62 protein-coding genes (2 of these 62 only partly in view) are annotated in these 54,421 nt (G+C 62.0%); 26 read left to right on the top strand and 36 right to left on the bottom strand.

What is annotated here, in order from left to right; all coding sequences use genetic code 11:
* Positions 1-596: the 3' portion of a sulfite exporter TauE/SafE family protein gene (locus BLV27_RS05545; RefSeq protein WP_170831358.1), read on the top strand. Its footprint begins 148 nt before the window's first position; 596 of the gene's 744 nt are visible here — the last part of the coding sequence; its start codon lies beyond the left edge, outside the window; the stop codon is at positions 594-596.
* A 487-nt stretch (positions 597-1,083) separates the two neighbouring features.
* Here the strand turns inward: BLV27_RS05545 and BLV27_RS05550 are convergent, their stop codons facing one another.
* Positions 1,084-1,266 (bottom strand): hypothetical protein, encoded by a 183-nt coding sequence (locus tag BLV27_RS05550; RefSeq protein WP_092643659.1) that lies wholly within the window; start codon positions 1,264-1,266, stop codon positions 1,084-1,086.
* 147 nt (positions 1,267-1,413) lie between these two features.
* Between BLV27_RS05550 and BLV27_RS05555 the strand changes: the two genes are divergently transcribed.
* Positions 1,414-1,770 (top strand): Mth938-like domain-containing protein, encoded by a 357-nt coding sequence (locus BLV27_RS05555; protein WP_092643662.1) that lies wholly within the window; start codon positions 1,414-1,416, stop codon positions 1,768-1,770.
* A 21-nt stretch (positions 1,771-1,791) separates the two neighbouring features.
* On the opposite strand, the gene BLV27_RS05560 is transcribed toward BLV27_RS05555, so the two are convergent.
* Both BLV27_RS05560 and BLV27_RS05565 read right to left on the bottom strand, forming a co-directional pair.
* Positions 1,792-2,160, bottom strand: a complete 369-nt coding sequence (locus BLV27_RS05560) for a hypothetical protein (RefSeq protein ID WP_139176557.1) — start codon at positions 2,158-2,160, stop codon at positions 1,792-1,794.
* Between the two features lie 309 nt (positions 2,161-2,469).
* A complete protein-coding gene (locus BLV27_RS05565; RefSeq protein WP_092643668.1) occupies positions 2,470-2,904 on the bottom strand; it encodes a VOC family protein in 435 nt (144 codons plus the stop codon).
* 167 nt (positions 2,905-3,071) lie between these two features.
* On the opposite strand from BLV27_RS05565, the gene thyX reads away from it, so the two are divergent.
* From thyX to BLV27_RS05575, 3 genes are read left to right on the top strand one after another with little or no spacing between them, the layout of a single operon-like run.
* Positions 3,072-3,977 (top strand): FAD-dependent thymidylate synthase, encoded by a 906-nt coding sequence (gene thyX / locus BLV27_RS05570; RefSeq protein ID WP_092643671.1) that lies wholly within the window; start codon positions 3,072-3,074, stop codon positions 3,975-3,977.
* Entirely contained in the window at positions 3,974-4,861 is an 888-nt protein-coding gene (locus tag BLV27_RS19005) for a hypothetical protein (RefSeq protein WP_139176558.1), read from the top strand. Before thyX ends, BLV27_RS19005 begins: the two co-directional genes overlap by 4 nt.
* On the top strand, positions 4,854-5,300 hold the full coding sequence (locus tag BLV27_RS05575; RefSeq protein WP_170831359.1) for a Panacea domain-containing protein: 447 nt from the start codon (positions 4,854-4,856) through the stop codon (positions 5,298-5,300). Before BLV27_RS19005 ends, BLV27_RS05575 begins: the two co-directional genes overlap by 8 nt.
* A 26-nt stretch (positions 5,301-5,326) precedes the next feature.
* Here the strand turns inward: BLV27_RS05575 and BLV27_RS05580 are convergent, their stop codons facing one another.
* From BLV27_RS05580 to rlmJ, 13 genes are all read right to left on the bottom strand, one after another.
* Entirely contained in the window at positions 5,327-6,592 is a 1,266-nt protein-coding gene (locus BLV27_RS05580) for an NAD(P)/FAD-dependent oxidoreductase (RefSeq protein ID WP_092643677.1), read from the bottom strand.
* On the bottom strand, positions 6,589-7,950 hold the full coding sequence (locus tag BLV27_RS05585) for a glutamine synthetase family protein (RefSeq protein ID WP_092643680.1): 1,362 nt from the start codon (positions 7,948-7,950) through the stop codon (positions 6,589-6,591). Before BLV27_RS05585 ends, BLV27_RS05580 begins: the two co-directional genes overlap by 4 nt.
* Complete coding sequence (locus BLV27_RS05590) at positions 7,937-8,635, bottom strand: type 1 glutamine amidotransferase (RefSeq protein WP_092643683.1); 699 nt, start codon at positions 8,633-8,635, stop codon at positions 7,937-7,939. The genes BLV27_RS05585 and BLV27_RS05590 overlap by 14 nt, the downstream gene beginning before the upstream one ends.
* A 175-nt stretch (positions 8,636-8,810) precedes the next feature.
* A complete protein-coding gene (locus BLV27_RS05595; RefSeq protein ID WP_092643687.1) occupies positions 8,811-9,647 on the bottom strand; it encodes an EamA family transporter in 837 nt (278 codons plus the stop codon).
* Entirely contained in the window at positions 9,644-10,993 is a 1,350-nt protein-coding gene (locus tag BLV27_RS05600; RefSeq protein ID WP_092643690.1) for a glutamine synthetase family protein, read from the bottom strand. Before BLV27_RS05600 ends, BLV27_RS05595 begins: the two co-directional genes overlap by 4 nt.
* Positions 10,990-11,796, bottom strand: coding sequence for an ABC transporter permease (locus BLV27_RS05605; protein ID WP_092643693.1), 807 nt, complete (start codon positions 11,794-11,796; stop codon positions 10,990-10,992). The genes BLV27_RS05600 and BLV27_RS05605 overlap by 4 nt, the downstream gene beginning before the upstream one ends.
* Complete coding sequence (locus BLV27_RS05610) at positions 11,793-12,674, bottom strand: ABC transporter permease (RefSeq protein WP_092643696.1); 882 nt, start codon at positions 12,672-12,674, stop codon at positions 11,793-11,795. Before BLV27_RS05610 ends, BLV27_RS05605 begins: the two co-directional genes overlap by 4 nt.
* Positions 12,675-12,689: 15 nt before the next feature.
* Positions 12,690-13,028, bottom strand: coding sequence for a hypothetical protein (locus BLV27_RS05615; RefSeq protein WP_092643699.1), 339 nt, complete (start codon positions 13,026-13,028; stop codon positions 12,690-12,692).
* Positions 13,029-13,031: 3 nt separating this feature from the next.
* On the bottom strand, positions 13,032-13,763 hold the full coding sequence (locus BLV27_RS05620) for a transporter substrate-binding domain-containing protein (protein WP_092643702.1): 732 nt from the start codon (positions 13,761-13,763) through the stop codon (positions 13,032-13,034).
* Positions 13,764-13,815: 52 nt separating this feature from the next.
* Positions 13,816-14,589: an ABC transporter ATP-binding protein gene (locus BLV27_RS05625; protein ID WP_092643860.1), complete on the bottom strand. Its 774-nt coding sequence runs from the start codon at positions 14,587-14,589 to the stop codon at positions 13,816-13,818.
* A gap of 81 nt (positions 14,590-14,670) precedes the next feature.
* Entirely contained in the window at positions 14,671-15,111 is a 441-nt protein-coding gene (locus BLV27_RS05630; RefSeq protein ID WP_092643705.1) for a tellurite resistance TerB family protein, read from the bottom strand.
* Between the two features lie 38 nt (positions 15,112-15,149).
* A complete protein-coding gene (locus tag BLV27_RS05635; RefSeq protein WP_092643708.1) occupies positions 15,150-15,443 on the bottom strand; it encodes a DUF1330 domain-containing protein in 294 nt (97 codons plus the stop codon).
* 3 nt (positions 15,444-15,446) lie between these two features.
* Positions 15,447-16,226, bottom strand: coding sequence for a 23S rRNA (adenine(2030)-N(6))-methyltransferase RlmJ (rlmJ, locus tag BLV27_RS05640; RefSeq protein ID WP_092643711.1), 780 nt, complete (start codon positions 16,224-16,226; stop codon positions 15,447-15,449).
* A gap of 153 nt (positions 16,227-16,379) precedes the next feature.
* Between rlmJ and BLV27_RS05645 the strand changes: the two genes are divergently transcribed.
* Positions 16,380-17,171, top strand: a complete 792-nt coding sequence (locus BLV27_RS05645) for a MipA/OmpV family protein (protein WP_092643861.1) — start codon at positions 16,380-16,382, stop codon at positions 17,169-17,171.
* Here the strand turns inward: BLV27_RS05645 and BLV27_RS05650 are convergent, their stop codons facing one another.
* The 3 genes from BLV27_RS05650 to secG form a co-directional block, all read right to left on the bottom strand.
* Positions 17,172-18,044: a PhzF family phenazine biosynthesis protein gene (locus BLV27_RS05650; protein WP_092643714.1), complete on the bottom strand. Its 873-nt coding sequence runs from the start codon at positions 18,042-18,044 to the stop codon at positions 17,172-17,174. It lies immediately after the preceding gene.
* 44 nt (positions 18,045-18,088) lie between these two features.
* Entirely contained in the window at positions 18,089-19,732 is a 1,644-nt protein-coding gene (locus BLV27_RS05655) for a CTP synthase (protein WP_092643717.1), read from the bottom strand.
* 179 nt (positions 19,733-19,911) lie between these two features.
* Positions 19,912-20,283: a preprotein translocase subunit SecG gene (gene secG / locus BLV27_RS05660; RefSeq protein WP_092643720.1), complete on the bottom strand. Its 372-nt coding sequence runs from the start codon at positions 20,281-20,283 to the stop codon at positions 19,912-19,914.
* A 137-nt stretch (positions 20,284-20,420) separates the two neighbouring features.
* On the opposite strand from secG, the gene BLV27_RS05665 reads away from it, so the two are divergent.
* Together BLV27_RS05665 and BLV27_RS05670 are read left to right on the top strand one after the other, a co-directional pair.
* On the top strand, positions 20,421-21,716 hold the full coding sequence (locus BLV27_RS05665; RefSeq protein ID WP_092643723.1) for an adenylosuccinate synthase: 1,296 nt from the start codon (positions 20,421-20,423) through the stop codon (positions 21,714-21,716).
* 17 nt (positions 21,717-21,733) lie between these two features.
* Positions 21,734-21,982: a DUF2842 domain-containing protein gene (locus BLV27_RS05670; protein WP_092643726.1), complete on the top strand. Its 249-nt coding sequence runs from the start codon at positions 21,734-21,736 to the stop codon at positions 21,980-21,982.
* A gap of 685 nt (positions 21,983-22,667) precedes the next feature.
* Here the strand turns inward: BLV27_RS05670 and BLV27_RS05675 are convergent.
* Complete coding sequence (locus BLV27_RS05675; RefSeq protein ID WP_139176559.1) at positions 22,668-25,094, bottom strand: hypothetical protein; 2,427 nt, start codon at positions 25,092-25,094, stop codon at positions 22,668-22,670.
* Between the two features lie 208 nt (positions 25,095-25,302).
* Here BLV27_RS05675 and BLV27_RS05680 point away from each other — a divergent pair, with 208 nt between their 5' ends.
* From BLV27_RS05680 to BLV27_RS05705, 6 genes are all read left to right on the top strand, one after another.
* A complete protein-coding gene (locus BLV27_RS05680; protein WP_244504552.1) occupies positions 25,303-25,992 on the top strand; it encodes a thiamine diphosphokinase in 690 nt (229 codons plus the stop codon).
* A gap of 27 nt (positions 25,993-26,019) precedes the next feature.
* On the top strand, positions 26,020-26,808 hold the full coding sequence (gene rpiA, locus BLV27_RS05685) for a ribose-5-phosphate isomerase RpiA (protein WP_092643732.1): 789 nt from the start codon (positions 26,020-26,022) through the stop codon (positions 26,806-26,808).
* 218 nt (positions 26,809-27,026) lie between these two features.
* Complete coding sequence (gorA, locus tag BLV27_RS05690) at positions 27,027-28,385, top strand: glutathione-disulfide reductase (RefSeq protein WP_092643735.1); 1,359 nt, start codon at positions 27,027-27,029, stop codon at positions 28,383-28,385.
* Between the two features lie 179 nt (positions 28,386-28,564).
* A complete protein-coding gene (gene hflK, locus BLV27_RS05695) occupies positions 28,565-29,731 on the top strand; it encodes an FtsH protease activity modulator HflK (RefSeq protein WP_092643738.1) in 1,167 nt (388 codons plus the stop codon).
* Positions 29,731-30,672, top strand: a complete 942-nt coding sequence (gene hflC, locus BLV27_RS05700) for a protease modulator HflC (protein ID WP_092643740.1) — start codon at positions 29,731-29,733, stop codon at positions 30,670-30,672. The genes hflK and hflC overlap by 1 nt, the downstream gene beginning before the upstream one ends.
* A gap of 361 nt (positions 30,673-31,033) precedes the next feature.
* Positions 31,034-32,437, top strand: a complete 1,404-nt coding sequence (locus tag BLV27_RS05705; protein ID WP_092643863.1) for a Do family serine endopeptidase — start codon at positions 31,034-31,036, stop codon at positions 32,435-32,437.
* Between the two features lie 51 nt (positions 32,438-32,488).
* Here BLV27_RS05705 and BLV27_RS05710 read toward each other — a convergent pair whose 3' ends face one another.
* Positions 32,489-33,190, bottom strand: coding sequence for a heparan-alpha-glucosaminide N-acetyltransferase (locus BLV27_RS05710; RefSeq protein ID WP_170831360.1), 702 nt, complete (start codon positions 33,188-33,190; stop codon positions 32,489-32,491).
* A 26-nt stretch (positions 33,191-33,216) separates the two neighbouring features.
* Positions 33,217-33,717 (bottom strand): peptidoglycan-binding domain-containing protein, encoded by a 501-nt coding sequence (locus BLV27_RS05715; RefSeq protein WP_092643746.1) that lies wholly within the window; start codon positions 33,715-33,717, stop codon positions 33,217-33,219.
* Between the two features lie 179 nt (positions 33,718-33,896).
* On the opposite strand from BLV27_RS05715, the gene BLV27_RS05720 reads away from it, so the two are divergent.
* The 3 genes from BLV27_RS05720 to BLV27_RS05730 are packed head-to-tail and all read left to right on the top strand — an operon-like array spanning position 33,897 to position 35,424.
* Positions 33,897-34,220 (top strand): 2Fe-2S iron-sulfur cluster-binding protein, encoded by a 324-nt coding sequence (locus BLV27_RS05720; RefSeq protein ID WP_092643749.1) that lies wholly within the window; start codon positions 33,897-33,899, stop codon positions 34,218-34,220.
* The gene (locus BLV27_RS05725; RefSeq protein WP_244504554.1) at positions 34,220-35,035 is read left to right on the top strand and encodes an FG-GAP repeat domain-containing protein; all 816 of its coding nucleotides are present in this window, start codon (positions 34,220-34,222) and stop codon (positions 35,033-35,035) included. The genes BLV27_RS05720 and BLV27_RS05725 overlap by 1 nt, the downstream gene beginning before the upstream one ends.
* Positions 35,026-35,424 (top strand): hypothetical protein, encoded by a 399-nt coding sequence (locus tag BLV27_RS05730; protein ID WP_092643752.1) that lies wholly within the window; start codon positions 35,026-35,028, stop codon positions 35,422-35,424. The genes BLV27_RS05725 and BLV27_RS05730 overlap by 10 nt, the downstream gene beginning before the upstream one ends.
* Positions 35,425-35,571: 147 nt before the next feature.
* On the opposite strand, the gene BLV27_RS05735 is transcribed toward BLV27_RS05730, so the two are convergent.
* The 3 genes from BLV27_RS05735 to BLV27_RS05745 all read right to left on the bottom strand — a co-directional run bounded on the left by BLV27_RS05735 (position 35,572) and on the right by BLV27_RS05745 (position 37,573).
* Positions 35,572-35,901, bottom strand: coding sequence for a hypothetical protein (locus BLV27_RS05735; RefSeq protein ID WP_092643755.1), 330 nt, complete (start codon positions 35,899-35,901; stop codon positions 35,572-35,574).
* A 334-nt stretch (positions 35,902-36,235) separates the two neighbouring features.
* Complete coding sequence (locus BLV27_RS05740; protein WP_092643758.1) at positions 36,236-36,655, bottom strand: hypothetical protein; 420 nt, start codon at positions 36,653-36,655, stop codon at positions 36,236-36,238.
* Positions 36,656-36,682: 27 nt separating this feature from the next.
* Positions 36,683-37,573, bottom strand: coding sequence for an alkane 1-monooxygenase (locus tag BLV27_RS05745; protein WP_170831361.1), 891 nt, complete (start codon positions 37,571-37,573; stop codon positions 36,683-36,685).
* A 338-nt stretch (positions 37,574-37,911) separates the two neighbouring features.
* Here BLV27_RS05745 and BLV27_RS05750 point away from each other — a divergent pair, with 338 nt between their 5' ends.
* The gene (locus BLV27_RS05750) at positions 37,912-39,600 is read left to right on the top strand and encodes an NAD(P)H-dependent oxidoreductase subunit E (protein ID WP_092643764.1); all 1,689 of its coding nucleotides are present in this window, start codon (positions 37,912-37,914) and stop codon (positions 39,598-39,600) included.
* A gap of 144 nt (positions 39,601-39,744) precedes the next feature.
* On the opposite strand, the gene BLV27_RS05755 is transcribed toward BLV27_RS05750, so the two are convergent.
* Entirely contained in the window at positions 39,745-40,545 is an 801-nt protein-coding gene (locus BLV27_RS05755; protein ID WP_244504555.1) for a carboxymuconolactone decarboxylase family protein, read from the bottom strand.
* 80 nt (positions 40,546-40,625) lie between these two features.
* Here BLV27_RS05755 and BLV27_RS05760 point away from each other — a divergent pair, with 80 nt between their 5' ends.
* The 6 genes from BLV27_RS05760 (at position 40,626) to BLV27_RS05780 (ending at position 44,854) form a co-directional block, all read left to right on the top strand.
* Positions 40,626-41,093, top strand: coding sequence for a TRAP transporter large permease subunit (locus tag BLV27_RS05760; RefSeq protein WP_092643767.1), 468 nt, complete (start codon positions 40,626-40,628; stop codon positions 41,091-41,093).
* 374 nt (positions 41,094-41,467) lie between these two features.
* Positions 41,468-42,568: a signal recognition particle-docking protein FtsY gene (gene ftsY / locus BLV27_RS05765; protein ID WP_092643770.1), complete on the top strand. Its 1,101-nt coding sequence runs from the start codon at positions 41,468-41,470 to the stop codon at positions 42,566-42,568.
* A complete protein-coding gene (locus tag BLV27_RS19295; RefSeq protein ID WP_170831362.1) occupies positions 42,565-42,705 on the top strand; it encodes a hypothetical protein in 141 nt (46 codons plus the stop codon). Before ftsY ends, BLV27_RS19295 begins: the two co-directional genes overlap by 4 nt.
* The gene (locus BLV27_RS05770) at positions 42,702-43,157 is read left to right on the top strand and encodes a hypothetical protein (protein WP_092643773.1); all 456 of its coding nucleotides are present in this window, start codon (positions 42,702-42,704) and stop codon (positions 43,155-43,157) included. Before BLV27_RS19295 ends, BLV27_RS05770 begins: the two co-directional genes overlap by 4 nt.
* Positions 43,158-43,299: 142 nt before the next feature.
* Complete coding sequence (locus BLV27_RS05775; protein ID WP_092643776.1) at positions 43,300-44,196, top strand: DMT family transporter; 897 nt, start codon at positions 43,300-43,302, stop codon at positions 44,194-44,196.
* A 37-nt stretch (positions 44,197-44,233) separates the two neighbouring features.
* Entirely contained in the window at positions 44,234-44,854 is a 621-nt protein-coding gene (locus BLV27_RS05780) for an inner membrane-spanning protein YciB (RefSeq protein ID WP_092643779.1), read from the top strand.
* Here the strand turns inward: BLV27_RS05780 and BLV27_RS05785 are convergent.
* A complete protein-coding gene (locus BLV27_RS05785) occupies positions 44,851-46,380 on the bottom strand; it encodes a pseudouridine synthase (RefSeq protein WP_092643782.1) in 1,530 nt (509 codons plus the stop codon). The two genes, BLV27_RS05780 and BLV27_RS05785, sit on opposite strands and share 4 nt — an antisense overlap.
* A gap of 73 nt (positions 46,381-46,453) precedes the next feature.
* On the opposite strand from BLV27_RS05785, the gene BLV27_RS05790 reads away from it, so the two are divergent.
* Complete coding sequence (locus tag BLV27_RS05790; RefSeq protein WP_244504556.1) at positions 46,454-46,897, top strand: nucleoside deaminase; 444 nt, start codon at positions 46,454-46,456, stop codon at positions 46,895-46,897.
* A gap of 190 nt (positions 46,898-47,087) precedes the next feature.
* Here BLV27_RS05790 and BLV27_RS05795 read toward each other — a convergent pair whose 3' ends face one another.
* From BLV27_RS05795 to BLV27_RS05815, 5 genes are all read right to left on the bottom strand, one after another.
* Complete coding sequence (locus tag BLV27_RS05795) at positions 47,088-47,273, bottom strand: hypothetical protein (protein ID WP_092643785.1); 186 nt, start codon at positions 47,271-47,273, stop codon at positions 47,088-47,090.
* A gap of 49 nt (positions 47,274-47,322) precedes the next feature.
* Positions 47,323-47,532, bottom strand: a complete 210-nt coding sequence (locus tag BLV27_RS05800) for a hypothetical protein (RefSeq protein ID WP_092643789.1) — start codon at positions 47,530-47,532, stop codon at positions 47,323-47,325.
* 219 nt (positions 47,533-47,751) lie between these two features.
* Positions 47,752-48,726, bottom strand: a complete 975-nt coding sequence (locus BLV27_RS05805; protein WP_092643792.1) for a P1 family peptidase — start codon at positions 48,724-48,726, stop codon at positions 47,752-47,754.
* Between the two features lies 1 nt (position 48,727).
* A complete protein-coding gene (locus BLV27_RS05810) occupies positions 48,728-49,033 on the bottom strand; it encodes a hypothetical protein (RefSeq protein WP_092643795.1) in 306 nt (101 codons plus the stop codon).
* Between the two features lie 57 nt (positions 49,034-49,090).
* Positions 49,091-49,831 (bottom strand): SDR family oxidoreductase, encoded by a 741-nt coding sequence (locus BLV27_RS05815; protein ID WP_092643798.1) that lies wholly within the window; start codon positions 49,829-49,831, stop codon positions 49,091-49,093.
* Between the two features lie 116 nt (positions 49,832-49,947).
* On the opposite strand from BLV27_RS05815, the gene BLV27_RS05820 reads away from it, so the two are divergent.
* A complete protein-coding gene (locus tag BLV27_RS05820; RefSeq protein ID WP_092643801.1) occupies positions 49,948-50,316 on the top strand; it encodes a nuclear transport factor 2 family protein in 369 nt (122 codons plus the stop codon).
* A gap of 45 nt (positions 50,317-50,361) precedes the next feature.
* On the opposite strand, the gene BLV27_RS05825 is transcribed toward BLV27_RS05820, so the two are convergent.
* The 4 genes in view from BLV27_RS05825 to BLV27_RS05840 are tightly spaced (at most 14 nt apart) and all read right to left on the bottom strand, a layout consistent with a single transcriptional unit that may run on beyond the window.
* Positions 50,362-51,807, bottom strand: coding sequence for an aldehyde dehydrogenase family protein (locus tag BLV27_RS05825; protein WP_092643804.1), 1,446 nt, complete (start codon positions 51,805-51,807; stop codon positions 50,362-50,364).
* A gap of 14 nt (positions 51,808-51,821) precedes the next feature.
* The gene (locus BLV27_RS05830; RefSeq protein ID WP_092643807.1) at positions 51,822-52,136 is read right to left on the bottom strand and encodes a DUF1272 domain-containing protein; all 315 of its coding nucleotides are present in this window, start codon (positions 52,134-52,136) and stop codon (positions 51,822-51,824) included.
* A gap of 1 nt (position 52,137) precedes the next feature.
* Positions 52,138-53,667, bottom strand: coding sequence for a dipeptide ABC transporter ATP-binding protein (locus BLV27_RS05835; RefSeq protein ID WP_092643810.1), 1,530 nt, complete (start codon positions 53,665-53,667; stop codon positions 52,138-52,140).
* Positions 53,664-54,421 carry the 3' portion of an ABC transporter permease gene (locus BLV27_RS05840; protein ID WP_092643813.1) on the bottom strand. It continues 58 nt past the right edge of the window, so 758 of the gene's 816 nt are visible here — the last part of the coding sequence; its start codon lies off the right edge, out of view — the gene reads right to left on this strand; its stop codon occupies positions 53,664-53,666. The genes BLV27_RS05835 and BLV27_RS05840 overlap by 4 nt, the downstream gene beginning before the upstream one ends.

Raw genomic sequence — 54,421 nt, forward strand, 5'->3', positions numbered from 1 at the left:
TTGTGACCCTAACCGTCATGGATTTGATCGGGCCGCTTCCGAACATCCCGCGCGCTTTTCGTGATGGGCGGCCCCGACAAGTCGCAGTCTTGGCGGGCACCGCCGCGTTGACCCTTCTGCCGGGGTTATGGTTGCTCGATCGTATGCCAGCGGAAGTATTTCGCTGGTTGGTCGCCGGCCTCTGCCTTGTGACTGTGATCCTGATGGCATCGGGTTGGCGCTGGTCCGGGCGGATGACTCCCGTTGTAACGGTCGCAGCAGGCGGTCTGTCGGGGTTTCTCGGTGGGGTGTCCGGTCTCGCCGGGCCGCCGGTAATTCTCATCTACATGTCCGCTCCGCTTCCAGCCAAGGTGATCAGGGCGAACCTGATGATGTTTCTGGTCGCATGGGACGGGATATTCGGAACCGTCCTCTTCGCTTCGGGACGCTTATCGTTGGAGCCGGTTCTTCTAGGGGGCACTTTGGTCCCGCTCTACCTGCTCGCGAATTGGTTGGGTGCGCGGGTTTTCGGGGCTGGCAATGGCAATGATCGCGCCTATCGCGTTGTTGCTTATGTTTTGATCGTTGGGGCTGCGCTCCTCGCGCTGCCAATATGATGATGACCTGTCCTCGCAAACGGGTAGCATGCATGAACTAGGCTTGTTTAGGTCGTGGTCGTCTCTTGAACTTCGAAGGCACTTTCACGGACTGCGCTCGCCAAACGCTCGTTTGGTGGGCGTCGTGGGTGCCGCTCCCACACAGGTGCCACTCATGCTCTTCCCGGAACCATCCTGCATCGCCAAGCAATTCCGACGGGAGTCTCGGATGAGGTTCAAAATTCGGACGTGGCGGCGGTCAGGCAAAAACTCCATAGACCAGCGCAGGTAGGGCGGCTGCGGAACCGTCATGGAAATAAGCATGCAGATGGCTCGCTTCCGACCGCATCTGTCGCAGGCAATCATTTCTTCCTCATTGTATGCGAGATACGTGCATCTTGTGGCGGCCATAACAGGCGTATCGCTAAGCCGGGCGTTCCTTATCGTCGGCTTCTTTTTTCGGGGTCAAGTTCCCCTCAAGCCGAAATCCCTTGGCGGAGCCGCCCAATCAGAAACGGGTCTTGATTTCGATGTTTGCCAGGAACTGCGCGATTTCGCTGGCAAGGCTTTCGACCCCGCCTGATACGACCGACAGGACCGACATGCCAATGCCCACCAACGCAGCCGTTAGCACGACCCAATCGACGGTGACGGCACCGCTTTCGGACGCGAGGAAATGACGCAGGGGCATAAAGCACCTCAGTAAAACAAAGTTGAATATGGCAAAAATAGTGCGGAAATGTGGTTAAAATCCGACCTTGATCCCGCGGCACCGTTGCGGCACGGGCTACGAAACCGGAGAATGCGGATAATCGACCACGATAGGAAGGATCAATTGATGAATCTTACAGAAATGGACTTTGACGGTGTCCGCCCGTTTGACGGCTACGGACCGGGCTTTTTTCGAATTGGAGGAGACGTCGTCGAAGGACCGGTCGTCCTTCATTCGGCTGGCTGGGCAAGCTGGGGGGGCTACTCCGATGCGGTTGCGCTCACCCGCTTAGCGTCAGAAATCGACGTCATTTTCATTGGGACCGGGACTGAAATCGAACACGTCCCCAGTGATCTGCAAGCCGGTGTCGAAGCGGCTGGTCTGGGACTTGAGGTAATGAACACGCCGGCGGCCTGCCGAACATATAATGTTCTCGTCGGGGAGGGGCGGCGTGTCGCGGCGGCGGTCCTGCCGGTCACCTGACCCTATCTGTGGGTGGAAGATTTAGGACGAAAATCCAAGCATCCGCGACACGCGCTCAAGATCGTACGGGTCATATTCCTTGCCCTCGCCACGCGATAATTCGCGGCGGGCGTATGCGGTCGTAATCGCGTTGTCGAAGTCTTCGAAAAATTTTACGGCTACGGGGTCGGTCAATTCGTCTTGCGCCTGACGCGTCGCGTTTCCCCAAGCCGACAGGACGTCCAGATCATTGGTCGAGAGAGACGAGACAGCTGTCATGTAGCGGACATAGGTTTCGCGATCGTGAGCGCGGTAGGCATAGGATGGGCGCGAGTCCCGGTGCTGCGTACCGGCTGCGACTTCACCCGATATAAAGCCAATCTCGGCCGAGAAGGCCGCCATTCCGGCCATCGCCATTGCGGCAGCCGCGCCAGTCAATACGACAAAATCTAAAGAGATAGCGCCGCGCTCTTCTTGGGCGAAAACACGAAAGGTTTTGATCGTCGTCGGCGCTGCAAACATCGGGTTCTTCTCCTGTCGAATTTATTCCTTTGTCACGTTGGATTGAGGCTTGAAAGTGATGGTGCAAGTATCATTTTCTGGCGTGATCAGGGCAATCGTAGACAAGTTTAGGAATGCTTGCCTGATTTCACGGACTGCACGAAAGGGGCTTCATTTGTCATGAAACCCCTTGTTTCAAAATGGGAATTTTCTGAGGTGCTACCAGTGCCCAGTATTCGCCATCGACGCCCAAGGTTCCTTGGGTGCCTTTTTGTCGCCTGCTTGCAGCAATTCGACCGAAATGTTGTCGGGGCTGCGCACAAAGGCCATGTGCCCGTCGCGCGGGGGGCGGTTGATGATAACCCCGTTGTCCATCAGCATCTGGCAGGTCTCGTAGATGTCATCCACGGTATAGGCCAGGTGGCCAAAATGCCGACTGTCGTCGGGAAGGGCGTCGTCGCCGTCCCAGTTATAGGTCAACTCCACATCCGCGTGGCCATCGGCCTGATCCGGCGGGCACATGAAGACCAGCGTGAAGCGCCCCCCCTCATTCTCGGATCTCCGCCGCTCGACCAATCCCAGCATCTTGTAAAAGGCCATCGATTTTTCGAGGTCCTTCACGCGGACCATCGTATGAAGATAGGTGATGGGCATCTGTTTCTCCTGGTTTGTCTGGGGCAAGATTTAACGCATCGCTGGTGGCCAGCAACCCTGCGTGTGCGGCGGCGTCCACATAAGCGGGGCCAATCGGCAAACGCCCGTTGCGGCAACCGGCCCCACAGGCCAGTTTGAGCGCAACCCCGAATCCTGAAGGACACGACATGCCCCTTTCCCCCGAACAGCAGGCCGAAATCGACGACCAGCGCGCGCAATCGCATCAGACGCGCCGTGCCACCGTTCCGGGGATGGAGGCGCATCTCTATACGGCGCACCAAGTGCTGGATCACGGGTTTGTCCGGGTCATCGACTACATGGGTGACGATTCCGCCATCACCCAGGCCGCGCGCGTCTCTTACGGGCGGGGCACCAAGGCGGTGTCGAACGATGAGGGGCTGATCCGCTACCTGATGCGGCACTGGCATTCGACCCCGTTCGAGATGTGCGAGATCAAGCTGCACGTGAAGCTGCCCGTCTTCGTGGCGCGCCAGTGGATCCGGCACCGGACGGCCAATGTGAACGAATACTCCGCCCGCTATTCGATCCTGGACCGGGAGTTCTATATTCCCGCGCCGGAAGACCTTGCCGCGCAGTCTGTCGTCAACAACCAGGGCCGGGGCGAGGCGCTTTCGGGGGAGGAAGCGGCGCGCGTGCTGGACTGGCTGCGCGACGATTCCACGCGCGCCTACGACCATTACGAAGAGATGATCGGGCAGGATGGGCAACAGGGGCTGGCGCGCGAGTTGGCGCGGATGAACCTGCCGGCGAATATCTACACGCAATGGTACTGGAAGGTGGACCTCCACAATCTGTTTCACTTCCTGCGCCTGCGCGCCGACGCCCACGCGCAGATGGAGATCCGAGTCTACGCCGAGAAGATTTGCGAAATCATTAAGGACTGGGTGCCGCTGTCGTACGGGGCTTTCGAAGACTACCGCCTCGGCGGCGCGCAACTGTCGGGCAAGGGGGTCGAGTGCCTGCGCCGCATGCTCAAGGGCGAGGGGGTCACGCAGGAGACTTCGGGGATGAGCAAGGGGGAATGGCGGGAATTTATGGGGGTTGTTGGGTGAAAAACTGGTGGTTTCTTGGCTCGCATGTTGCCTCCATCGTTTTTGCTCTTTTTTCAGCTTTTATTTCTTGGTGGTTGCCTTGGAGAGCCTCCATTATCGACGCCAGAATTGTGGAAGTTGCTAAGTCGTCAGCGCTTGATTTTACAACACCGCTCCCATGGCTCGGAGTAATAGTATTTTTATGGATACTCTCGGTTGTAAAGAGCCATGAATTCCGTCAAAAAGTAAGGGATTTTGAAAAGTTGTCCGACAACTATGACCTATTAGAGACAGACTACTACGAGGAGACTGAAGGTCACCGTGAGACAAAAGAAAGCTACTATGCCAGCTTACGGTCCTCGCTGCGTTATATTTTGACGCAGACAAGCACCGGCTTCTCGGAAAGGTGTCGAGTTACAGTATATCGCCTGCACGATGCCGATACCAAAATGTTTAGAAACATCTTTAGGCATGCCCCTCAACACCGATTCAACGAGCCTGGACGGGATGCCATTCCGGTAAGTGAGGGTGTCGTTGGTCTGGCGTATGCGACATCTGCTTTGCAGAACTTCCGTTCTGAGGAAGCCTTTGGTTCTGAAGAATATGTCGCTAAACTTGAAAATTTCCTTGAATCTGCTAACATTAAAAATCCGCGGTTAAACACCCGAATGCCGTCTCAGCAGATAGTATGTAAAACAATTTCTGACCTAAATACTGGGTTTCAAGTGGGAGTCGTGGTTTATGAATGCATGGATCCGGATGCCTTAAATGTTGATGGCATAATGGCCTTATTAACGCAGGAGGACCAAAACATATCTAGATTCGTAAGTCATTTGGCAGTCCTTGATGCTGACTTCAACCCTTTCCCACATGATGCATACCCAATGGCAGTTGCGGATGAGTAAATTGGCTGATGTGGTTGCGTATATTGCCGATCGGTATCCGCATAAGAGCGAGCTTTCGAAAGCACGTGTGACAAAATTGGTATATTTGAGCGATTGGAAGTCTGTTCAGGCTGGAAAGGGGCAGCTAACCGAAATTAAGTGGTATTTCCATAATTTTGGACCTTATGTGGATGACGTAATTGACGCTGCAAGGCGTGATCCGCGACTGAAGGTAGTGTCTACGAGAAACGCGTATGGCGACATGAAAGAGGAGCTTCAATATTCAGGGACCGGTGAGAACGGTTCCCGTTTAACTTCTCGCGAGAAAGAAATATTGAACGCTGTAATAGAGGATACTCGAGGACTCTATTGGAAAGGATTTATAAAACACGTCTATGACACTCCGCCTATAAAGAAATCGCAACGATATACTTTCTTGACTCTAGATAGTTTTGTGTAAATGGATGTAGTAATAAAGGGTGTCGACTAAACCCGATCCCGCACCGCCCCAAACAGCATTCCCGCCTGCGCCATCCATGGCCCGAGCACGCGCCCCCCTGGCAGTGCGGGCACGGGCAGGGCGCGGAGCAGGTCGAAGCGGGTGCGATCGCCCGCGACGGCCTCGGCGCAGACTTTTCCGAACAGACCGGCCAGCGCGAGGCCGTGGCCCGAGTAGCCCCCGGCGGAGAACACGCCCGGCGCGACCTCGGCCACATAGGGCAGGCGGGACGCGGTGACGGCGAGGGTGCCGCCCCAGGCGTGGGGCAGGGAGACGCCCGCCAGATCGGGGTAGACGCGGGCGAGGTTGGCGCGGACCTTGCCCCGGATATCGGACGGAAAGCGGCGGCCATAGCTTTCCCCGCCGCCGAAGATCAGCCGCGCGTCATCGGTCCACCAGAAGTAATTTACCACGAAGCGGCTGTCGGCCACGGCGTAGGGACCACGGTGGGCGAAGTCGGGCAGCGGCTCGGTCACGGCGATGTAGTTGTTGATCGGTAGCACCCGCGCCGCCGTACTGTCCGTCAGCCAAGGGGAATAGCCGTTGGTGGCCTGCACCACATTGCGGGCGGTGACGGCCCCTTGGGCGGTGGCCACGGTGGTGCCGGTCAGGCGGTGAACTTCGGACTGCTCATGGATCTCGACGCCCGCGTCGAGGCAGGCGCGCATCAGGTTGAGCGTGTAGGCCAGCGGATTGCAGACCAGCGCAGTCCGGTCCAGCACCCCGCCGGTATAGAGCGTGGAGCCGGTGACCGAAGCCATTTGCGCCGCGTCCAGAGGTTGGGAGTCGGTGCCGTAGTGCGCGGCCATCCAGTCGTTGTTGCGCAAGGCGTCGGTGAATTCGCCGCGCGTCAGGCAGGCCGAAATGATACCGGGGCGATACCCCGCGTCGTCTATGAAGCCGCGCGCGTCGGCCTTGGCCTCCTCCGCCATGTCCCAGAGGGCGTGGGCCGTCTGGGGGCCGAGCTTTCTCTCCAGCTTGCGCTGCGACCAGTTGAAGCCGGAGCCGAGCTGCCCGCCATTTCGACCCGAAGCCCCCCAACCGACGCGCTGCGCCTCCAGCACAATCACCGACAGTCCGCGCCGGGCCGCATGCAGCGCGGCAGAAAGTCCCGTCAGCCCCGCACCGATGACCACAAGGTCACAGGCATGCCGTCCGTGCAGCGCGGGAAAGGGGGCGGGCAGGTCGACGTGATCGGCATAGAGTGTGCCGGGCCATGTGCCGCGATCGCCGTTTGCGTGTAACCAAGTCATACGTTGAGCAGTAGATGCTCTCGCTCCCACGGGGAGATCACTTGGAGGAAGGCACCGTTCTCCATCCGCTTGACTGACGAATAGACCGAGCAGAAATGGGGGTGCAGAACCTCGTGGATTTCTGTCGCCTGATCAAAGAGGTCGAGCGCGGTCGACAGGTCGCGTGGAATCCCGTCTGCGGAGTCATAGGCATCGCCCGCAAATTGCGCCGCAGGCTCGATCTTTTTGACGAGGCCGAGGTAGCCGCAAGCCAGCGACGCCGCGATACCCAGGTAAGGGTTGCAGTCCATGCCCGCGATGCGGTTTTCCACGCGCTTGGCCTCGGGCTCCGAGACGGGGACGCGCAGGCCGGTGGTGCGGTTGTCGCGGCCCCATTCCAGGTTGATCGGTGCCGCAAAGTCCCGGACGTAGCGGCGGTAGCTGTTCACATAGGGTGCCAGCAGAGCGATGACTGACGGCAGGTGCGTCTGCATCCCACCGATGAAGTGCATGAATTCCGCGGTTTCGCCGCCGTCGCCTGCGTCGAACAGGTTCTGGCCGGTGGCTTGGTCGATAATGGAGTGATGCATGTGCATGGCCGAGCCGGGTTCGTCCTGGATAGGCTTGGCCATGAAAGTGGCGTAGCAGTCATGGCGCAGTGCCGCCTCGCGGATGAGGCGCTTGAAATAGAAAATCTCGTCGGCCAGTTTCACGGGGTTTCCATGGCGCAGGTTCATCTCCACCTGCCCGGCCCCGCCTTCCTGGAGAATGCCGTCGATCTCCAGACCCATAGCCTCTGCGAAGTCGTAGATATCGTCGATGACCTTGCCGTATTCGTCCACGGCAGACATCGAGTAGGCTTGGCGTGCGGCGGCACGGCGTCCTGATCTGCCCATCGGCGGCAGGACGGGCTGGGTCGGATCGATGTTGCGCGCGACAAGATAGAACTCCATCTCGGGAGCAACGACGGGCGTCCAGCCGCGAGCCTCGTACAGGCTCACAACCCGTTGCAGCACGTTGCGCGGTGCGGTGGGCACGGCCACGCCCTGTTGGTCGTGCATGTGATGGATGACCTGCATCGTCCAGTCGTTGGTCCAGGGGGCGGCGCAGGCCGTCCCGAAATCCGGGGTGAGAACCATGTCAGGTTCCAGAAACGCGGTGTCTCCGTCATCGGCCCATTCGCCGGTGATCGTCTGCTGGAAGATCGAGTTGGGAAGATAGAAATGCTTCTGCTTGGCGAACTTGGCGGCGGGCATTGCCTTCCCGCGGGCGATGCCGGACATGTCGGCAACGATACATTCCACTTCGTCCAGTCGGCGGCCCACCAAGTATTCGCGGGCGTGTTCGGGGGCTTGGTTCAGCCAGTCATGCTTCGACATGGGATGTCCTTGTCAGAAAGAATTGGGCGATGGCCTTTGCCAGTTTTGCATCGTCGGTGGGCAATGTCGTATTCGCCTCGGCCTGTGTCATCCTATCGTCCGGATAGGTGCCGGTGCCGCGCCGCACTGTCACGTAGTCGCGGATCAGGTCATTGGAATATTCGGGATGCGCTTGCACGGTGAAGGCGCGGTTTCCGTAGGCCAGGATCGCATTCTCGCAGAATGGGCTTGCCGCGAGGCGGGTGGCCACTTCAGGGAGGGCGATGACCTGATCCTGATGCCAAGCGTTCAATACGACTGTTTGCCCCCCCGCCAAGGTATATTCGTGTCGACCGAGGGCCCAGCCACCGTCGAACTTGACGACTGTCCCGCCCAAGGCCTGTGCGACGATCTGGTGGCCAAAGCAAATCCCGACCAGCGGGATGTCGGCGACATAGATGTCGCGGATGAACTGCTCCAGCGGCGCAATAAAGGTGTGATCCTCATAGACCCCGTGCCTGGACCCGGTGATCAGCCAGCCGTCGCAGTCTTGCGGGGCTTCGGGGAAGACCATGTTCTCAACGTCATAGGATACGAATTCAAAGCCGTAACCATTCAGAAGCTGGGCGAACATCGTGTCGAAATCCTCGCGCGTGGGTTGGAATTCGGGTGCGATGTGCCCGGTTTGAAGGATGCCGATTTTCATGTGATTGGCCTCTGGCTCGTGTCGGGGCGACGCTATGCCGGGGCCGGTTCGGGTGCAAGATATGGCCCGGGGCTCCGTAAGGATATCCTGAAGCCTCGAATGGCCGGAGGTGCCGTCACCGTAGTAGGTAGGGCAGGCAAGCGATTCCGATGGGAATGGGTCTGGTCCTACCCCGCTAAAGTCGGGTCAGTGCCACTCCGGCGACGATTACGACGGCGGCCACGGCCTTCCAGCGATCGACCGTCTCGCCAAGGACGATCCAGCCGATCAAAACGGCGAAAAGGATCGACGTTTCGCGTAATGCCCCGACCAGTGCGATAGGCGCGACCGTCATTGCCCATACGGCAATGGCATAGGCTCCATAGCTCAAGGCCGCAGCGATCGCACCAATGCCCCACGCGCGTGGACTGGCGCGCCACACATCGGAACCCCGCAACACGGTGATCACCGGCGAAAAGATCACGACATCCAAGATGAAAAGCCAAGCCACGTATTGTGTAGCCGTCAAAGCAACGCGTGCGCCGGATCCGTCAACAATCGTATAGCCCGCCGTCATCAGCGCGGACCCGAGCGCATAAGGCACCAGCCGTCGTGCTTCCCTTGCGCGTAAGCTGCCGGCGGCCATGGCGGCGATACCGCAGCCCAGCAAAAGTACGCCGGCAACCTCGGCGGTGGTCATTATGTCGGACAGCAGAAGGGGGCTGACCAAGAGTACGACCATCGGCGCAGCCCCGCGCGCGATGGGGTAGACACGGCTCAGGTCGCCTTGTTCGTAAGCGAATGCAAGGAACAGCTTATAGCCTGCGTGAAACGCCCCGGACGCCAGCAACCAGGGCCAGACCTGCGGGGTCGGCAACGGATGGGCCTGGGCGATAACGACCGCTATCGCGCCCTGAACCACCGTCAGTATGGCGATTCCACTGACTTTGGAGGCACCCGATTTGATCAGCCCGTTCCAAGCTGCATGCAGGAACGCGGCCCCCATCACCGCCATGAACACGCCTGCCGTCATACGGTGTCGAGGTAGAGGTCCACTCGCTCGTCCTCGGACAATTCTTCGATGTCGCGCATTTCCTGGCGCTTGGTCATCACGAGGTTCGCGATCAGCGCCGGGGGCAACAAGCGGGGTGTGCGTGGGTCGTTCTCGAACCGATCAATGGCGTCTGCCCATGTGTCCGGCACTTGTGGCAGGTCGAGCGCATAGGCATTTCCGGTGATCGCCGCCGGTGGCTCCTCCGCGTCCTCGATCCCCGCCAGCGCAGCACCGAGGATGCACGCCAGCAGCAGGTAGGGGTTCACGTCGCCGCCTGAAATCCTATGCTCGATCCGTCGGGCCACATTGGGCGAGGCCGGGATGCGCACCGCTGTCGTGCGGTTTTCATAGGCCCAGCAAATGCCGGTGGGCGCATGTGCTCCGGGTACCAGGCGGTCGTAGCTGTTCAGATGCGGGGCAAAGATGAGCGTTGATGCCGGGGCCGAGGTCAGCAATCCCGCAACCGCGTGGCGCAGCGTCGCTGAACCTTTGTCGGTGCCATCGTCAAAGATGTTGCGCCCTTCGGCATCCAGAACCGAGAAGTGCACGTGCATCCCGTTGCCCGCATAATCCGGATAGGGCTTGGCCATGAAACTGGCCGCGAAGCCATGCTTGCGCGCCTGACCCTGCAACAGCAGCTTGAAGAACCATGCATCGTCCGCGGCCTTCATTGCATCGGGCTGGTGGGCCAGATCGATCTCGAACTGGCCGATGCCCGCTTCTGAAATTGCGGTCTGGGCGGGAATGTCCATCGTTTCGCAGGCGTCGTAAAGCTCCGTGAAAAAGCGGTCAAAACTGTCGAGCGCGCGCATCGACAGGGTCTGTGCGCCCGGGCGCCGTTTGCCAGAGGTCGGTGATTTCGGCACGCGAAGCTGACGCGTACTATCGTCCACGAGATAGAACTCCATCTCGGTCGCGACCACGGGAGTCAGGCCGCGCGCTGAATACCGGGCGAGGACGGCGGCCAGCGCGTGGCGCGGATCGCCGGCAAAAGGCCGCCCATCGGGGTGATACATCCAAACCGGAAGAAGCGCGGTCGGTGTGTCCAGCCATGGCATCAACACGAAACCGCGTTCCGTCGGCTTGAGGATGCCATCGGCATCGCCGCTCTCGAAGACCAGCGGGCTGTCCTCAATATCCTCGCCCCAGATGTCGAGGTTCAGAACGGAATAGGGAAAGCGTGTTCCCTCTACTTCCAGCTTGTGCGCGAAGCGCCGGGGGATGCGCTTGCCGCGTGCCTGAGCGTTCAGGTCGCAGGCGGCGACGCGGACGGAATGAACAGTGGGATTGGCGTGAAGCCAGCCGGTCGGAACGGCGTCCATCATCTGATGATCTGGGGTAGCAGCCGTGGGCGTCGCCCTGCGGCTTGGGGAAGGTGCCGGTTCAAGTGCCGGTTCACCGCGCCCATGATCCCGATCACCACCAACGTCAAGAGGACGAAATACGCCGCCAGGATCGGGTAGGGCACGAAGGGGTTGAACGTCTTGTCGGCAAAGTAGCTGGCGTAATAGAGCGCGTCGCCCCTCTGTTGTATCGCCGGGAAGCCGGTGAAGAAAACCAGGACCGTGGCATGAAACAGGAAAATCGCCTCGTTCGTGTAGGCGGGCCAGGCCAGCCGCAACATCGTGGGCCAGGTGATCCGCCTGAAACGCCGCCAACCGGTCAGGCCGTATGCGCTGGCGGCCTCCTGGTCACCCTTCGGCACCGACATCAGCGCGCCGTAGAAGATCTCGCCGGTATAGGCGGAGGTGTTCAGGAACAGCACGACCAAGGCACCTGCCCAGGCGGAAGCGAATGGCTCGAATATCGGAAACGCCTGTTTCAGGGACAGGAACAGGAAATAGCCGAAGAAGAACTGGATGAAGAGCGGGCTGCCGCGGAACAGGAATATGAACCACTCGGCCGGCTTGCGCAGCCAGGGGTTCGACTGGGCCTTGCCAACCGCAACCAGCGTGGCCAGCGCGAAGCCCGATATCAGGGCCAGTACGCCGAAATAGATGTTCCAGATCATGCCCGAGCCGATGAGGACAACCTGCTGGCAGAGGGTGAAATCAGTCCGCGGCAGAAGCCGTTCGCCATATCCGAGCGACCGCAAGCCATAGTCCATCACCACGTCCCAGCAGGTCATGCACCGGCCTTTCGCAAGGCTTCGCCGCCCGCTGTTGCCTGTCCTGTCGACAGGCGGCGGGTCAGGCGGGAAATTACGATCTCCGACACACGGGTGAAGCCGAGATAAAAGACCAAAAGGGCAAGGAAGTAATAAATTCGCCAGTCGGGGTGCGGGTAATCGGAGAACCGGGCCGTTTTGGCTGCGCCGAGTTCACGCGCCCAATAAACGATATCCTCGACCCCCAGCAGGAATAAAAGCGGCGTTGCCTTGATCAGAACCATCCAGAGATTGCCAAGTCCGGGCAGGGCATAGACCCACATCTGCGGCACAACGATGCGCCAGAACGTCTGGCGGGGTGTCATGCCATAGGCCTCGGCCGTCTCGATCTGGTTGTGGGGGACCGTCTTCATCGCGCCGAAGATCACGCTGGCCGCAAAAGCACCGAAGACGATGGCAAAGGTAAGCACGGCGAGAGCGAAACCGTAGGATTCGTGCACCCATTGGGGCGAGGTGCCTAATGGCATCTTGGCCGCCTGGCAGACCAGGAAATCGCTGCCTTGGCGGATCGGTTCGTCCCAGTCCGGGCATTTGATCTTATGGCGCAGGTATTCGATGCCTTGGTCCAGCGCGATGACGAAGAACAGGAAGAACGCGATGTCGGGCACCCCCCTGACGATCGCGATATAGAGCTTACCAAACCAGCTGAGTGGGGCGATCGGCGACCGTGCCGCCATCGCGCCACCGAAGCCAAAGGCCAGTGATACCGGGGCCGTGATCGCCAGCAGCAACAACACTGTGCCGAACGCCCCGTAGAACGCCATGTGCTTGCCCGTCGTCAGGTAGCACATCAGCCAGTTTAGGCCGCTCAGCGTATCGGGGTCGGTGCAGGCGAACATCAGGCGTAGCTCATTCTAAATGTGCCCGCGCGGGTCGGGCAGCCCGAAATGACGCCGCTGCGTATACGAGATGACAGCGTCGTCCTTGAAGTCACGTCGGTCTGCTTCGCGCATCGCCGTGATCTCGCCAAGCGGGTCCAGATGTTTCGAACCATGGGTCTTTGCCATCGCCAAGGCCTTGGCGGGATCAGGTTCGCGTACGAGAATATCCTGATTGAAACCCGTCGGCGGAAGGGCAAAGTGAAACAATGGTTTACGCTCCCGCCTTCGCCAGACGCGCCGAAACAGGAACACCCACGCGACGGTGGGCAGGGGCCGCAGCTTGCGCCGCAACGTTATCAGCGGCCCCCACATTGATCAGAACGTCTTGGCGTCTTCGCCGAACCATTTGATGATCAGTTCATTTAGGCTGCCATCGTCCTTCATCGACTGGATCGCGGTGTTGAACTGCTCCTTGAGCTCGGTGTCGCTTTCCCGCAGGCCAAGCCCAATGCCATCGCCCAGCGGCACATCGTCGCCCGCAAATGTCATCTCACCGGCGGATTCCTCGACAGTAGGGACCAGGGCGTCCTTGTCGGCAAAGACAGCGTCGGCTTCGCCATTGCGCACCGCGGCGACGGTTTCATCATAGGTGGCGAATTCCAGCAGTGTCGCGCCGGATTCGGCAACGTAGCCTGACTGGATCGTTCCAGTCTGCGCGGCGATCACGCCCCCGGCCAGATCGGCATCGGCGGACATGGCGGCAAAGGCCGAAGCGGCGGGTGGGAAGTAGTTTTGGGTGAAATCGATGACTTCCTCACGCTCGTCGGTGATGCTCATCCCCGCGATGATCGTGTCGTAGTTTCCGCTCGTTAGGTTGGGAATGATGTTGTCCCAATCGTTGGTGACCCACTCGCAGGTCAGCTCGGCACGGGCGCACAGCTCGTCACCCACTTCGCGCTCGAAGCCATCAACTTCGCCTGCATCGTTCAGGAAGTTGTACGGAGCATAAGCGCCTTCGGTGCCCATGCGGACGGTCTTGGCATGCCCGTCGGCCATTCCAGCGGTGGCGGTCGCGGTCATAAGCGCCGCAGTCAAAAACAGTTTCATAAGGTCTCTCCGTGTTGTGCTTCCCCGATTTGATCGGGGTTTGCAGGTAAAGTCAGTTGGACGTCGCGCTGAGAAAACCGCGCAGACGTTCGGATTTAGGCGAGCCGAAAAGCGCATCGGGTGCGCCCTCCTCCTCGATCAGGCCCTTGTGCAGGAAGATAACGTGGTCGCTGACGTCACGCGCCAGATTCATATCGTGCGTTACGATCACCATGGTCCGTCCTTCCTCGGCAAGGGCCTTGATGACGCGGATCACCTCTTGCTCAAGTTCGGGGTCAAGGGCTGAGGTCGGCTCGTCGAAAAGCAGCGCCTTGGGCTCCATGCACAGGGCGCGCGCGATCGCAGCGCGCTGTTGCTGCCCACCAGACAATTGTGCGGGCCAAGCGTCGGCCTTGTCGGCAATGCCGACCTTTTCCAAATACATCCGCGCCTTTTCCTCGACCTCTTTGGGGTCGCGGCGTAGCACTTGCACCGGAGCCTCCATCACGTTCTGAAGGATGGTCATATGCGACCACAGGTTGAACGACTGGAACACCATGGACAGGTTCGTGCGAATGCGGGTGATTTGCGACGCATCTGCCGGACGCCGGTTATGCCCAGTGCCGCGCCATTTGACCGATTCCTCGCAAAACAGGATTTCGCCCTGCTGGCTGTCTTCCAGCAGATTTGCGCAGCGCAGAAGCGTTGATTTACCCGAGCCTGACGAGCCGATGAGCGAGATGACCTGCCCCTGGTTTGCATGCAAATCAACGCCCTTCAAAACCTCCAACTGGCCATAAGCCTTGTGAAGATGGCGGATTTCGATGACAGGCGGTGTGTCGGGCAATTGAACCTCGGTCGTGCGGATGCCGCGGTTACGCCGTAAATCGGCGGGGATTGCAATGGTCAAGGCTGATCGCGCCCCCTTTTAGGCTCCGTCTTCGGCCCGTTTGCGCGCCAGATTGCTGTCGCGGTCGCCAACGCCCAAAAGATTCGCAAGCAGGCGAAGCAGGCTGTCTTCTTCGGCATCGCGCGCCCCGTCTGCCAGAACGATGGACCAGAGCGACTCAATCACCGCGATGCGGTCCTCAAGGTCGACGGCATCCTTTATCGCGCGGGTGAAACGCACTGTATCCGGGGCCTCCGCTTCCAGGATTTCGGCTTGGCCACGCAGGTCGGTGACGGCCCCCATATCAAGGCCGTAGCGCTTGGCCAAAACCCGGTCGATTTGCGACCTCTCAGCCTTGGCATAGTGGCCGTCGCTGCGCGCCACGCGCACCAGCAGTGCGGCCAGCGCCACACGGGCATCGGGTTCAGGCAGGCGGGCGGGGGCGGGGGCCGTCAGTCGGCGCAGCAGATCAGTAAACATAGTCGGGATATAAGTCTGTTCCGGCCTTTCGACCAGTCTCAGCCGTCCCAACCTTCCGCGATGACCAGATCGCTCTCGCTTATGCCTTGCCGCAATTTCAAGGCCTCTTGGTAGCCGGGGCTGTCATAGCAGGCGCGCGCGGCTTCGTAGCTGGGAAACTCGATCACCACGGTCCGTGGCTTGGCTTCTCCCTCGACCGTTTCGCGCGCGCCGCCACGCACCAGAAAACGCCCGCCGAACTCGGCCAGCGGGGCCGCGTTCGCAGCGCGGTAAAGATCATATTTCACGATATCGTCGACGCGCCCGTGCGCGATCCAGAAACCCTTGGCCATTATTTATCTCTCCTTAAAGATTGTTGTCAGTTGCGCGGCTTCTTCAGCCAAGCCCCACGGCGGGTTGATTACCGCCATCCCCGACCCTTCAATTCCATGCCCCGTACGAGCCGGCGCGAAGCGAACCTCGTGCAGAATGATTTCGGGGATGGTTTCTCGTAGGGCGCGCGTCATTGGCAGATGCCGCCGATCCGGCAGGATCGGGTACCACAGCATGACGACTCCCACGCCCCACTTGCGATGCAATCTGGGCAAAAGCGCTGCAAGGCGCGCGTAGTCGTCACGAATTTCCCAAGATGGGTCGATAAGCATCAGACCCCGCCGAGGATCGGGCGGTGTGAGAGCCTTGGCCATCTCAAGCCCGTCCCGTTTGTGGATGCGGGTGTTGGGGCTTTCGGGCATCGCGGTCGTAAGCGCGGCATGTTCCTGGGGGTGCAATTCCGCAAGATCGATTCGGTCGAATCGGCGCAGCAATTTTGCTGCGATCAAGGGCGAGCCAGGGTAGGCATTCGCACCGTATTCCGCATGCGTATCCGCCAGAACCTGTCGGTACGGATGACTTTTGGGAAAACGGTGATGCAGGCGCACCACACCTTCGACAGCCTCTCCGGTCTTGGTGGCTGCGGCATCCTTAAGGTCGTAGAGACCACGCCCCGCATGCGTCTCGATGTACGATAAAGCTTTGTCTTTGTTCGTCAAATACGCCAGCGCTGCCGCCAGAACGGCGTGTTTGTGGACGTCGGCAGCGTTTCCCGCGTGATAGGCATGTTGATAGGACAGCATCGTAGCGGGCTAGCGGCCCCGCGCCGCCTTCGCAAGGCGTCGGTCAGCGTGGTCTGTCGAACGCGATAGCGGAAGATTGAATGTGCCTTTGGCAAGTGCCGTGCTACGTAGCCATCAAGACCTGCTGATTTGCTCACATTCTCGGATTTCGAAATGTTTCGCCTGACCCTCGCCGCTGTCGCCCTGACCGCATCTTCCGCCGCCGCCACGGCGCAGGATTTGGGCGCGACCGTGTTCTCCAGTCAGGGCCAAGGACCTGCTCTGGGCTTTACCCTTCGCGGTGGCGTGGCCACTGCGCCCGAGTATTTCGGCTCAGATGAGCAGGAAATCGGCCCGGCGCTGGGGGCGGAATTGAACTATCTGCGCCTCGGAGGTTTCACCTTCGGCAACCCGGATCCGCTTTACCAACGGCGCGGCCTCAGCTTCGGTGGCTCTTTCCGGTACATCGGATCCCGTGACGATGCCGACAGCCCCGAACTCGCCGGATTGAACGACGTCGATACATCGGTCGAACTGGGCGGTGGACTGCGTTACAGCACTGAGAATTTCTCTACTTTCGGGGATATCCGCTATGGCGTGATCGGGCACGAGTCCTTCGTCGCCGAGGCCGGGGCCGATGTCATCCTGCGCCCGACCGATCGCTTTTCTCTGCGCGCTGGCCCGCGGGTGCTGTTCGGCGACAGCGATTACGCGTCGACTTATTTTGGTGTGACCGCTGCGGAAGCCGGTGCCAGCGGGTTCACCCGCTTCGACGCCTCAGGCGGCTTGCTGTCCGCCGGTGTGGAGTTCGGGGCCGCATACCGAATCAATGACAACTGGGGCATCGACGCGACGATCAACTATGACAAGCTGCAGAACGATGCAGCCGACAGTCCGATTACCCGCGACGATGAACAGGTTTCGGCCTCCATCGGCTTTACCCGCCGGTTCACGCTCGGGTTCTGATTATGCCTGATCGGCTGGGGGTACGCGGATCTGCCCCCGGCTGATCGGGACCGCCTGACCCGAGATGCGGACGGCGGTAATATTCCCGTTTTTGACGTCAACCTCGAACCCGATAGATGACGGGCGGCCCATGTCTTCGCCCTGACGGATTGAATGCCGCGTCGTCCCTTCGGGCAATGCGCTATTGATCAGGAGCTGCGACGCAAGGATTGCGCTGGCCGACCCGGTAGCAGGGTCTTCCGGCACACCCGCCGTTGGCGAAAACATCCTCGCGTTCAAATCGGGATCGTACAGCCATGCGCTGTCCACGGCGCAGTGCTCCATCAGGGCGGTCCAGGCAGGTTCCATCGGGCGCGCCCGGGCCAGGGTCTCTCGGTCGCGGACCGGGATATAAAGGAACGCTGGACCGCCGATGTGTGCGCGTGGCGCGTGCGGCCCGATCGCGTCTTCCGTCAGGCCGAGCGCCTCGGCGCATAGCGATACCGGCACGGCGGCACCGCCATGCGGCACCGGGATAACGGGTGCGGTGAACTGCGCCCGGCCATCGCGAATGGCTACCGGGACCAGCCCGGCCTCTTCCTCCAATCGCACATCCGTGAGCCCATGCCGCCCCGCGAGAAAAAGTGCCGCGCCGATGGTCGGGTGCCCGGCGAATGGAATTTCGGAGGTTGGAAAGAAAATTCGCGCCCGCGCTGCATTGGCGGGATCGCGCGGCGGCATCAGGAAGATCGTCTCGGACAGGTTGAACTGTCGCGCGATGGTCTGCATCTGCGCCGTGCTCAGGCTTCCGTCAGTTTCAACGATGGCCAAAGGATTCCCCGTGAAGGGCGTGTCGGTGAACACGTCCCAGACCTCAAAGCTCAAGTCATCCATCTGGACGTTTCCTTTTGCAGTGTTTGCCGGGTACCGGCGTATGATCAGACAAGACGGGACTGCTCCTTTGCCGCGCGCACGAAATCCGCGAACAGCGGGTGCGGCGCAAAGGGCTTGGACTTCAACTCGGGGTGGAATTGCACGCCGATATACCAAGGATGATCCTTGACCTCGACGATCTCGGGCAGGCGGCCGTCGGGCGACATGCCGGAAAAGGTCAGGCCGTTCTTCTCCAGCTGCTCTCGAAACTTGATATCAACCTCGTAGCGGTGGCGATGACGCTCCTCGATGTTGGTCGTCCCGTAGGCATCGGCCACATGCGACCCTTCGGTCAGCACCGCGTCATAGGATCCGAGGCGCATCGTGCCGCCCTTGTCGTCGTCCTTGGCGCGGGTGACCTTGGCGTTGCCCTGCACCCATTCCTTCAGGTGATAGACCACGGGGGTGAAGTTGCTTGGATCAACGCCCTCGCTGAATTCCTCGGACGCGGCATCGCCGATATGGGCCATGTTTCGGGCCGCCTCGATCACTGCCATCTGCATCCCGAGGCAGATGCCCAAGTAGGGGATCTTCTTCTCGCGTGCGAATTGTGCGGCCTTGATCTTGCCCTCGGTCCCCCGCTCGCCAAAGCCGCCGGGGACAAGGATGGCGTTCAACCGCTCCAGGTGGGGGGCGACATCCTCTGTTTCAAAAACCTCGGCGTCGATCCACTCGATTTTCACCTTCACGCGGTTCGCCATGCCCCCGTGGGTCAGCGCCTCGGCGATGGATTTGTAGGCATCTTCCAGCTGCGTGTACTTGCCCACGATGGCCACGCGCACCTCGCCGTCCGTATTATGGATGCGATCGACCACGTCTTCCCAGCGGGTCAGGTTCGGCTTCGGGGCCGGGGCGATACCAAATGCATCGAGCACCGCTTGGTCCATGCCTTCCCGGTGATAGGCCAGCGGGGCCTCGTAGATCGACTTCAGGTCTTGTGCTGCAATCACTGAATCCGGGCGCACATTGCAGAACAGTGCCAGCTTCTCGCGTTCCTTGACCGGAATCGGCCCTTCGGAGCGGCACACGAGGATGTCGGGTGCCAAGCCAATGGAGCGCAGCTCCTTGACCGAATGCTGGGTGGGCTTGGTCTTAAGCTCCCCCGAGGCCTTGATGTACGGCAGCAGGGTCAGGTGCATCAGCACGCATTCCCCGCGGGGTTTCTCCTGACTGAATTGGCGGATCGCTTCGAAAAACGGCAGGCCCTCGATGTCGCCCACGGTCCCGCCGATCTCGCAGAGCATGAAATCGACCTCGTCTTCGCCGATCCGAATGAAATCCTTGATCTCGTTGGTGACGTGCGGAATCACCTGAATCGTCTTGCCCAGGTAATCGCCTCGCCGTTCTTTCTCCAACACGTTCGAATAGACTCGGCCGGAACTGATCGAATCGGTGGATCGCGCCGCGACGCCGGTGAACCGTTCGTAGTGCCCCAGGTCCAGATCGGTTTCGGCACCGTCGTCGGTTACGAAAACCTCCCCATGTTCAAACGGCGACATCGTTCCCGGATCGACATTCAGGTAGGGGTCGAGCTTGCGCAGTCGCACCGTGTATCCCCGCGCCTGCAACAGCGCCCCGAGCGCGGCGGAGGCAAGACCTTTGCCAAGCGATGACACCACACCACCGGTGATGAAGATGAAACGTGCCATGGCCGGATGCTCCCGCGAGTAAACTTGAGTCGGGAGGTCAGAATCACGATCCGAACTCACCCATCACGGGATTTGAGAATAGCAGGAAAATGCCGCAGGCCGCAACCGCAGCCCGCTATATCCTGATAGCTCAAGTCCCGATTTGTCTAGATATGCCCGGTATTCCCGAGCGGGTGATATTATTCGGACCGCGGCGGCGTGACCGGAGCACCGTCTGCGCTTGGCGGCAGCAGCGACTCGCCAGACGGAACAGGGGGCACGGGGGCCGCGTCTTCCGTGGTCGGAGGCAGCAAGCCGCCGTCGTCCAGAACCGAGGTACCCGAAGCATTCTGCGCGGCCACGATCGTCAGCGAGATCGAGGTCACCAGAAACCCGACTGCCAGCACCCAGGTCAGCTTGGTCATGCCTGTCGCGGCTTGCCGACCAGTGATTGCGCCACCGCCGCCGCCGCCGCCAAGACCCATGCCACCGCCTTCGGACCGCTGCATCAAAACAATGCCGATCAATGACAGCGCAAGGATCAGGTGGATGACGAGGATGACATTTTCCATGGCGGGCCGCTCAATCTGATGTTTCCGGCTACCTATGGGTTGAGCGCGTCTGCCGCAAGACCCGCAAGCTGGGCTTTCCCCCCGGCTGGGGCTGGGGTAGGTGGACGCGGTTTCAACCAGATCGAGGGCCGAGAGCGATGGCGAACGTAGTGGTGGTCGGTGCCCAGTGGGGCGACGAAGGCAAGGGCAAGATCGTCGACTGGCTGTCCGAGCGGGCGGATGTCATCGCGCGTTTCCAGGGGGGGCACAACGCGGGCCACACGCTGGTCATCGACGGCAAGGTCTACAAGCTTTCTCTGCTGCCCTCGGGCATTGTGCGGGGCGGCAAGCTGTCGGTCATCGGCAACGGCGTCGTGCTGGACCCCTGGCACCTGATCCGCGAAATCGCACAACTGCGCGAGCAGGGTGTGACGATCACGCCCGAGACCTTGATGATAGCCGAGAACACGCCCCTGATCTTACCGATTCACGGCGAGCTTGACCGCGCACGGGAAGAAGCCTCGGCGAAGGGCACCAAGATAGGCACGACCGGGCGCGGCATCGGTCCCGCCTACGAGGACAAGGTCGGTCGCCGGGCCATCCGCGTTGCCGATTTGGCCGATGATGCCACGCTGCAAACCCGCGTCGATCGCGCGCTGGCCCACCACGACGCCCTGCGGCGCGGACTGGGGATGGAGGCTGTGGACCGCGATGCCCTCCTGGCACAACTGCGCGACGTGGCACCGCTCGTTCTGGAATACGCGGCCCCGGTCTGGAAGGTACTGGACCAGAAGCGGCGCGCCGGCAAACGCATCCTGTTCGAGGGGGCGCAAGGGGCGCTGCTTGATATCGATTTCGGCACCTACCCGTTCGTGACCTCGTCGAATGTCATCGCAGGTCAGGCGGCAACAGGCACGGGTATCGGCCCCGGCGCGATCGACTTCGTGCTGGGCATCGTGAAGGCTTATACGACCCGCGTCGGCGAAGGGCCTTTCCCTGCCGAACTGGATGATGCTGACGGACAGCGGCTGGGTGAACGGGGCCATGAATTCGGCACCGTGACAGGCCGCAAGCGCCGTTGTGGCTGGTTCGATGCGGTCCTCGTCCGCCAGACCTGCGCTACCTCCGGCGTGAACGGCATCGCGCTCACCAAACTCGACGTGCTCGATGGGTTTGAGACGCTGAAGATCTGTGTCGGCTATGAGCTTGATGGCCAACAGATCGACCACCTGCCTTTCGCCGCCGACGCTCAGGCGCGCTGCACACCCGTTTACGAGGAAATGCCTGGGTGGTCGCAGTCGACCGAGGGTGCGCGCAGTTGGGCCGATCTTCCCGCCGAAGCCATCAAATACGTTCGCCGGGTCGAAGAATTGATCCAGTGCCCTGTCGCCCTACTCTCCACCTCACCCGAGCGGGAGGACACGATCCTCGTGACCGACCCGTTCGAGGATTGATACCGGAGGTCCCGCGCATGGCGCTCACGCACAAGACCCGTAAGCGCCTGTCGCTGTTCATTCTGCTGGTTGGGTTGCCGTTGTATATCGGGCTGATGGTGGGCGTCATGGGGTTGGTCTACGACCATTTCGGCCAGCCGCCACTTTTGGTGGAACTGGGAATCTACATCGTGCTGGGAGTCGTGGCATTTTTTCCGCTCAAGCCGATTTTCCTTGGTACCTCACGCGAAGATCCGGACGCCCCGGCGTCGTCCGATTCTGACTGACACGACGCTCGGTCGCCCGACGTCGACGGCCTCCTTCTGGGCCATCATTCGCGAAAGGGTACCTCAAACTTGCCGGTATTTCTGAATTTCCATCACGGCGGCTGCCTCTGGGGCGACCGCGCGGGGGCATTGAGCAGATTTACCTCCATCTGAACCCGGCTTTTCTTGCGGCGTGTGAACCTTGCCACGTAAGCCGCGCGACGGATTTCGGGTTGCCCCCTCCTCCGGCGATCGACTTTGAGCCGCACCCGAATTCCATTTCAGAGTTCTCTACGACCGTTGATCCTTCGAGATGGGCAGCATTTGGCGCGATCCCACATCGGATCGCCGACAAACATCTTATGCGGATGAGGGCCGCTTTGCAGGTGTCAGAAGGGGCGCGTCACGGCGATGTCAGGTTTCAACCCCCAGTTTTTGCTTTGAAAAAACTCGGGGTTCTGTCGTTCCGGTGTGCGCGGTTGGGCGTGAAGTTCGTTGATTGTCGGATTCGGTAGGTCGTTGATTTCGATCCGTTTAGACGAGTGCACTGCCCTGAGCGCGAACCTTGCCCGGCGGTGTGAAGGCGGGCATTTGCAAGCGGGCGATCAAGCTCCGCAGTCTCGCCCTCTCTCAGCAGGATTGATCGAAGCGCAAAAAAAGGCCTGCCCCGGTGTGCGGCAGCGGGCCTTCGATTGACATGTTGAACTCAGCCTACGCGGCGCTCGGCTTCCTCGGTATAGCGGCTGTCTGCGGCCAAGGCGAAGACGCCACGGCTGACCTTGCGGATTGTACCGTCGCGCAACAGCTGACCAAAGCCCCGCAGACCGTCTTCGCGGCTCATGTCTTCGACCGCTTCAGCAGCGAGATGCAGCAAGCGAGGGCGCGAAAAGCTGTCCTGTCCCATGATCTTGGTGCTGTAGACGGCGGCGGCCTCCAGGATGTCGGACAGGTCGCTGGCCCCTACGTCTGTCGCGAAGGCCTCGAAATCCTCGGCTCCGGCCAGTGCTTCGTCGCGCTCCTCAACTTCGGCGGTGCGGGGCGCGCGGCGCGGCTGAACCGGGGCCACATCGGCGGCTGGCGTCTCGGTGACACGCTGTTCAGACACGAGGACCAGTGGCGCAGGGCGCTCCGGCCGGGGTGTCCGCGCCTCGACCGAGGGTGCATTGCGGCGCGGGCGCACCGTGCTGGCCAGATCGGCGCGATACACATCGGTTTCGGTTTCGGCTTTCTCCTCGACCGGGCCGTCGGCGCGGCGTGCGGCCACAGCGGCCTTCAAGTGTGAGATATTGGCATGACGGCGCGAGGTATCCTCGCCCGAAAGACGACTATCAGTGGCGGCAAAAAGACGCTCCATGTCCGGAGCCGACGGCACGACAGTATGGTTGTCCTTAGTATGGTCGTCCTCGTCTTCGCGCGCATTTTCGCCGTCATCGGCGGGCATCTCGTCAGTCGCGTCCTGTTCCGCTGTCTTAACGTCCACAAGCTCGTCTTCCATGGGCTCATCGTCCGCGGCTTCGGCGTTGACGACCGTCTCCTCCGTTTCATCAACGGCCTCTTCGCTGTGGTCGTCTTCAGTCATCACGCCCGCTTCAACGACGTCCGTGCTGTCCTCGACGGAAACGTAAGAGGCAAGTTCGGCCTCGAATTTCGCATCGTCCGCGTCGTAGCCCAGGAATGAGCTAATGAAGTCGTCTTCCTCTTCGTCTTGGTCGACGTCACCGGTGTCCTGAGCCGTTTTGGCTGAAACCTCGTCGGCGCGAATCGCGGCCAACTCGGCCAAGAGGTCGTCATCTTCGGATGCGTCCTCGGTTCGACCTGCGGTCGGCTCACCGGTCAATCCGGCTTCGATTGAAGCCAGTTCAATCGTCAGATCATCGTCATCCGAACCGCCGCCTGTCTCGTCGTCGTATTCGTCAATAATGGCCATGCCGTCAGTGGCGTCATCCCTGGATTCGGCGTGTGCGGCGGCAAGTGCCGCGGCTTCGGCTTCGGCCTGAACTTGGCGGACTCTGCGGATGCGGATGCGGCGTTCCTGACGGGGCGACAAGGTCTCGTCGGCTGTGTCTTCTTCGGTCGAAAGGTCTTCATCTGCGGTCTCTTCAGAGGTAATCTCCGCCTCTCCTGTCGCCGGCTCTTCTTGCTCGGCGGGGGCGGTCGTTACCGTATCTTCGGTGGCCTCCGCCGCAACTGTGTCGCCGCCGGTTGCGTCTAGTTCGGCGGGGAATATCCCGGCCAGATCGTCGGCCATTGCATCTTCGCTGTCGCTGTCGCTTTCCCATATGTCGGAGCTGCCGATCGCGTCGGATGTATTGTCTTCCTCGTCGAAAATGGGTGTCTCGTTCTCCACTTCGGCGATAGGAGCCTCACCCTCCACTTCGGCAAACGGTGCGTCATCCAACGCGTCTGCGGCAAAAGCGGCGGCAAGCGTGTCTTCGGCCATCTCCGGCTCGGTCGTCATCATGTCGTCGGCATGTTCGTCCTCGGCATAGGTCGAGTCGGACTGGCGATCTGCTTCAACCACGCCTCGGATGCGGGCCAGTTTGGCGGCAACGCTGTCGTCCTCGACAATTGACTCCGTGGTGTCTTCGCTGTCTTCCGGAGATTGTTCTTCGGCGGCTTCTTCGGCGGCGTCCGTGAAGAAGGAGGCGGATTCGTCCTCCTCATACTCGTCCGGGCCGATCTCATCGGTCGCAGCTTCTGAGGCTACATCGGCCGCAGCCTCTGACGCTACGTGGGCTACGGTTTCCGACGCTACGTCGTCCTCGGCGGGGGCTACTTCCGCTTCGGCTTCCATGGTGGGCGTCTCGCCCTCTGAATCTGGGACCGGCGATTCGATGTCCGAGGTGTCGACCCGCCCGGCGTCGGCGGCATTTCCCGCCATGCCGACCGCAAGTGCGGTCGACGGCTCCCCGGTCGCCGCGTTGGCGTCGAAAGCCGCCGTCATCGCGGCCGCTGCCGGGACGGACGACGGGCGCAAGGTCACACCATTGTCCTCGGACTGGGCCGTAACCGCATGTTTGGCGCGGGTTTCAGCGATCGTGCGCAACATCGCCATGTCGGGAGTGGGAGGTTCGGCCCCGAAGAAACGGTCATCGGCGGCCAAGTCACGGAAGTACTCCGCGATGTCGGTCATGGTCGAAAACGGGTCATCAAACCCTTCGAGCGTGCACGAAAAAGTACCATAGGCGACGGTAAGAATCTTGTTTGCGGGAACCATACGGGCCACCTCCACTATAATCCCGGACGGGAAACCTGTTTCACTTCACCTTAGGACATAAACAGGCGATTCCATTCAAATCGTGCCCGGATCGGGACCATTTGACGATGACGAGGGCTATTTCTTGCCAGATTCGAAACGGACGGCCAGCATTGGTGACATTCCCCAGACATTGGTCGGTGGGGGGCCGGTTACCACTGCGATCCTTGAAATTGCCTTAAGATACGCGCCACGGCTCATCGCGGTGGACAGCGGGGCGGATGCGATTCTGTCCGAGGGGAAGGTGCCTGATCGTGTGGTCGGGGACCTCGACTCGATATCCGATCGGGCGCTGGAGGCCTTTGCCGACGTCCTGTGCCTTATTTCGGAACAGGACAGTACGGATTTCGCCAAGGCTCTGCGAACCTGCCCGTCCCCGCTGACCATCGCGGTGGGGTTCATCGGAGCGCGGGCCGATCACTTTCTGTCGGTTCTGACAGAGATGGCGCGGACCCGGGCACCCGTAGTATTGCTGGGAGAAGAGGAGTGCATCTGCGTCCTGCCGCCGGATCTGACCCTGGACCTTGTTGCGGGGACTCGCGTCTCGCTCTGGCCCCTTGGGCCCGCGTCGGGTGTATCCAGCGGCCTGCGGTGGCCAATCGATGGGATCGACTTTGACCCCGCCACGCGCACCGGAACCTCCAACGAGGCGACAGGAGCGGTTACTCTGACCATGCGCGGGGACATGGTGTTGCTGTTGCCTGCGGCGGAATTGCCGAAACTTCTGTCTGCGATGCAATCCCCCCCTCGCGGCGCGGGCGTGGTGGAGGTATAACCCGCCTCAGAGAGCAGGGAGTCCATCATGTCCGCCAAACCGAACCCCATCGACATGGCCAAATACGTCTCGGCGAAGCGTGCGATGGACTATGTACAGGACGGCATGCGCATAGGTCTGGGCACCGGCTCAACCGCTGCCTGGATGGTCCGTTGCCTGGGCGAGATGATCCGCCAGGACGGGCTGCGCGTGACCGGTGTGCCGACGTCGCGCCGCACTGCCGATCTAGCGCGCGAGTGCGGCGTACCGGTTGCAACGCTTGAAGACGTGAAATGGCTGGATCTGACAATCGACGGGGCCGACGAATTCGACCCCGACCTCAGCCTGATCAAGGGCGGTGGCGGCGCGCTCCTGCAGGAGAAGATCGTGGCAACGGCGTCGGACATGATGGTTGTCATCACCGACAAGTCCAAGCAGGTCGACCATCTGGGGGCATTCCCGTTGCCGGTGGAGGTCATCCCCTTCGGATGGCAGACGACCAAGGCCCTGATCGAAGAAAGCCTGATTGGCATGGACGTCGCGGGCCGGCAGGTCACGCTACGTCTCAATCGTGATGCGCCCTATCGCACGGACGAGAGCAATATGATCCTTGATCTTCATCTGCGCCGCATCGGCAACCCGCGCCAGCTTTCGTTGGTCCTCAACCAGATTCCGGGCGTGGTGGAGAACGGCCTGTTCCTTGATATCTGCGATGTGGTCATCATGGGCGATGCCGACGGTGGCGTCGAAGTGCGCGACATCAACAATGGTTCGGTCAGCCAGGAGCGTATCGATCTTCGTGAGGAAGATAACATCTTCGTGTCGGTCGCTGACTGAATGACCGGCTGACAGAGCCGGTAGAGTACCGCCTGGTTGAGGGCAAACTGTAGCTGTGCTTGGTCAACAGGCTTCGGAAGCGGGTGCCCCGCCAGCTTGTTTGGTGGGTCTGACTGCGCATGAACGCACTTCCGCCTCCCTATCCTCCGCACCGACGCACCGTTGCTTGCTTGGGCCAGCCGCCCTAGGTCTCTTCAGGCAGATCAAGGAGCGCCCTCATGGAATTCGACTACGATCTCTTCGTCATTGGCGGGGGCTCCGGCGGGGTTCGCGCCGCGCGCCTGACCGCACAGGATGGCTACAAGGTCGCGCTGGCCGAAGAGAGCCGCATGGGCGGCACCTGCGTGATCAGAGGCTGCGTTCCGAAGAAGTTGATGGTCTTCGCCTCGGAATATCCGGAAGCCGTTGGCCTGGCGCGCGCCTATGGCTGGGACGCGAAGCTCGGGGATTTCGACTGGGGTGCCTTCAGCGGTCACCTGAACCGGGAACTGGACCGGCTGGAAGGCATCTACGAGACCAATGCCGAAAGGGCCGGGGTCGAGATTTTCCATTCCCGCGCAACCGTTCAGGATGCCCATACGGTCATGTTGGCCGGCGGCAAGACTTTCACCGCCAAGCACATCCTGATCGCCGCCGGTGGCCGCCCAATCCGCCCTGACGTGGACGGGGGCGAATTGGGCATGGTGTCTGATGACGTGTTCAGCATGAAGGAACTGCCGAAAAAGCTGCTGATTATCGGGGGCGGCTACATCGGATGCGAGATGGCTGGCATCTTCAACGGGCTGGGCGTCGAGACGTCCATGTTCATTCGCGGAGCGCAGATACTCCGCGGCTTCGACGAAGAGGCGCGCGGCCACATCGCAGACAGCATGGAACGGCTTGGTGTGACCATCCACACCGGTTGTGCCCCTACGGAGATTGAGGCGCGCGGCGGGAAGATCTGGGTCAAGGGCTCCAACGGTCATCAGGAGGAGTACGACGACATCCTTTGGGCGACGGGCCGAAAGCCCAACACCGAGGGTTTGATCGCCGAGGATGTGGGCGTGAAGCTGGATCGCAAGGGTTCCATCTGCGTGGATGAGTATAGCCAGACCGATGTACCCTCGATCTACGCGATCGGAGACATCACCGGTCGGGTCGAGCTGACGCCGGTCGCCATCCGCGAGGGCGTCGCCTTCCACGAAACAGTGTTCCGGGGCAACAAGACGCCCGTTGACCACGAGCTGATCCCCACCGCTGTCTTCACCCAACCCGAGATGGGCACCGTCGGCCTGACGGAGGAAGAGGCCGTGGAGCAGGAGCCGACGCTGGTCTACGCAAGCGCTTTCCGCCCGATGCAACAGGCCTTCGCCGGCGGGGAGGAACGCGTTCTATTCAAGATGCTCGTCAGCAAGGAGACGGATATGGTGCTGGGCGTCCACATCGTCGGCCCCGCCGCGGGCGAGATGATCCAGTTCGTCGGCGTCGCTCTCAAGATGGGCGCGACGAAGGCCGATTTCGACCGCACCTGCGCGGTGCATCCGACCATGGCCGAGGAACTGGTAACCCTCAAGGAGCCTGTGCGCGTACTGGATTGAGCGGTGGTTTCACCGGCGGACAAGGCGGTCGCCAAGCCGTCTTGCGCCGCACAATCCGGGTGCCCGCGTCAAATCGCGCCGCCTTGCCGTGTCCGATGCCTGCCTTACCTGCTTGAACTTCCCTCTCGGGGGGCCAATGTTACACGGCAGCAATTGATTATGACGAAGGGACGATCCTGATGGCAGGTAGCGGAGGCCCCTGGGGGGGCGGCGGCAATTCTGGCGGTGGCACCGGCGGCGATGATAATCGCGGCTCCGACCGCCCGGACGGCGGGCGCAGACCCCCGAACCGGGGGCAGCAAGGCGTGCCCGAGATCGACCAACTCGTCAAAAAGGGGCAGGATCAGCTCCGCGTCTTGATGGGCGGACGGGGCGGCGGTTCCGGTGGGGGCGGAAATGGAGGCGGCGGCTTCGAGATCAACCGTCCCATGATCGGCATCGGCATCATTGCCTTGGTGGCGTTCTGGCTGTTTTCCAGCTTTTATACGGTCCGCCCCGAAGAACGGTCCGTCGAACTGTTTCTGGGCGAGTTTTCCAGTATCGGCGAGTCGGGGCTGAACTTTGCACCTTGGCCCGTGGTCAGCGCCGAGGTGATCGCGGTTACGACGGAACGCTCCGTCGACATCGGTCAAAACCGGGGCAGCCGCACCGAACAGGGTTTGATGCTGACGGGTGATGAAAACGTTGTGGACATCGACTTTCAGGTCGTCTGGAACATCACGGATCCAGCGATGTTCCTGTTCAACCTTGCGGCACCCGATGCTACCATTCGCGCGGTGTCAGAATCCGCCATGCGCGAGATTGTCGCGCGATCCCAGCTGGCACCTATCCTCAACCGTGACCGAGGCATCATTGCCGACGAACTACGCGAGCTAATCCAGACAACGCTCGACAGCTACGATTCCGGGATGCAGGTCCTGCGGGTGAACTTTGACCGGGCCGATCCGCCCGAAGAGGTGATCGACGCCTTCCGCGAAGTACAGGCCGCCGAGCAGGAGCGTGACCGTCTGCAGTCCGACGCTGACCGGTATGCGAACCAGGTTCTGGCCGGCGCGCGCGGTGAAGCGGCTCAGCTTCTCGAAGAAGCCGAGGCGTATCGTGCCCGTGTCGTCAACGAAGCGACTGGTGAAGCGAGCCGTTTCACCGCCGTTCTGGGTGAATACGCCAATGCACCTGAAGTGACGCGCAAGCGTCTCTATCTCGAAACGATGGAGCAGGTGCTGGGCGACGTAGACAAGATTATCATCGACAGCGACGTCGGCGGCGGCGGAGGACAGGGTATCGTCCCTTACCTGCCCCTTAACGAACTGCGCGGCGGCCGCGCGACCCAAGGGGGGTCCAACTGATGAAACGCTCCGCACTTCTTCTGCCGATCGCGGCAGTCGCCCTTGCCCTGATTTTCTCGTCCCTTTTCGTAGTCGACGAACGTCAGAAGGCACTGGTCTTGCAGTTTGGTCGCGTCATTGACGTCAAGGAAGACCCCGGCCTGGCCTTCAAACTCCCCTTCATTCAGGAGGTCGTTTACTATGACGACCGGATCCTGTCGCGCGACGTGGACCCGCTGGAAGTCACACCATCCGACGATCGTCGATTGGTCGTGGATGCCTTCGCGCGCTTCCGTATCACCGACGTTGAACGGTTTCGTCAGGCTGTCGGTACCGGCGGTCTGGCCACGGCAGAACAGCGGCTCGACCTGATCCTTCGGTCCGAGTTGCGCGAAGTTCTGGGTTCGGTGTCGTCCAATGACATCCTGTCGGAAGACCGGGTTGCGTTGATGCTTCGTATCGCGACGGGGGCCCGCGCCGAGGCTTCGTCGCTCGGGCTTCAGATCATCGATGTGCGTCTTAAGCGCACCGATCTGCCCGCGCAGAACCTCGATGCCACGTTTGCGCGGATGCGGGCCGAGCGGGAACGCGAGGCCGCGGACGAAGTCGCCCGCGGTCAGGAAGCGGCCCAGCGGATCCGGGCCCAGGCCGACCGGACCGTGGTCGAACTGACGTCGGATGCCGCCCGTGACGCGGAAATCGCACGTGGTGAAGCCGATGCTCGGCGCAACGCGATCTATGCGAATGCGTTCAATGCGGACCCCGAGTTCTTTGAATTCTACCGCTCGCTAACAGCCTACACGCGCGCGCTTCAAGGATCGAACTCGACAATGGTCATGTCGCCAGATTCGGAGTTTTTCGACTATCTGAAAACTGACCGGATCGTCGATCGCTCCGATGCTGCACAGCGGGAAGTCAATTCTGCCCGACCCACGGTTGCGGCACCGGCAACAGGGAACTGACTTTCAAATCAACGAACACGAAGGCCGTCCTTATAAGGACGGCCTTTTTTCGTGGCCGGCGTATGCGTTGTGGCCGGGCGTCGGGACTGCATAGCGCTTGAGGATTTTCGCCCACGGCGGCCTAGTCGCGCCGTGCCCCTTGGCGACCGGGTTGCGCAGCCCTACTTTGATCAACGACGCGCTCTCACACCCACGTGATCGCGCATAAGTTGAAAAATTGCGGACCGATGCGAACATGCAACGGACCAGACGCTCATTTCGTACGAGCGCGAACAGGTATCTCACGGAGGGGACTTCCTTGACCAAAGACACCAACCTGCAAAGACCTACTACCGACGCTTTTCGCGCGCTGACGGCCTTCATGCTTGGGCTTGCGATGCTGATCGCATCCAGCATGGCCGCAGTGGCGCAGCGCGCACCCGACACTTTCGCTGACCTTGTTGATCAGGTCTCGGGCGCAGTCGTGAATATCACGACAAACACGACCGTCGCCGTCGGCGCACGGGGCCCGAATTCCGGTAATCCGCTCGAAGATTTCTTCGAGGAGTTTCGCCGCCGGGGAGCCCCAGACGGCGCTCCGGAAGGCCCTCCGACCCGCCGCGGAAGCGCGTTGGGTTCGGGCTTCGTGATCAGTGAAGACGGCTATATTGTCACCAACAACCACGTCATCGAGAACGCGGACGAGATCCTGATCGAGTTCTTCACGGGCGATGAATTGCCGGCAACGCTGATTGGCACGGACCCCAACACCGACATCGCCCTTCTCAAGGTCGAGGCGGAAGAGCCGCTGCCGTTCGTGCAGTTTGGGGATTCCACCGCGATGCGGACCGGCGATTGGGTCATGGCGATGGGGAACCCCTTGGGTCAGGGCTTCTCGGTTTCCGCTGGCATCGTTTCGTCCGTCGGGCGAGAGCTCCAAGGGGCGTATGACGATTACATCCAGACCGACGCGGCCATCAATCGGGGCAACTCGGGCGGCCCGCTGTTCAACATGGACGGCAACGTCATCGGCGTGAACACTGCAATCCTGTCGCCCACCGGCGGCTCGATCGGCATCGGTTTCGCGATGTCCTCCAACGTCGTGACCAATGTCGTCGATCAGTTGCAGGAGTTCGGCGAAACACGTCGCGGATGGCTGGGTGTGCGCATTCAGGATGTGGACGCTGAACTGGCCGAGGCCTTGGGTCTTGAGCGCGCACGTGGTGCGTTGGTGACCGACGTGCCCGAGGGGCCCGCCAAGGACGCGGGGATCGAGCCGCGTGACGTCATCCTGACGTTCGACGGAAGCGATGTCGCCGACACCAAGGAGTTGGTCCGTACGGTCGGCAATGCGCCTGTCGACAAGGCCGTTCGCGTCGTCATCTTCCGCGACGGCGAAACCCAGACGATCCTTGTGACCTTGGGTCGCCGAGAGGAGGCTGAAAGTGCCGTCCCGGCTTCTGCCATTGAGGAAGAGCCGATCGAGAGTACGATCATGGGTCTGACCGTATCGTCCCTCACGGACGAACTGCGCGGCCAGCTTGGTCTTGAGGACGACGCCTCCGGCCTTGTCGTGACCGACATCGACCAGGACACGCCCGCTTATGAAAAGGGCTTGCGCGCCGGTGACGTGATTGAGGAGGCCGGACAGATCGCCGTGACCAGCGTCACCGATCTGGAAGACCGTATCGAAGCCGCCAAGGAGGCAGGGCAGAAGTCGTTCCTTCTCCTGGTCCGTCGTGGCGATGACGCGCGGTTCGTGGCTTTGCCGCTCGACAAAGACTGATCTCTTACAGCGAGCCATCAAAACAACGGGCCCCTCGGGGCCCGTTTGTCATTAAACTATCCGCGAAAAGGCCCACTGGGTTGCGATGATCAGCCCGATCAGGAGTGGCTGATGGATGAGGTAGAGGCTCAGCGTGTGCTGCCCCGGCCAAGCCATCCTGCGGGCCCATCTTCCCGAATGCACCGGTCCCCAAGCCATCAGGCGCGCGCCCCCGACCTGCCCGAACGTCATCCCCAAAAGAAAGGGCGCGACCCATGGAACCAGTGGCTCGTAGTCGATCATCGGTGGCAGGCTGGTCGACAAGCCGGTCCAGACCCAGAAAACCCCGTCGAACATCGGGTCGCGCATGTTTGGCAGCAGCTGAAACGCGATGGCTGCCGCCACCAGCGTGACGGCCCAGTGCGCCCGCAGAAATATCGCGCCGACAACGCTGGCCAAGGCGATGGAATGCAAAATACCGAACCGGACCCAAGCGCCTGGCACGGCGAAATACGTAACGAGACTCACCCCCACCGCTGCCAGAACCAGGACCCCCAGCCGTTTGATAAACGAGCGAGTGCGGAAGCCGGTGCCATGCCCTAGCCAGAGTGAAAACCCCGCCAAAAACAGGAAGCTGCCCGCAATCGCTTTCGCCCAGATCGCAAACCATGGCCCCAAGGATATCCAGACGGGCAGCAGGTTGAGCATCCGCAAATCGAAGAGGAAGTGAAATGCCATCATATTAACAAGGGCTAGCGTTCGCAGCCAATCCACGGTGATCAGACGTGTGGCAGGGGAAGTCAAAAGCTGCTTCGTCCCAGCTCGATCAAGCCAAGGGCTTGGGCCGATTCCATCGACAGCGTACCGCTTTCCAGACCGCGCAAATCCTGGAACGCGCGAACGGCGGCGCGCGTCGGCACGTCGTACAGCCCGTGGACTTCCCCGGCATAGAACCCGCGCGCCGCCAACGCGCGCTGCACCTGCTGGACGAATTCTGGGTCCCCGCGTCGTAAGGCGCAGGGTGTCTCGAACCAATGCTCACCGCGCTCGCGGACAATACGTGTGGACGTCGAGGTGCGAAACCGTGCGGGCTCGATGACGCTGCCGTAGGCGTCGCGGACTTCGGACGCTTCCTGCACCTGTTGCGTGACTGTCTCCAGGATGGCTGGAGTGATGCCCTTCGCATGGCAACTGCCCGGTGCTGCATTCAACGGACCCAGCATCCGCGCGACCGGTTCAGTCACGGACGGCCCGCAGGCTGAAAGCCCGCCAAGCAGAATAAGAAAGGTCAGTCGGATCATATGCCCATGCCTTGGCCGCGGTCTGGTGCCGCGCTTTGGCGCTGATCCTATCTGATCTTGCGGCGGCGACAAACCGCGGCGTCGTTTTGCCGCCCTGATTGGCGGCGATCCGGCGTCGTGATGTTGCACGTGCGCCACCGCGCAGCTACTCCGTTGGGCAACTTATTCAGGAGTATCCGATGCCCAAGATCACCTACATCGAACATGGCGGCAAAGAGCATGTCATCGACGTCCCCGTTGGCCTGACGGTCATGGAAGGGGCGCGTGATAACAATGTTCCCGGAATCGAGGCCGATTGCGGCGGGGCCTGCGCCTGCTCGACCTGCCACGTCTACGTCGATCCGACGTGGGTCGAAAAGCTGCCCGCCAAGGACGCGATGGAAGAAGACATGCTTGACTTCGCTTATGAGCCCGACGCTGAGCGCTCCCGCCTGACCTGCCAGTTGAAGGTGACGGACGCGCTGGATGGTCTGCGTGTTCAGATGCCCGAAAAGCAGATCTGATGCGCTGGGCGGCACTTGCTCTGATTCTGAGTGCCGCACCGGTCTTGGCCGACGTCTGCGTTGCGAAGTCCGACTTGGTTACGTCCGTGCCGGACGGAGCTCACGTGGGCGCACCTTTGCCTGGCAGTCATGCGCAAGCGACCGGGCCGGGGGGTATACGTGGTGCCTGGTACGAACAGGCGACGGATGTCTACGGCCATGGCATCATGGGCAAGGTGGCGGACGCAGAACGTCTGGTTGTTCACGTGCAACGTGACGGAGAGGGTGGCTGTCCCTACGTTCGGACCGAAGCCGGAGAAGATCATGTCTTTGAGGACATCGCGCCAAGGGTCGCCGACGTCGATGGCGACGGCCGTAGTGAAATCATCACCGTTCGCTCCAGCCTGACCCAAGGCGCACAACTTGTCGTGTACGCCTTGCGCCGCGACACGCTCCAGATCCTTGCTGCCACCCCCTACATCGGTCGCCGTCATCGCTGGCTTGCCCCGGCTGCCGTTGGCGACCTTGATGGCGACGGCCACATCGAGATCGCCTACGTGGACCGCCCTCACCTCGCCAAGACCCTTCGCATCTGGCGTTACGCACACGGCGAGCTTCGCGAAGTGGCCAGCGCGGGAGACCTGACGAACCATGCCATCGGAGACGAGGTAATCCATGGGGGATTGCGCGATTGCGGACAGGGGCCGGAAATCGTGCTGTCGGATGCCGGACGCGACCGGATGCTAGCCGTCACCTTTGACGGCGAGACCTTCGTTGCACGCGACATCGGAGCCTTCACGCCTTTGGCAGCGGAGCTTGCGGTCGCGTGCCGGTGATACGCGCGCTCGCCCTCGTCTTTTGCGCTACTAACGTGGCTGCGCAGGAAACCCCTGTCTCACCGGATGTATTCCTCGACCTGGCTGAAAATCAGACCGTGACGTTCATGCTGGACCGAACCGACCTACTGGTCGGTGAGGAGCGCTTCATCAATCGGGAGCGCAGCGTCTGGACCCGCAGCGATGGCAGTTGCGCCATGGGCGATATCACCGTTCGCGGCGCGAAGCTCTGCTTCGTCTACGATGACGACCCCGGCACCAACCATTGTTGGCTGCCTTTTGAAGAGACGGGAGAGCTTTTCGTCCGCTCGACGGTCAACGGGCAGGTCCAGAGGATCGCCGGGATGGAAAAGCGCCGTTTGGAATGCCTTGGCGAACCGCTGTCCTGAAAAGTGAACGCCCGCCGGCAGGTTTGATCCTGAACCGGCGGGCGTCCGTGCCGCAACGCACCTGTGTTGACCCTTGCGGGTCTTGTGGTGAAAAGGGTCTATGCGGCGGCCCCGGACGCTGATGGGGAACAGCGCCCCGGGATTTTTTTATTCGTCTTCGTCCTGGGCTTCGCGGATTTCGCCGAAGATGTCGGCACCATGCGTCGGCTGTCGGGAGAAGTACGTGGCACCGTTCAGGCCGCGGACGTTGTCCTCGCTATCGAAGTCGGCGTTGAAGTGGTTATAAATCTTCCGATTCAGGCCTGACTGGGTAGAGATTGCGACGCCGATGTCGCCCGGCATCAGCATCCTGGCATCGTCCTGAGTGTCGAAGTCTTGGTTGAAGTGCGCGATGGCTGCAGCGGGGCCAGCGGCGATGCCTGCAAACCCGGGGGTGGTCAGGACGGCGCAAATAGCTGAAACAATGAGGGTTTTCATGGTCTCGGTCCTTTCGTCTGTGGACCCTTGTGCATTGCGCAGGGTCCGTTCCGATCAGAGCAGGACGATTTCGTCCTGTCCAAGGCGCAATCATAGCACTGACGGAGCAGTACACCAAAAAACGAATGCGTGATAATCTGTGTATATCGGTGCATTTATGCACATATTTCCGACCCGCGCGCACCGCTCTCACATTCCGTGATCGTGCGTTGTCGATTGCGTGATCGGGGGAACTTCAAACACTTCCCGACTCCCTGTCGGAAATCCCATGCGAGCCGGAGAATGTGGGTCCCCGAAAATTCAGCCGTTCGACAATGTGCCGCCGCGTGCGTGTTCAGACGCCCAGATCGGGCAGGGGGCAGTCCAACGCTTCGCGTGTCACGCGTTCGGTCACGAGGTCTTGATCCGGCGGCGATCCGTCCAGCCGCGCCCGGAACCGCCCGTCGTCCCCCTCCAGGAAATCCCAGCATTGCGGCGCTGGATCGGTATCGTAGACGAAGCAGATCTGGCCCGACCTGTTCTCGAACCAGATACCGCGCTGACACTCGCCACCGTTCTCGAAGGCCCAGATGACGCGTTTGTCGTCGAAATACTGCTCGGATCCGAACGGCACGTCCTGACGGTCGAAATGCAGCGTCTTGCCGGCGACCATCTGCTCGAACTCCTCGGCTGAGATCACGCGTTCGGCCAGGACGGGCTGGGCCGTCAGGCCAAGTGCTACGACGAGTGGGGCGGCGGCTGAGATCAAACGCATCGGGTTCTCCTTTCCCCCATTGTCCCCTCAGGCGACGGCGCTGTCCATGGGCGTATCACGCGCCTGACTCAAGGCGTCGACCCTTGGGTTCATCACCCGCCGCCACCACCAGGGCCAGAGCGCGAACGTCACCATCACCGGTAGCGAGTAAGGCAGCAGGGGGGCCTCCTCCCCGATCTGCAACGCCTCGAACCCCCGCGTGGGGTGGGCGTGGTGGTCGGAGTGACGCGGCGCATGCAGCGTCAGAAGGTTCGTCACCACATGCGGCGCATTCCACGAATGCTTCGGGCCGACCGGTTCATAGCGTTCACCCATCCACGCCCGGCGCATGCCGTAATGCAGGACGTAGTCGGTGATCAGCAGCTGGCTTTGCGCCAACAGACACAGCGCCACATAGGCCGCGATACCCGTCCAGCCGAGCATCAGCCAGGCCAGTACCATCGCCATCCATCCGCCGCCCAGATAGACCCAATACGGATTGCGCCTGTCCCATCCGCGACGCCCGGCCTGTCGCTGGCGGCGCTTTTCCACGGCCAATCCTTTCCAGAATGAACCATGCCAGGCCCGGAAACAGAACACCCACCAAGCCTCACCGTACCGCGCGGTATTCGGATCCTCGGGCGTGGCGACATGGATGTGGTGCACGCCGGGATGGGCTGTCGTCTGGTGCCCGAACAACAGCGTAACGTAGATCCATCGCCCCAGGGCCCGGCGATCCCGCCCGCCGGCGTGGATCAATTCGTGTGCGCAGGAATTCATGATCTGGCCGAAATACAGCCCCGCAGCTGTGAAATAAGCGATCCAGTTCAGGATCGGCCCCCCATTGGCCAGCGTCCAGACCGCCAGCGCAAGAAGCGGGAAATGCACCAGCGCCAGTCCGACGGTCAAGGCCTTGGCCCCCCATTTCTTCCGGGGCACCGTGGCGTTCAGGCAGGACGTGGTCGAGGCCGGCCACCACCACGGCCATCCAGACGAACGACGCGAAATCCCAGGCACCGTTCCAGACTGCGCCGGCCACAAGCAGCGCGACCGACAGGCCAAGCGCGGCAACATAGGGGGCCAAGGCAAACATGCGCGTCTCCGATCGTGAACAGCCGCCACCATAGGCGCAGAGTTTGGGGAAAGAATGGCACCGATGGTTGCGGTCCAGACTTGCAGGCGGGCTGGGCAATGCGCAAACGGAAGGTCCGGGGTCGCATTTGCGCGGATCGCTCCGGCGCGCCCGGTCTAAGTTGGCGCAGGATCGGGAGGATACCATGCTGGACGAACGCGACGACAAGGGTGTGTGGAAATCCGGCAAGGGCCGGGGTCGCACCACGCCCAAGGGCCGCCAGTACGACGACGAGGCCCTGGCGCAGGTCCAGACCCTCCTTGGTGATCGTCCACGCCGCCGCGACCTCCTCATCGAATTCCTGCACTTGATCCAGGATGAATACGGCCACCAATCCGCCGCCCACCTGCGCGCTCTGGCCGAGGAGATGCGCTTGTCGATGGCCGAGGTTTGGGAAGTGGCGACGTTCTACGCCCATTTCGACCCGCTGCGCGAAGACGACCCCGTGCCGCCCGCCCTGACGATCAGGGTCTGCGACTCCCTCTCTTGTGAGTTGGCCGGGTCCGAGGCGCTGATCGAGGCATTGCAGGCGGGGCAGGATCCGGCGCAGGTCCGTGTCCTGCGCGCGCCCTGCATGGGGCGCTGCGACACGGCTCCGGTGCTTGAGGTCGGTCATCGACACGTAGACAAGGCCACGCCCACATTGGTTGCCAAGACGATCGACGCGGGCGACTTCCATGCTGCGATCCCCGACTACCAAGCGCTCGGTGCCTACCGGGCCGACGGCGGCTACGCCAAGCTGGCCAATCTGCGCGGGGGCGGCGACTGGGAAGCCGTGCAACAGATGATCGCCGAGTCAGGCCTGCGCGGTCTGGGCGGCGCGGGCTTTCCGGCGGGCAAGAAGTGGGGCTTCGTGCGCGGCAATCCCGGCCCCCGCTATATGGCCGTCAACGGCGATGAAGGAGAGCCGGGGACGTTCAAGGACCGCTACTATCTCGAACGCACCCCGCACCTGTTTCTGGAGGGAATGCTGATCGCTGCCTGGGCTGTCGAGGCGGCGCGGATCTATCTCTACATGCGAGACGAATACCCCGCCGTGCTGCAGATCCTTGCGACCGAGATCGCTGCGCTGGAAGCCGATGGCCTTATTCCGCCGGGCTACGTCGAACTCCGCCGGGGGGCCGGGGCCTATATCTGCGGCGAGGAATCCGCGATGATCGAGAGCATCGAGGGCAAGCGCGGCATTCCCCGTCATCGCCCGCCCTACGTGGCGCAAGTGGGCCTCTTCGGGCAGCCGACACTGGTCCACAACATCGAGACCTGCCACTGGATCGCCCGCATTGTCCGGGAGGGACCGGAAATCCTCTCCGGGGTCGAAAAGAACGGTCGCAAGGGCCTGCGCAGCTATTCGGTTTCTGGCCGGGTGCAAAACCCCGGCGTGCATTTGCTGCCCGCCGGATCGACCATCCTTGACGTCATCGCGGCGGCAGGCGGCATGATCGACGGCCATACCTTCAAGGCCTACCAGCCGGGCGGTCCGTCCTCGGGGCTGTTGCCTGCTTCGATTGATGACGTCCCGCTGGATTTCGACACGCTGCAATCATTGGGCACATTTATCGGCTCGGCGGCCGTCGTCGTTCTGTCGGATCGCGACAGTCCCCGTGCCGCCGCGCTCAACATGCTGCGGTTTTTCGAGAGCGAAAGCTGCGGGCAGTGTACGCCGTGCCGTGTCGGCTGTGAAAAGGCGGTTAAGCTGATGCAGGCGGACCGCTGGGACCAGCCACTGTTGGAGGAAGTGAGCCAAGCCATGGTCGACGCGTCCATCTGCGGACTGGGGCAGGCGGCACCGAACCCGATCCGGCTGGTCATGAAGCATTTCCCGGACGAAATCTGATCGCATTTCGCCGTGAATGTCGTTGCAGACAAGCTGCGTTTGAATGTCTGGGGTGACAAAGCGCGGACAAGTTGCCTGGCCCTTGCCGGCAGCAGCATCTCGGATCTGTCGGAGATCTCGATGCTGCTGCTCGGTCAGGCGCGATTACTCCGCCGCTTGCGCGGCAGGAGCCACCCAGGCATTCGGTGAAAACGGCTCATCCAAATCCGTTTCGGCAAGGTGGTTGGTATAGTTCGAAAGCGTCTTGAGCGCGGTGCCGAGGATGACTTCCAGGATCGTTTGGCGTGTGTATCCGGCCGCTAGGAATGCTTCGATCTGGGCGTCTGTCGGCCAGCCACGGCTCTCGTGGATCACGGTGGAGAACTGGCGCAGGGCTTCCAGTTTTTGGTCCGCGATCGGCGTGTCGTTTCGCAGGGCTTCGATGACATCTTCCGAAACGCCACCCATCTGCGAAAGCATCGTATGTGCCGCCATGCAATACTTGCAGCCGTTCAGGCGATTGTTCGTCATCAGGATGATCTGACGCTCGGTTTCGGACAGATCGGCCTTGCCGAAGATACCCGCAAGTGTGGTGTATCCTTCGAGAATTGCGGGGGCCTCGGCCATGGTGGCGTAGAGGTTCGGCACGAAGCCATAGCCTTTGAGTGCGCCTTGGAGAATTGGCTTGGCGTCAGCCGGAGCGGATTCCATCGTGTGCGTCTTGAAGTCTTTCTTTATCTGTTCCCTCCGTTTTCGGGGCTGGTCTGTCATTTGGGAAATCGTTTGTTCGGCCGGGCTGCCAAACTGCTGTGCCAGAGCGCGCGTCGCCTCTTTTGCCGCAAAGACCGAGCGGTCATGCCGTGCGTCCTTGAACTCCTGATATTCAATGGCAGCCGTATGGATGTTCGCCGTGTCGACGCCGGAGTAGTGCGCACAGGCGGCAATTGCGGGGTCCAGTGCGTTCATGTGCGCCCGCGGTCCGCCGGGTTCAAATCCAAACTCGCCACGTCTACCGGTCTCTCGGGCTGTCGGATCTGTTTGCCGTGATGAGATCCACATCGGTGATGTTGGGGGCATTGCTTCCGATCGTGGCCGTCGCCCTTATGCTTAAATCGCTTCTTGTGATTCAGGGGGTGCCAGATGCTTTCGCGGAGTGGGTTCAGTCAGTATCCGCCAGCAAGGTTGCAATTCTGCTGGCCATGAACGTAGCGCTTCTGATCGTTGGATGCCTGATTGATGGAATTTCAGCGATCCTGCTGTTGGCCCCGATGATGTTGGCCGTCGGCACTGCAATCGGTGTGCACCCGATTCAGCTTGGCATCATCATCGTCCTCAATCTGGAGATTGGCTTGCTCACCCCACCGATTGGAATGAACCTGCTGATCGCGTCCAGGTCGTTTGGGACCCGGGTCTCTGATGTCGCGGGGTCTGCCGTACCGTTTATTCTTTTGATGTTGGCTGTCTTGGTGCTCGTGACATTTTGGCCCGGACTGTCCTTGGCGCTCATCGGGTAAGCTATCCTGCGTCCATCTCTGCTAGGGGGCTGATCGTTTGCAACGCCATCGTACCATCCAAGTGTTCGCGCAACGCCAGTCGGGCACCCCGAAGTTGTGGCATGTCATACGCGGGCCAAAGACTGACCTGATCATTCGTGCAGTATCGGACTTCTGGCGCTGCGGTATCGCTTCCGCCTTGAATGCCCCGAAGTTTGGACCTGAGACTGCGACCGCATTTCCTCCGGCCAGATAGACCGACAAGCGCAGCTATCCTAACGGCCAGTGGCAAGGGAAATTTATCGGGCGTCGCCAGGCAGGCAGAGCGGCCCCATCTCAACCGCACTTTCGCTGGGCGGCGCGGCATATTAGGTGATGTAGAAAGGGGAAAGCCGATGTCGTTCTTCAAGAAACTCAAGGACCGTCTGACGCGGTCGTCGTCCAAGCTGGAAGAGGGGCTGGATGCCATCGTGGAGGAGGGTTCGGAGGGCACACCGGGCCCCGCACCGACACCCGAGCCTGAGCCGACTTCCGCGCCGGCGTCGCCTTCGCCAGCCCCAGTCCCGATGCCTGATCCGGTTCAGGCTGAACCGCTGGCGGAGACGTCCAAGCCAGGTCTTCTGGGCCGTTTAATGGGTCGCGCCCTGCCCAACGCCGCCCCGCGCCGCGTTCTTGATGATGAGATGTTGGAGCAGTTGGAGGAGTTGCTGATCGCTTCCGACATGGGGGTCGAAACCGCCCTGCGCGTCACTGCGAACATGGCTGAAGGGCGGATGGGCCGGAAGCTATCGTCCGAGGAAATAAGGCGGCTGATGGCCACGGAAATCGCCCGCATCATGGAACCTGTCGCCCGGCCCATGCCCCTGACACCACAACGCCCGCAGGTCGTGTTGGTCGTGGGCGTCAACGGCTCGGGCAAGACCACGACCATTGGCAAGCTGGCCAGCCAGTTCAAGGCTGCGGGCAAATCCGTGGTAATCGCGGCGGGTGACACTTTCCGCGCTGCCGCCGTCGAACAATTGCAGGTCTGGGGCGACCGGGCGGGCGTACCTGTAATGGTGGCACCCCAGGGATCGGATCCGGCCTCTCTGGCATTCGACGCGATGGCCAAGGCGGAAGCTGACGGGGCCGATCTGCTGCTGATTGACACGGCGGGGCGGCTTTCTAACCGTGCCGACCTGATGGAGGAACTGGCCAAGATCGTCCGCGTGATCCGCAAGAAGGATCCGACCGCGCCGCACAACACGCTTCTGGTTCTGGACGCGACGACGGGCCAGAACGCCCTGACGCAGGTGGACGTGTTCAAAAAGTTGTCCGACGTCTCGGGTCTGGTAATGACCAAGCTGGACGGAACGGCAAAGGGAGGCGTTCTGGTGGCATTGGCCGACCGGTTCGGCCTGCCAATCCATGCGATCGGCGTGGGTGAGCAGGTCGACGATCTGGATGCGTTCGACCCAGAGGAATTCGCGGCCGCATTGGTGGGTCTGTCAGAATGATCTGCGCGGGCCCCCGGCGGGCGGGATTGGCCTTTACCGTGGGGCGCGCGATTTCGGGTGTGGATCGTGTCTGGCTTGCCAAGTCTGTCGCCGCCTTTGCCGAGTTGGGCATCTTCCGGACACCGATCTCGCTATGACTGATTTTGCGACCCTCCGTATCGGGCCCGAACTGGCCCCGCTCTCTGCAAGGGAACGCGCGGAGTTCATGGACGCCGCCGGTCTCCTCGACCACGATACCTGTCCGCCGGGCTTTGCCGGTCACTCTGCCGTCTGGGCGCGGGACCGGGATCTTCTGATCGGACAGGGGGCAATCGTCGAGCTTTCACCCGATGCGATGCAAGCGCGTTCGCGGTTGGTGCCCCGGCACATGGAGGCGCGCACCCGCGTCGCGTTGATCGACATGCTTGCCGTACGCCCGGAATACCTTGAGACGGGGCTGGAGGAGCAGATCACGCGGGCACTTATCGATGCGTTCGCCGATACGGTGCCCCGTCCGTCAGAAGCGGTGATCTTCGTTGGCCCGGCCCGCGCTCCGGTTCTTTTGTCGACCCTGCGCGGACTTGGCCTGACCGAGGAAGCTTTCCGGTGACCTCGTGCGAGGTAAGCTCTCCCGCTGATGTTCGTCCGTCAACGGTGTTGTCCGCGCGGGCGAACCCTTGTTCCGAGCGGCAGGGTTCTCGCGCCCTTTGCGTCCTTGATCGGCTGGACGGTCCTGATCGGTCGCGCCGCAGGTGATCGAATGGATCGACGCCATTCAGGGAACCGAGGTGGGGCACAGGCTCGCCCTTTGGCTGGCGTTGGCCGCAGCGTTCCTTCACGCGCTTTTCGGCGCGTTACAGAAGGGTGCCACCTTCGACCCCTGGACGTCGCGGACGGCGATGGACGTGGCGATTTTCGGAATGTCCGCCCCCATCGCCCTGTTCGTGGTGCCGTGGCCCCCGCTGGAGCTGTGGTGGGTGCTGGTCGGTATGGTCGCGATCCAAACCACCTATAAGGCCTTGCAAGGCGCGACTTATGCGCGGGGGGCCTATACGGTCGTCTACCCCGTAGTGCGGGGGACGGGGCCGCTTTTCACGGTGTTCGGTGCGGGTCTGATCTTTGGCGAAACCTTCACCGGGCCGCAGTGGGCGGGCGTCGGCCTGTTGATGGCCGGGCTGTTCGGTCTTTCGGCATATAACATGGCCAAGATCACGGTGGACCGCGCGACCCTGGCACCTGCGCTGGGGCTGGCGGTGCTGACCGGACTGATGGTGGCGATCTATACGACCTGGAACGCCTGGGGCATTCGCGCGATGGAGAACCCGTTCACCTTTCTGGCTTGGTTCTTCATGCTGACATCGTGGGATTTCCCGGTTGTCGCCGCAGTCCGCGGTAAATGGCGGCGGCCGGAGCCGGCTCTGCTCAAGCTGGGCCTTGTCGGCGGACTTGTCGCTTTCGGATCTTTCGGGTCGATCATGATGGCAACACGGCTCGACTCGGTGGGTGAAGCGGCCATCCTGCGCGAGACCTCGACGGTATTTGCGGCCCTCATCGGATGGGTTCTGCTCAAGGAGGCGGTCGGGCCGCGGCGCCTCGTCCTGATGTCGCTGATTGCGCTTGGCGCGGTGGTGGTGGAGTTCGCGGGGTGAAATCCCTATGTCACTCATGCGACAACAGGAGACGCCCATGACCGATCCCGATTCCAAATCCGTACCCGGCTGGGCCAAGACCGCGCTGGAACTCGGGCCTGTCGCGCTGTTTTTCGCGGGCTACGTCTACCTCAAGGACGAGACATTCACGATTTCCGGCACCGAATACGGCGGTTTCATCGTGGTCACGGCGCTGTTCGTACCGCTGATTCTGGCATCAACCGCGCTTCTCTGGCGGCTGACCGGCAAGCTCAGCCAGATGCAGATCGTGACCGCGGTGCTGGTGACGGTATTCGGCGGACTTTCAGTCTGGCTGAATGACGAGCGTTTCTTCAAGATGAAGCCCACGCTGATCTATCTGCTGTTCGCGGCGGTCTTCTTTTTCGGGCTGTGGCGCGGGCGCAGCTATCTCGCCATGGTCCTGTCTGAGGCGATGCCGCTGACGCATGACGGCTGGATGATACTGACCAAGCGGATGGCGTGGTTCTTTGTCGGGCTGGCGCTGGCGAACGAGGCGATCTGGCGCACGATGTCCACTGACGCTTGGGTCAACTTCAAGACCTTCGGCCTGCCTGTCGCGATGTTCGCTTTTTTCATCGCGCAGGCCGGCCTGATGAAGGCGCACTCCAGCGAGGAAGAAGCGCCGGGCGAGGATTAATCCTCGCCGCCGCCCTCGGGTTTTTTCATCCGCTTGGTCGATGGGGCCTTCTTCGGCTTCGCGATGCCGCGTCCCCTCTGACCGCCCTTTCGCAGACTGATCGAGCTATCGGCCCGCAGCCGCGCCGTCCGTTCGGATTTCGTTTCCTTCGGCTTGTCGTCAAACCGCTTCGGGCCGCCGGGTTTGCCACCACGATCCGGTCGGTTGCCACGGGGTTTGTCATCACGCGAACCGGCGTCGCGATCGCCCTTGGCCCAAGGCGCGCGGTCGCCCTCGCGTGAGGGGCGATCCGGGTTGCCGTCCCAGTCCTTGCGCGGTGGTTTGGCCCCGAACTTGCGGGGGGCTTCGCCGTCGCGGGTGGGTTTCGCCCCGAATTTGCGGGGGGCGTCGCCATCGCGGGTGGGTTTCGCCCCGAATTTGCGGGGGGCGTCGCCATCGCGCGCCGGGCGCGGTCCACGTTTGTCGTCCCTGTCGGGACGAGCCCCGCGCGGGGGGCGCGATCCGTCGCCATCATTACGTGTCACGGGTGGCTTGCCGGTCCAGGGGCGGTCGCCTTTCGCGGCGCGCGCAACGCGGGCCTCTGCGGGGCTGCCGGAACGTGGCTTGCCGCGCGGTGCATCGTCGCTGCGCCGATCCTTGCCGCGTCCCTGGTCGATCAGCCGGTCGCCCGCGGACCGGGGTTTGCGCCCCTTCGCATCTCCCGCGCCATCGCGCCCGGCGCGGGCGTCTTTCTTTTCGTCGACCGGAATTTCCTTGCGGCTCTCGGCCAATTCACCGTCCCATGTTCCGCCCAACTGTTCCTTGACGATGCGTGGTTTGATCTCCTCCACCTCTCCAACGGGCAGGTTGCCCAGCTGGAAAGGACCGTAACTCGTGCGGATCAGGCGGTTCACGTACATGTCCACGGCGGCGAAAGCACGGCGGATTTCTCGATTGCGGCCTTCGCGCAGGCCTACCGTCAGCCAGGCGTTCGCGCCCTGCTGTCGGTCGAACGTGATCTGCATTGGTGCGAATGTTTCTGGGCCATCTTCGCCTTCGACTGTGATTCCGTCGGCCAGCTTCTTGATCGCGGCGTCGTCGGGCTTACCGTTCACCCGAACGCGATACCGTCGCAGCCATCCGGTCGAAGGCAGCTCAAGTTGCCGCTTCAAATCCCCGTCGTTGGTCAGCAGAAGCAGCCCTTCGGAGTTCAGGTCCAGCCGGCCGACCGACAGCACGCGGCCCAACTCCTCCGGCAGGGTTTCGAAGACCGTCTCGCGGTCTTTCTCGTCCTTTTCGGTGGTCACCAAGCCGGCCGGCTTGTGGTAGAGCCAAAGCCGCGCGCCGTCCGCTTTGGGCAGGGGCGTGCCGTCCACGGTCACCTTGTCCCCGTCCATCACGTTGTGCGCGACGTTGGACACGGTTTTCCCGTTCACCTTGACCCGCAGGTCGGCAACCATCTTCTCGGCATCCCGGCGGGAGGCCAGCCCGGCCCGCGCGATCACCTTGGCGATCCGATCGCCCGCTCTGTCTGTGTTCTCTGTCATGGGGGCGCTCTACGCCGGTTCCGGTGCCGGGGGAAGCCTTGCGCGATGGCGCGCGGCACGGCATCTGCGTTCCATGTTCAGTTCGTTCATGCCCGAAGCCCTGTCCGAGGCCCGCGCCGCCGCCCAGCGGGGCGAGGTGCCCGTAGGCGCGGTCGTTACCCGAGGAAACGAAATTCTTGGGCGCGCCGGAAACCGTACTCGGGAATTGAGCGACCCGACCGCGCATGCAGAATTGCTGGCCATTCGCGCCGCCTGTGCGGCCTTGGGGCAGGAGCGTCTGACAGGCTGCGCGCTCTGGGTCACGCTGGAGCCGTGCGCCATGTGTGCCCAGGCGATTGCCCATGCGCGGCTGGACAGGCTTCATTTCGGCGCGGCGGATCCGAAATCGGGGGGGGTATTGGTGGGCGCGCGGGTCTTTGAGCATCCACAGACTCATCACGTTCCCGAAATCCACGATGGCATCGACGCAGACGCCTGCACCGCCCTGCTGCGGAGTTTCTTTGCGGGCCGACGCTGAACGTCCGACTTGCGACGTGTCCGCGACGCCTGTGCCGCGAATTGGTCTTGCTTACCCCAAAGGCCCTCACGTCGGTTGCGACAGAAAAGACTGGAAGAAAAAAACGCCAAGCCTAATCATCGTAACGAAAATGGCGCGCCCTGGCTGAGCGCGCCTTTCCAACGGTTCGGAGAGGAACGAACCGTCTTGGTCAGTCCTCGGATGCGATGCTCGCGAGGATAAGCTGCGCCGCGGGCGTGTGGCCACCACGGTCACTTTTGAACGTCGTCAGCACCGGCTGGGCCGCTGCTTCATCGCCGATGGCTGGGCTGATGCCGGAAGCCATGGAAACGGAGAGAGCGGCGATCAGCAGGGCGGATTTAGCGAAATGGGTCATCGGTGAGTCCTTCCTGGGTTGATTGCCATGTGTTCTGCGAAAGACCGGATTACTCGTCTTCAGCGTTGGCGGCCTGGATCTGATCGAATATCGCCTGGGCCTTGGGGCTGTGACTGTCCCCGTTGCGGGTCGAGGGCGCGGTCGAGACGATCTTGTCGCCGTTGTTCTTGCTGGCGTTGAAACGCTCGATTGCCGAGGAGTCGGCGAAAGCGGGGGCCGACAGAGTGACGAGGGCGGCGGTCATTGCGAAGAGTTTCATGGTGTCTTTTCCAAATCCGATTTCGTTACGGGAACAATTTGCCCCGCAGAGGAGGTGATATGGGCCGCCTCTGGGTGACTCTCAATGCACGCGAGAAAGATATTTCTCTAATAATGGTGCGAAAATGCAGTAACCGACATGGCGTTCTGCACCGACTTCAATGTTGCGTGCGCAGACATCGGATTCCTCGAGGGTCGGGGCACCCGCCCCGGGGCCAATTCAGCCGTGTCTGTCAGCCCAAGACGGCAGCGATCCGCCGGTCGAAGCCTTGATGCCACGCGCAATGGCGCGCGACAGGCAGGCGGATGCGGCATGGCCCAGGCGCAACCCGTCCCAGACGGGATCAGGCAGTGGGTGCGCGCCCGTTGCGGCGGCAAAGATCAGGTCGCCGTCCATAGGCGTATGGCTGGGCAGAATCGCGCGCGCCATCCCGTCATGCGCCGCCGTGGCCAAGCGCGTCGCTTGCGCCTGCGTCAAAAGCGCGTCGGTCGCGATGATGGCGATGGTCGTCGATTGTCCGGGCGTCGCGTTGCCATACGGCTCCCAAGTCGGGTCAAGGGTGCCGGGGCCCAAGTTGCCGAATTCGCCGTCGATCTCCCACGGGGCTGCGAAAAACCTGCCCGCATCGTCGCAAACCCGACCAAGCGCATTTACCCCGACCAGCGCGCCCACGGTTATGCCGCAGTCCAGCACCACGGACGCCGAGCCGAGACCTCCGGCAAGGTCCATGGTGGTCGCCCCAAAACCCGCGCCTGCCGTGCCCAGTTTGAAATCGGTGCCCGCCGCCGCCAGCGCCCTTTGGCCCAATCGGGCATAGGGGTTCCGGTTCCAGCCCTTGTCGCCGTCGTTGAGCAGGTCGAACAGGATTGCGGCCGGGACGATGGGTACCCGCTGGTCGCCGACGGCAAAGCCACGCCCCATTGCCCGCAGCCCATCCGCCACGCCCGAAGCCGCGTCCAGCCCGAAGGCTGAACCGCCAGAGAGGACCAGCGCGTCCACTTCCTGCACCAGCTTATCTGGGGCCAACAGGTCCGTCTCGCGGGTTCCTGGCGCGCCTCCCATCACGTGCACGCCTGCGACGAACGGCTTGTCGCCCAGCAATACCGTTGTCCCGGTGCGGATGGTGGCGTCTTCGGAGTTACCGACCCGCAGGCCCGCGACATCCGTGATCAGGTTCCGGGGGCCGGGCCGCATGTCAGTCTTCCTCGGGGATCAGAGCGCGGGTGATCTTGCCGGGAAACCGCCCGACGACGCGCAGGTGGTCGGTACGCACAAGGGGGACTTTCGCGCCCGGCAGGATCAGGACCAGCGTGTCCTCGGATATCGTCTCCGGTCCCTCTCCGGCAGCAAAGAAATGCGCCAACCGGGCTTCGAAGTTGCGACGAATAACTTCCACCTGATCGAAATCCGCCTCGGGCGCGACATCCAGCAGATGTGCGAACGCCAGCTGTTGCGCGGCGAAGTTCCCCGCCAGAATACCGATCGAGACATGAAATTTCATGCCTTCCCCGCCTTCAATTCTAAACCGCTGCGCTCGTCGAGGCCCGTGCGGCTTCGATCAGATGCAGCGGCCACCATCCACCTCCAGACCCACGCCGGTGATCATCGACGCCTCCTCCGAGCACAGGAAGCACGCGGCATTTCCCAAGTCGCGCGGCGTGGAAAACCGGCCGAGCGGAATGGTCGACAGGAACTTCGCGCGCATTTCCGGTGTATCTTCGCCCATAAAGCTGGCCAACAGGGGCGTGTCGCCCGCAACCGGGTTCAGACAGTTCACGCGGACACCGTGGGGGGCCAGTTCAACGGCCATGGTCTTGGTCGCAGTGATCATCCAGCCCTTGGAGGCGTTGTACCAGTTCAGGTTCGGGCGCGGACTGACCCCGGCGGTCGAGGCTACGTTCAGGATCGCTCCTGTCTTCGCGGCCTTCATCAAGGGCACCATGTGGCGCGCGGAGTGATAGACCGACTTGGCGTTTACGGCCAGGACGCGGTCGAACTCCTCCTCGGATACGTCTTCCATCGGCTTGGGCAGGTGGGTGATGCCCGCGTTGTTGACCAGGATGTCGATGCGGCCCCAATCGGACATCGCCCGTTTGGTCAGACGCGCCCAGTCCTCGCCGTCAGCGACGTTGACCCGCTCCCACATGCCCATCACGGCCTGCGACACCTCGGCTGCCCCGTCGGCGTTCATGTCCGCGATCAGGACGCGCGCGCCCTCGGCCGCGAATTTCTCCACGATTCCCCGTCCGAAGCCCGAGGCCCCGCCGGTCACGATGGCCGTCTTGCCGTCCAGTCTCATGTCGATCCTCCCCGTTCGGTCTCTTGATGCCTGAGGCGGCGGGGCCTTGCAATTCCGTCCCGTCCGCCTGTTGCATGTGGTACACTTGACGTCTTGCAGTCAGGGAGGTTGGAGAAATGACACGCGATGAAGTGGCACGCGAACTGGTCGCCGGCTGCCGTGACGGTCGGGAGACTGAAAACATAGACAAACTCTACGCCAAGGACGCCGTCAGCGTGGAAGCCGCCGACATGGGCAACGGCCGGGAGACGGTCGGTCGGGCCGGAATTCACGGCAAGCACGAATGGTTTGCCAGCATGTACGATCAGGTTTCGGGCGACGTCTCCGACCCAATGCCGCACGGCGACGACCGGTTTGCTGTGATCTTCGACATGACGATGAAAAAGCGCGAAACTGGCGAGACGGAGCACATGCGGGACATTGGTGTCTATACCGTCAAGAACGGGAAAATCGTGCGGGAGGAGTTCTTCTACCCTACGACCTGAAGGCCTGCGTGGTGTTGCCCTATATTCGGTCGCCGTCTGGGGCCGTCAGCCGTGGTGCGCGGCAACGGTCTTGAGTTGGCTGAAGCCGTACAGCGCCTCGAATCCCTTTTCGCGACCATGTCCCGACTTGCCGATCCCACCGAAAGGCAATTCCACACCGCCGCCCGCGCCGTAATTGTTGATAAACACCTGGCCAGCCCTCAGGTCGCGCGCCAGACGCATCTGCCGTGCCCCGTCACGCGTCCAGACGCCCGCCACCAGCCCGTAATCGGTGCCGTTGGCGATCTGCACCGCTTCGGCCTCGCTCTCGAAGGGGATAACGACCTGCACGGGGCCGAAGATTTCCTGCTGCGCCAACGAGTGATCCGGTGTGACGCCGGATAACAGCGTCGGGCGTACATAGCTGCCGTCCGGATCTGTACCGGGCACGATTTCACCGTGCGCGGCGATGGTCAGGCCGTCTGCCCGCGCCAGGAAGCTTTCGACAATCTCCTTTTGCCGGGCGGAGATGAGCGGCCCCATGTCCAGATCGTCCATCGCCGCACCGACGCGCAGCGCGCTGTAGCGCTCGGCCATGCGTGCGACTACATCGTCATGGATCGCGCGATGCACCAAGATGCGCGACGCAGCCGAACAAGTCTGGCCCGCGTTCTGGATACCTGCGTTCACCAGAAATGGCAGCGCGGCGTCCACATCGGCGTCATCAAAGACCAGTTGTGGCGACTTGCCGCCCAACTCCAGCGTGACCGGAACCACGTTGTCACCCGCCGATTTCTGCACCAGCCGACCCGTCGCGACCGAGCCGGTAAAGCTGATGTGGTGGATGCCGGGATGCGCGGTCAGCGTGGCACCCGCCTCGGCCCCGAGACCGGGCACCACGTTCAGCGCGCCGTCCGGCAGCCCCGCGTCAACGGCGATGCGGGCGAAGGCCAAGGCGGTCAGGCAGGCCTCCTCGGCGGGTTTGAGCACGCAGGCGTTGCCCATGGTCAGGGCCGCGCCGACCGACCTGCCGATGATTTGCATCGGGTAGTTCCAGGGCACGATATGGCCCGTTACACCGTGCGGCTGGCGCAGGGTGTAAACGGTGTAGCCTTCCAGATAGGGGATCGTCTCGCCGTGCACCTTGTCCGCAGCGCCGCCATAGAATTCGCAGTAGCGCGCCAGTGCCACGGCATCGGCCCGCGCCTGTTTCAGGGGCTTGCCCACGTCCAGCGCCTCCAGCTCGGCCAACTCATCGACACGCTCCAGCACCATTTGGCCGATGCGGGTCAGGATGCGCCCACGCTCCAGCGCCGACATCCGGCCCCAATCGCCCGACAGCGCCTGGTGCGCCGCGGCAACGGCGGAATCGATGTCACGGGCCTGTCCGCGGGGAATCTGGGCGATTGTCTTCCCGGTTGACGGATTGCCCAGCGGAAGTGTCTCGGCGGCGCGCAGCCAGCGGCCCCCGATAAGCATTTCGGAAGGGTCGAACCAGAGGGCGTCGGTCATGGAGGGCTCCTGTCTCAGCGGTCTTCGGGCGCAATGTCGCGGATGCGGGCGACATGGGCCGAAATGTCGTCGGTGGTGAATTTCGAATGTACCCGCGTTGTGCTGGCGGGGTGGTGACCCAGGCCCAGCCGGTGCGTGTCACGAAACGCGGTAAGGGGCCGGATCGGGCGGGGCGCGAAATTACCACCACAGGTCGGGCAGACGTCGTGCAGCCGGGTTTCCACGCAGTCGGCGCAATACGTGCATTCGTAAGAGCAGATACGCGCATCCTTTGAGTCGGGCGGCAGGTCGCGATCGCAGAGTTCGCAGTTTGGGCGCAGGTCCAGCATGTCAGGCGGTCCACTCCTCCGGGATGGTCGGCGCGGCGGCCAGCAATGTTTTTGTGTAATCGTGCTGCGGCGCGTTGAACACCTGCGATGTCGGCCCCTCCTCCACGACCCGCCCGGCCTGCATCACCAGTATCCGGTCCGCCACGGCGCGCACCACCGTCAGGTCGTGGGTGATGAACAGGTAGGCAAGGCCCAGCCGCATCTGAAGGTCTTTGAGCAGGTCGAGGACCTGTGCCCGCACCCGCACGTCCAGCGCGCTGACGGCTTCGTCCAGCACCAGTACGTCCGGTCGGGTGATCAGGGCGCGGGCGATGGCGATGCGCTGACGCTGGCCGCCAGAAAATTGGTGGGGATACTTGTCGAGATCGTCGGCGGTCAGGCCGACCTGGGTCAGCGCCTCACCTGCGCGGGCCTCCGCGTCGGCGGGCTTGCCTGTCAGGTGAAAGGGTTCCTGCACCAGTTTACGGACGGTCCAGCGCGGGTTGAAACTGCCGTAGGGGTCCTGGAAGACCACGCTCAGGCGTGCGCGATCCGCGCGGGTCATCGCGGTGCCGGCGGGTTTGCCCATCAGGGTGATTGCACCGGACTGTACCGGCTCCAGCCCCAGCAAAGCCCGCGTCAGGGTGGACTTGCCGCAGCCGGATTCGCCAACCAGTCCCAGGCATTCGCCCCGGTTCAACGTCAGCGACACTTCATCGACTGCCCGCATAGCACCATAGGTGCGGGTCACGCTTTCAGCCGTCAGAACCGGGCTGGCTGCGATATCCCGGCCCGCGCGGGGTGCCGGTTGCGAAGCGGTCAGCAAGTCGCGGGTATAGGGATGCGCGTGGGTCCGGAACAGGGCCTCGGTCGCATCCGCTTCGACGATTTCACCATCCTTCATGACTGCAACATGATCGGCCAGCCCGGCGACCACGCCCAGATCGTGCGTGATCAACAGCAGCGCCATCCCTTCCTCGCGCACAAGGTCGTGCAACAGGTCCAGGATCTGGGCCTGCGTGGTGACGTCCAACGCGGTCGTCGGCTCGTCCGCGATCAGCAGGCGCGGCCGCCGGGCAATGGCCAGCGCGATGCAGACCCGTTGCCGCTGTCCGCCCGACAACTCGTGCGGATAGCGATCGAGCGGAACATGCCCAAGCCCCACGCGGTCCAGCTTGTCACGCGCGATGGCCAGCGCCTCGGCCCGCGCCATGCCGCGCAGACGCAGTGTTTCGGACACCTGCGCGCCGATGGTCTGCACTGGATTAAGGGCGGTCATCGGCTCCTGAAAGATCATGCCGATGTCGTTGCCGCGCACCTCCAGCCATTGGCGTTCGGTCAGGGTCAGCAAGTCGGTATCGTCGAGGTGGATCGCGCCCTTTGTCTCTGCCCCGCGGGGCAACAGCCCGATCATTGCCAGCGCAGTCATCGACTTGCCTGACCCGGATTCCCCCACCAGCCCGGTGATTTGACCGGGCGTCAGCGTCAGCGACACCTCCCGCAGGATCGCTGTGCCGTGAATTGAAAGCGAAAGACGGTCGAGCGCGATCACCCGCGCACCCTCCTGAGCCGGGGATCCAGCGCGTCGCGCAACCCGTCGCCCAGCAGGTTGAGGCCCAGAACCATGAAGACGATGGCAAGACCGGGCAGGATGGCCAACTGCGGTTCGGAGTAGATCATGGTCTGCGCATCGGCGAGCATCCGTCCCCAACTGGGCGTCGGCGGCTGTGCCCCAAGGCCGACGTAGGACAGCGCCGCCTCGGCCAGGATGCCCAGCGAGAACTGGATTGTGGCCTGCACGATCAGCAGGCTGGCGATGTTGGGCAGGATGTGCTGTGCCGAGATCAACGTTCGCCCCTTACCTGCCACCCGGGCCGCCATCACGTAGTCCAGCGTCCAGAGCGGGAGCGCGCCCCCCCGCGCGACCCGTGCAAAGACGGGGATGTTGAAGATGCCGATCGCAAGGATCGCGTTGAGTGCCGAGGGTCCGAAGACGGCCGTGATAAGGATCGCGATCACCAGCGAGGGGAACGCGAAGATCAGGTCGTTTCCCCGCATGATGATTTCGTCCAGCCAACTTCCGCGATTGGCCCCGGCCGCCAAGCCCAGCGGTACGCCCAATGCGATGCCGATCCCCACCGCGACCAGTGCCACGGCAATCGAGGTGCGGGCCCCCGCCATCAGCATCGACAGCATGTCGCGCCCGAAATGGTCGGTTCCCAGCGGGTGCGCGCCCGATATGCCCAGCGACCGCTGTGAGATGTTCAGGACGCTGGTATCATGCGGTACCCAGACGACGCTGAGCA

The organism is Jannaschia faecimaris (assembly GCF_900107415.1).
GTDB classification, from domain to species: domain Bacteria; phylum Pseudomonadota; class Alphaproteobacteria; order Rhodobacterales; family Rhodobacteraceae; genus Jannaschia; species Jannaschia faecimaris.

What these genes read in the sequence shown, in the direction of transcription:
- BLV27_RS05555 (WP_092643662.1), top strand. Translation starts at nt 1,414, where the DNA reads ATGAATCTTACAGAAATGGACTTTGACGGTGTCCGCCCGTTTGACGGC.
- BLV27_RS05595 (WP_092643687.1), bottom strand. Translation starts at nt 9,647, where the DNA reads ATGACGGCAGGCGTGTTCATGGCGGTGATGGGGGCCGCGTTCCTGCAT.
- BLV27_RS05615 (WP_092643699.1), bottom strand. Translation starts at nt 13,028, where the DNA reads ATGTGGGGGCCGCTGATAACGTTGCGGCGCAAGCTGCGGCCCCTGCCC.
- BLV27_RS05785 (WP_092643782.1), bottom strand. Translation starts at nt 46,380, where the DNA reads ATGACAGAGAACACAGACAGAGCGGGCGATCGGATCGCCAAGGTGATC.
- BLV27_RS05805 (WP_092643792.1), bottom strand. Translation starts at nt 48,726, where the DNA reads ATGCGGCCCGGCCCCCGGAACCTGATCACGGATGTCGCGGGCCTGCGG.
- BLV27_RS05645 (WP_092643861.1), top strand. Translation starts at nt 16,380, where the DNA reads ATGTTTCGCCTGACCCTCGCCGCTGTCGCCCTGACCGCATCTTCCGCC.
- BLV27_RS19295 (WP_170831362.1), top strand. Translation starts at nt 42,565, where the DNA reads ATGATCTGCGCGGGCCCCCGGCGGGCGGGATTGGCCTTTACCGTGGGG.
- BLV27_RS05825 (WP_092643804.1), bottom strand. Translation starts at nt 51,807, where the DNA reads ATGACCGACGCCCTCTGGTTCGACCCTTCCGAAATGCTTATCGGGGGC.
- BLV27_RS05550 (WP_092643659.1), bottom strand. Translation starts at nt 1,266, where the DNA reads ATGCCCCTGCGTCATTTCCTCGCGTCCGAAAGCGGTGCCGTCACCGTC.
- BLV27_RS05720 (WP_092643749.1), top strand. Translation starts at nt 33,897, where the DNA reads ATGCCCAAGATCACCTACATCGAACATGGCGGCAAAGAGCATGTCATC.
- BLV27_RS05755 (WP_244504555.1), bottom strand. Translation starts at nt 40,545, where the DNA reads ATGAACGCACTGGACCCCGCAATTGCCGCCTGTGCGCACTACTCCGGC.
- secG (WP_092643720.1), bottom strand. Translation starts at nt 20,283, where the DNA reads ATGGAAAATGTCATCCTCGTCATCCACCTGATCCTTGCGCTGTCATTG.
- BLV27_RS05590 (WP_092643683.1), bottom strand. Translation starts at nt 8,635, where the DNA reads ATGAAAATCGGCATCCTTCAAACCGGGCACATCGCACCCGAATTCCAA.
- BLV27_RS05725 (WP_244504554.1), top strand. Translation starts at nt 34,220, where the DNA reads ATGCGCTGGGCGGCACTTGCTCTGATTCTGAGTGCCGCACCGGTCTTG.
- BLV27_RS05810 (WP_092643795.1), bottom strand. Translation starts at nt 49,033, where the DNA reads ATGAAATTTCATGTCTCGATCGGTATTCTGGCGGGGAACTTCGCCGCG.
- BLV27_RS05760 (WP_092643767.1), top strand. Translation starts at nt 40,626, where the DNA reads ATGAGATCCACATCGGTGATGTTGGGGGCATTGCTTCCGATCGTGGCC.
- BLV27_RS05580 (WP_092643677.1), bottom strand. Translation starts at nt 6,592, where the DNA reads ATGACTTGGTTACACGCAAACGGCGATCGCGGCACATGGCCCGGCACA.
- BLV27_RS05740 (WP_092643758.1), bottom strand. Translation starts at nt 36,655, where the DNA reads ATGCGTTTGATCTCAGCCGCCGCCCCACTCGTCGTAGCACTTGGCCTG.
- BLV27_RS05655 (WP_092643717.1), bottom strand. Translation starts at nt 19,732, where the DNA reads ATGGCACGTTTCATCTTCATCACCGGTGGTGTGGTGTCATCGCTTGGC.
- rpiA (WP_092643732.1), top strand. Translation starts at nt 26,020, where the DNA reads ATGTCCGCCAAACCGAACCCCATCGACATGGCCAAATACGTCTCGGCG.
- BLV27_RS05705 (WP_092643863.1), top strand. Translation starts at nt 31,034, where the DNA reads ATGCTTGGGCTTGCGATGCTGATCGCATCCAGCATGGCCGCAGTGGCG.
- BLV27_RS05735 (WP_092643755.1), bottom strand. Translation starts at nt 35,901, where the DNA reads ATGAAAACCCTCATTGTTTCAGCTATTTGCGCCGTCCTGACCACCCCC.
- hflC (WP_092643740.1), top strand. Translation starts at nt 29,731, where the DNA reads ATGAAACGCTCCGCACTTCTTCTGCCGATCGCGGCAGTCGCCCTTGCC.
- BLV27_RS05800 (WP_092643789.1), bottom strand. Translation starts at nt 47,532, where the DNA reads ATGAAACTCTTCGCAATGACCGCCGCCCTCGTCACTCTGTCGGCCCCC.
- rlmJ (WP_092643711.1), bottom strand. Translation starts at nt 16,226, where the DNA reads ATGCTGTCCTATCAACATGCCTATCACGCGGGAAACGCTGCCGACGTC.
- BLV27_RS05600 (WP_092643690.1), bottom strand. Translation starts at nt 10,993, where the DNA reads ATGATGGACGCCGTTCCGACCGGCTGGCTTCACGCCAATCCCACTGTT.
- ftsY (WP_092643770.1), top strand. Translation starts at nt 41,468, where the DNA reads ATGTCGTTCTTCAAGAAACTCAAGGACCGTCTGACGCGGTCGTCGTCC.
- BLV27_RS05815 (WP_092643798.1), bottom strand. Translation starts at nt 49,831, where the DNA reads ATGAGACTGGACGGCAAGACGGCCATCGTGACCGGCGGGGCCTCGGGC.
- thyX (WP_092643671.1), top strand. Translation starts at nt 3,072, where the DNA reads ATGCCCCTTTCCCCCGAACAGCAGGCCGAAATCGACGACCAGCGCGCG.
- BLV27_RS05610 (WP_092643696.1), bottom strand. Translation starts at nt 12,674, where the DNA reads ATGTTCGCCTGCACCGACCCCGATACGCTGAGCGGCCTAAACTGGCTG.
- BLV27_RS05605 (WP_092643693.1), bottom strand. Translation starts at nt 11,796, where the DNA reads ATGACCTGCTGGGACGTGGTGATGGACTATGGCTTGCGGTCGCTCGGA.
- hflK (WP_092643738.1), top strand. Translation starts at nt 28,565, where the DNA reads ATGGCAGGTAGCGGAGGCCCCTGGGGGGGCGGCGGCAATTCTGGCGGT.
- BLV27_RS05790 (WP_244504556.1), top strand. Translation starts at nt 46,454, where the DNA reads ATGTTCAGTTCGTTCATGCCCGAAGCCCTGTCCGAGGCCCGCGCCGCC.
- BLV27_RS05820 (WP_092643801.1), top strand. Translation starts at nt 49,948, where the DNA reads ATGACACGCGATGAAGTGGCACGCGAACTGGTCGCCGGCTGCCGTGAC.
- BLV27_RS05635 (WP_092643708.1), bottom strand. Translation starts at nt 15,443, where the DNA reads ATGGCCAAGGGTTTCTGGATCGCGCACGGGCGCGTCGACGATATCGTG.
- BLV27_RS05715 (WP_092643746.1), bottom strand. Translation starts at nt 33,717, where the DNA reads ATGATCCGACTGACCTTTCTTATTCTGCTTGGCGGGCTTTCAGCCTGC.
- BLV27_RS05620 (WP_092643702.1), bottom strand. Translation starts at nt 13,763, where the DNA reads ATGAAACTGTTTTTGACTGCGGCGCTTATGACCGCGACCGCCACCGCT.
- BLV27_RS05560 (WP_139176557.1), bottom strand. Translation starts at nt 2,160, where the DNA reads ATGGCCGGAATGGCGGCCTTCTCGGCCGAGATTGGCTTTATATCGGGT.
- BLV27_RS05630 (WP_092643705.1), bottom strand. Translation starts at nt 15,111, where the DNA reads ATGTTTACTGATCTGCTGCGCCGACTGACGGCCCCCGCCCCCGCCCGC.
- BLV27_RS05670 (WP_092643726.1), top strand. Translation starts at nt 21,734, where the DNA reads ATGGCGCTCACGCACAAGACCCGTAAGCGCCTGTCGCTGTTCATTCTG.
- BLV27_RS05795 (WP_092643785.1), bottom strand. Translation starts at nt 47,273, where the DNA reads ATGACCCATTTCGCTAAATCCGCCCTGCTGATCGCCGCTCTCTCCGTT.
- BLV27_RS05665 (WP_092643723.1), top strand. Translation starts at nt 20,421, where the DNA reads ATGGCGAACGTAGTGGTGGTCGGTGCCCAGTGGGGCGACGAAGGCAAG.
- BLV27_RS05565 (WP_092643668.1), bottom strand. Translation starts at nt 2,904, where the DNA reads ATGCCCATCACCTATCTTCATACGATGGTCCGCGTGAAGGACCTCGAA.
- BLV27_RS05585 (WP_092643680.1), bottom strand. Translation starts at nt 7,950, where the DNA reads ATGTCGAAGCATGACTGGCTGAACCAAGCCCCCGAACACGCCCGCGAA.
- BLV27_RS05770 (WP_092643773.1), top strand. Translation starts at nt 42,702, where the DNA reads ATGACTGATTTTGCGACCCTCCGTATCGGGCCCGAACTGGCCCCGCTC.
- BLV27_RS05675 (WP_139176559.1), bottom strand. Translation starts at nt 25,094, where the DNA reads ATGACCGACATCGCGGAGTACTTCCGTGACTTGGCCGCCGATGACCGT.
- BLV27_RS05830 (WP_092643807.1), bottom strand. Translation starts at nt 52,136, where the DNA reads ATGCTGGACCTGCGCCCAAACTGCGAACTCTGCGATCGCGACCTGCCG.
- BLV27_RS05750 (WP_092643764.1), top strand. Translation starts at nt 37,912, where the DNA reads ATGCTGGACGAACGCGACGACAAGGGTGTGTGGAAATCCGGCAAGGGC.
- gorA (WP_092643735.1), top strand. Translation starts at nt 27,027, where the DNA reads ATGGAATTCGACTACGATCTCTTCGTCATTGGCGGGGGCTCCGGCGGG.
- BLV27_RS05650 (WP_092643714.1), bottom strand. Translation starts at nt 18,044, where the DNA reads ATGGATGACTTGAGCTTTGAGGTCTGGGACGTGTTCACCGACACGCCC.
- BLV27_RS05575 (WP_170831359.1), top strand. Translation starts at nt 4,854, where the DNA reads ATGAGTAAATTGGCTGATGTGGTTGCGTATATTGCCGATCGGTATCCG.
- BLV27_RS05780 (WP_092643779.1), top strand. Translation starts at nt 44,234, where the DNA reads ATGACCGATCCCGATTCCAAATCCGTACCCGGCTGGGCCAAGACCGCG.